General features: G+C 49.7%; 59 protein-coding genes, 1 tRNA gene and 1 pseudogene (2 of these 61 cut by a window edge). 41 read left to right on the forward strand and 20 right to left on the reverse strand.

The features are described from left to right. The 3 genes in view from QUE64_RS04210 to QUE64_RS04220 are tightly spaced (at most 58 nt apart) and all read right to left on the reverse strand, a layout consistent with a single transcriptional unit that may run on beyond the window. A protein-coding gene (locus tag QUE64_RS04210; protein ID WP_286224589.1) for a hypothetical protein crosses the window boundary here: on the reverse strand, positions 1-301 show its 5' portion. The gene continues 89 nt to the left of window position 1, outside the view; only the first 301 of its 390 coding nucleotides appear in the window; it begins with the start codon at positions 299-301; the stop codon falls past the left edge of the window. Positions 302-316: 15 nt separating this feature from the next. After that, a complete protein-coding gene (locus tag QUE64_RS04215; protein WP_286226042.1) occupies positions 317-700 on the reverse strand; it encodes a glycine zipper family protein in 384 nt (127 codons plus the stop codon). A gap of 58 nt (positions 701-758) precedes the next feature. Further along, entirely contained in the window at positions 759-1,172 is a 414-nt protein-coding gene (locus QUE64_RS04220) for a gamma-glutamylcyclotransferase family protein (RefSeq protein WP_353506775.1), read from the reverse strand. 80 nt (positions 1,173-1,252) lie between these two features. On the opposite strand from QUE64_RS04220, the gene QUE64_RS04225 reads away from it, so the two are divergent. Continuing rightward, positions 1,253-1,681, forward strand: a complete 429-nt coding sequence (locus QUE64_RS04225) for a CBS domain-containing protein (protein WP_286224592.1) — start codon at positions 1,253-1,255, stop codon at positions 1,679-1,681. On the opposite strand, the gene QUE64_RS04230 is transcribed toward QUE64_RS04225, so the two are convergent. Then, positions 1,678-2,055: a carboxymuconolactone decarboxylase family protein gene (locus QUE64_RS04230; protein WP_108508318.1), complete on the reverse strand. Its 378-nt coding sequence runs from the start codon at positions 2,053-2,055 to the stop codon at positions 1,678-1,680. The genes QUE64_RS04225 and QUE64_RS04230 overlap by 4 nt on opposite strands. A 45-nt stretch (positions 2,056-2,100) precedes the next feature. Between QUE64_RS04230 and QUE64_RS04235 the strand changes: the two genes are divergently transcribed. From QUE64_RS04235 to QUE64_RS04265, 7 genes are all read left to right on the forward strand, one after another. Further along, positions 2,101-2,367 (forward strand): hypothetical protein, encoded by a 267-nt coding sequence (locus tag QUE64_RS04235; protein ID WP_286226043.1) that lies wholly within the window; start codon positions 2,101-2,103, stop codon positions 2,365-2,367. Between the two features lie 22 nt (positions 2,368-2,389). Further along, positions 2,390-3,034, forward strand: coding sequence for an LON peptidase substrate-binding domain-containing protein (locus QUE64_RS04240; protein ID WP_286226044.1), 645 nt, complete (start codon positions 2,390-2,392; stop codon positions 3,032-3,034). A gap of 2 nt (positions 3,035-3,036) precedes the next feature. Beyond that, positions 3,037-3,489, forward strand: a complete 453-nt coding sequence (locus tag QUE64_RS04245) for a Smr/MutS family protein (RefSeq protein WP_286226045.1) — start codon at positions 3,037-3,039, stop codon at positions 3,487-3,489. Positions 3,490-3,494: 5 nt separating this feature from the next. After that, complete coding sequence (locus tag QUE64_RS04250; protein ID WP_286226046.1) at positions 3,495-4,511, forward strand: DUF6352 family protein; 1,017 nt, start codon at positions 3,495-3,497, stop codon at positions 4,509-4,511. 79 nt (positions 4,512-4,590) lie between these two features. Next, positions 4,591-4,767 (forward strand): hypothetical protein, encoded by a 177-nt coding sequence (locus QUE64_RS04255; RefSeq protein ID WP_286224598.1) that lies wholly within the window; start codon positions 4,591-4,593, stop codon positions 4,765-4,767. Continuing rightward, positions 4,768-5,424 (forward strand): DsbA family oxidoreductase, encoded by a 657-nt coding sequence (locus QUE64_RS04260; protein WP_286226047.1) that lies wholly within the window; start codon positions 4,768-4,770, stop codon positions 5,422-5,424. Between the two features lie 53 nt (positions 5,425-5,477). Continuing rightward, a complete protein-coding gene (locus QUE64_RS04265) occupies positions 5,478-6,146 on the forward strand; it encodes an RraA family protein (protein ID WP_286226048.1) in 669 nt (222 codons plus the stop codon). Here the strand turns inward: QUE64_RS04265 and QUE64_RS04270 are convergent, their stop codons facing one another. Next, on the reverse strand, positions 6,147-6,665 hold the full coding sequence (locus tag QUE64_RS04270; RefSeq protein WP_286226049.1) for an adenine phosphoribosyltransferase: 519 nt from the start codon (positions 6,663-6,665) through the stop codon (positions 6,147-6,149). A gap of 17 nt (positions 6,666-6,682) precedes the next feature. Between QUE64_RS04270 and QUE64_RS04275 the strand changes: the two genes are divergently transcribed. The 3 genes from QUE64_RS04275 to QUE64_RS04285 are packed head-to-tail and all read left to right on the forward strand — an operon-like array spanning position 6,683 to position 8,411. Beyond that, a complete protein-coding gene (locus QUE64_RS04275; protein WP_286226050.1) occupies positions 6,683-7,249 on the forward strand; it encodes a 5'-methylthioadenosine/S-adenosylhomocysteine nucleosidase family protein in 567 nt (188 codons plus the stop codon). An 8-nt stretch (positions 7,250-7,257) separates the two neighbouring features. Beyond that, complete coding sequence (locus QUE64_RS04280; protein ID WP_286224603.1) at positions 7,258-7,710, forward strand: cupin domain-containing protein; 453 nt, start codon at positions 7,258-7,260, stop codon at positions 7,708-7,710. A gap of 8 nt (positions 7,711-7,718) precedes the next feature. Continuing rightward, positions 7,719-8,411: a fumarylacetoacetate hydrolase family protein gene (locus tag QUE64_RS04285; protein WP_286226052.1), complete on the forward strand. Its 693-nt coding sequence runs from the start codon at positions 7,719-7,721 to the stop codon at positions 8,409-8,411. Between the two features lie 4 nt (positions 8,412-8,415). Here the strand turns inward: QUE64_RS04285 and QUE64_RS04290 are convergent, their stop codons facing one another. From QUE64_RS04290 to QUE64_RS04300, 3 genes are read right to left on the reverse strand one after another with little or no spacing between them, the layout of a single operon-like run. Further along, positions 8,416-8,799: a DUF2237 family protein gene (locus QUE64_RS04290; RefSeq protein WP_286224605.1), complete on the reverse strand. Its 384-nt coding sequence runs from the start codon at positions 8,797-8,799 to the stop codon at positions 8,416-8,418. Positions 8,800-8,808: 9 nt separating this feature from the next. Beyond that, positions 8,809-9,594: an enoyl-CoA hydratase/isomerase family protein gene (locus tag QUE64_RS04295; protein WP_286226055.1), complete on the reverse strand. Its 786-nt coding sequence runs from the start codon at positions 9,592-9,594 to the stop codon at positions 8,809-8,811. After that, entirely contained in the window at positions 9,591-10,817 is a 1,227-nt protein-coding gene (locus tag QUE64_RS04300; RefSeq protein ID WP_286226056.1) for a CaiB/BaiF CoA transferase family protein, read from the reverse strand. The genes QUE64_RS04295 and QUE64_RS04300 overlap by 4 nt, the downstream gene beginning before the upstream one ends. A gap of 66 nt (positions 10,818-10,883) precedes the next feature. On the opposite strand from QUE64_RS04300, the gene QUE64_RS04305 reads away from it, so the two are divergent. Genes QUE64_RS04305 through QUE64_RS04320 form a run of 4 tightly spaced genes read left to right on the forward strand, consistent with a single transcriptional unit; the run spans position 10,884 to position 13,092 of the window. Next, the gene (locus QUE64_RS04305) at positions 10,884-11,036 is read left to right on the forward strand and encodes a DUF5993 family protein (RefSeq protein ID WP_286226057.1); all 153 of its coding nucleotides are present in this window, start codon (positions 10,884-10,886) and stop codon (positions 11,034-11,036) included. Further along, positions 11,033-11,596 (forward strand): disulfide bond formation protein B, encoded by a 564-nt coding sequence (locus QUE64_RS04310; protein ID WP_286226058.1) that lies wholly within the window; start codon positions 11,033-11,035, stop codon positions 11,594-11,596. Before QUE64_RS04305 ends, QUE64_RS04310 begins: the two co-directional genes overlap by 4 nt. A gap of 6 nt (positions 11,597-11,602) precedes the next feature. After that, positions 11,603-12,568 carry a Bug family tripartite tricarboxylate transporter substrate binding protein gene (locus tag QUE64_RS04315; RefSeq protein ID WP_286226060.1) on the forward strand — a complete coding sequence of 322 codons (966 nt, stop codon included), beginning with the start codon at positions 11,603-11,605 and terminating at the stop codon, positions 12,566-12,568. Between the two features lie 59 nt (positions 12,569-12,627). Continuing rightward, positions 12,628-13,092 (forward strand): glycine zipper family protein, encoded by a 465-nt coding sequence (locus QUE64_RS04320; RefSeq protein ID WP_286226061.1) that lies wholly within the window; start codon positions 12,628-12,630, stop codon positions 13,090-13,092. A 12-nt stretch (positions 13,093-13,104) separates the two neighbouring features. On the opposite strand, the gene QUE64_RS04325 is transcribed toward QUE64_RS04320, so the two are convergent. Continuing rightward, the gene (locus QUE64_RS04325; protein ID WP_286226062.1) at positions 13,105-13,320 is read right to left on the reverse strand and encodes a hypothetical protein; all 216 of its coding nucleotides are present in this window, start codon (positions 13,318-13,320) and stop codon (positions 13,105-13,107) included. A gap of 191 nt (positions 13,321-13,511) precedes the next feature. On the opposite strand from QUE64_RS04325, the gene QUE64_RS04330 reads away from it, so the two are divergent. Further along, complete coding sequence (locus tag QUE64_RS04330; protein WP_286224613.1) at positions 13,512-13,841, forward strand: winged helix DNA-binding protein; 330 nt, start codon at positions 13,512-13,514, stop codon at positions 13,839-13,841. A gap of 2 nt (positions 13,842-13,843) precedes the next feature. On the opposite strand, the gene QUE64_RS04335 is transcribed toward QUE64_RS04330, so the two are convergent. The 5 genes from QUE64_RS04335 to trxA all read right to left on the reverse strand — a co-directional run bounded on the left by QUE64_RS04335 (position 13,844) and on the right by trxA (position 19,408). Next, entirely contained in the window at positions 13,844-15,235 is a 1,392-nt protein-coding gene (locus QUE64_RS04335; RefSeq protein WP_286226063.1) for an MATE family efflux transporter, read from the reverse strand. An 8-nt stretch (positions 15,236-15,243) separates the two neighbouring features. Next, positions 15,244-16,962: an ArnT family glycosyltransferase gene (locus QUE64_RS04340; RefSeq protein WP_286226064.1), complete on the reverse strand. Its 1,719-nt coding sequence runs from the start codon at positions 16,960-16,962 to the stop codon at positions 15,244-15,246. Between the two features lie 99 nt (positions 16,963-17,061). Continuing rightward, complete coding sequence (locus tag QUE64_RS04345; protein WP_286224616.1) at positions 17,062-17,424, reverse strand: type B 50S ribosomal protein L31; 363 nt, start codon at positions 17,422-17,424, stop codon at positions 17,062-17,064. A 120-nt stretch (positions 17,425-17,544) separates the two neighbouring features. After that, the gene (gene rho / locus QUE64_RS04350) at positions 17,545-18,807 is read right to left on the reverse strand and encodes a transcription termination factor Rho (protein ID WP_108508340.1); all 1,263 of its coding nucleotides are present in this window, start codon (positions 18,805-18,807) and stop codon (positions 17,545-17,547) included. Positions 18,808-19,081: 274 nt separating this feature from the next. Beyond that, on the reverse strand, positions 19,082-19,408 hold the full coding sequence (gene trxA / locus QUE64_RS04355) for a thioredoxin TrxA (RefSeq protein ID WP_286224617.1): 327 nt from the start codon (positions 19,406-19,408) through the stop codon (positions 19,082-19,084). Between the two features lie 122 nt (positions 19,409-19,530). On the opposite strand from trxA, the gene QUE64_RS04360 reads away from it, so the two are divergent. Together QUE64_RS04360 and QUE64_RS04365 are read left to right on the forward strand one after the other, a co-directional pair. Beyond that, positions 19,531-22,383, forward strand: coding sequence for a PD-(D/E)XK nuclease family protein (locus QUE64_RS04360; protein ID WP_286226066.1), 2,853 nt, complete (start codon positions 19,531-19,533; stop codon positions 22,381-22,383). A gap of 5 nt (positions 22,384-22,388) precedes the next feature. Continuing rightward, the gene (locus QUE64_RS04365) at positions 22,389-25,892 is read left to right on the forward strand and encodes a UvrD-helicase domain-containing protein (protein WP_286226162.1); all 3,504 of its coding nucleotides are present in this window, start codon (positions 22,389-22,391) and stop codon (positions 25,890-25,892) included. Here the strand turns inward: QUE64_RS04365 and QUE64_RS04370 are convergent. After that, positions 25,889-26,344: a RidA family protein gene (locus QUE64_RS04370; RefSeq protein WP_286224619.1), complete on the reverse strand. Its 456-nt coding sequence runs from the start codon at positions 26,342-26,344 to the stop codon at positions 25,889-25,891. The genes QUE64_RS04365 and QUE64_RS04370 overlap by 4 nt on opposite strands. A 145-nt stretch (positions 26,345-26,489) precedes the next feature. On the opposite strand from QUE64_RS04370, the gene QUE64_RS04375 reads away from it, so the two are divergent. Beyond that, positions 26,490-26,852, forward strand: coding sequence for a c-type cytochrome (locus tag QUE64_RS04375; RefSeq protein WP_286224620.1), 363 nt, complete (start codon positions 26,490-26,492; stop codon positions 26,850-26,852). Between the two features lie 17 nt (positions 26,853-26,869). Continuing rightward, positions 26,870-27,211, forward strand: coding sequence for a c-type cytochrome (locus QUE64_RS04380; protein ID WP_286224726.1), 342 nt, complete (start codon positions 26,870-26,872; stop codon positions 27,209-27,211). Between the two features lie 46 nt (positions 27,212-27,257). Here the strand turns inward: QUE64_RS04380 and QUE64_RS04385 are convergent, their stop codons facing one another. Beyond that, on the reverse strand, positions 27,258-27,896 hold the full coding sequence (locus tag QUE64_RS04385) for a GntR family transcriptional regulator (RefSeq protein WP_286226069.1): 639 nt from the start codon (positions 27,894-27,896) through the stop codon (positions 27,258-27,260). A 152-nt stretch (positions 27,897-28,048) separates the two neighbouring features. Here QUE64_RS04385 and scpA point away from each other — a divergent pair, with 152 nt between their 5' ends. The 9 genes and pseudogenes from scpA to QUE64_RS04430 all read left to right on the forward strand — a co-directional run bounded on the left by scpA (position 28,049) and on the right by QUE64_RS04430 (position 38,702). Beyond that, on the forward strand, positions 28,049-30,226 hold the full coding sequence (scpA, locus tag QUE64_RS04390) for a methylmalonyl-CoA mutase (RefSeq protein ID WP_286226071.1): 2,178 nt from the start codon (positions 28,049-28,051) through the stop codon (positions 30,224-30,226). Between the two features lie 9 nt (positions 30,227-30,235). Beyond that, a pseudogene (meaB, locus tag QUE64_RS04395) lies at positions 30,236-31,266 on the forward strand (methylmalonyl Co-A mutase-associated GTPase MeaB). An 8-nt stretch (positions 31,267-31,274) separates the two neighbouring features. Then, positions 31,275-32,807, forward strand: coding sequence for an acyl-CoA carboxylase subunit beta (locus QUE64_RS04400; protein WP_286226072.1), 1,533 nt, complete (start codon positions 31,275-31,277; stop codon positions 32,805-32,807). Between the two features lie 22 nt (positions 32,808-32,829). Beyond that, a complete protein-coding gene (accC, locus tag QUE64_RS04405) occupies positions 32,830-34,842 on the forward strand; it encodes an acetyl-CoA carboxylase biotin carboxylase subunit (protein ID WP_286226073.1) in 2,013 nt (670 codons plus the stop codon). A gap of 5 nt (positions 34,843-34,847) precedes the next feature. Beyond that, positions 34,848-35,309, forward strand: a complete 462-nt coding sequence (locus tag QUE64_RS04410; RefSeq protein ID WP_286226074.1) for a VOC family protein — start codon at positions 34,848-34,850, stop codon at positions 35,307-35,309. Positions 35,310-35,393: 84 nt separating this feature from the next. After that, complete coding sequence (gene aceB, locus QUE64_RS04415; protein ID WP_286226075.1) at positions 35,394-36,983, forward strand: malate synthase A; 1,590 nt, start codon at positions 35,394-35,396, stop codon at positions 36,981-36,983. Between the two features lie 16 nt (positions 36,984-36,999). Then, positions 37,000-37,725: a tRNA (adenosine(37)-N6)-threonylcarbamoyltransferase complex dimerization subunit type 1 TsaB gene (gene tsaB / locus QUE64_RS04420; protein WP_286226076.1), complete on the forward strand. Its 726-nt coding sequence runs from the start codon at positions 37,000-37,002 to the stop codon at positions 37,723-37,725. After that, the gene (rimI, locus tag QUE64_RS04425) at positions 37,685-38,212 is read left to right on the forward strand and encodes a ribosomal protein S18-alanine N-acetyltransferase (protein WP_286226077.1); all 528 of its coding nucleotides are present in this window, start codon (positions 37,685-37,687) and stop codon (positions 38,210-38,212) included. Before tsaB ends, rimI begins: the two co-directional genes overlap by 41 nt. Then, positions 38,202-38,702, forward strand: coding sequence for a DNA polymerase III subunit psi (locus QUE64_RS04430; protein WP_286226078.1), 501 nt, complete (start codon positions 38,202-38,204; stop codon positions 38,700-38,702). Before rimI ends, QUE64_RS04430 begins: the two co-directional genes overlap by 11 nt. Here QUE64_RS04430 and lplT read toward each other — a convergent pair whose 3' ends face one another. After that, positions 38,703-40,022, reverse strand: a complete 1,320-nt coding sequence (gene lplT / locus QUE64_RS04435) for a lysophospholipid transporter LplT (protein WP_286224630.1) — start codon at positions 40,020-40,022, stop codon at positions 38,703-38,705. A gap of 48 nt (positions 40,023-40,070) precedes the next feature. On the opposite strand from lplT, the gene alr reads away from it, so the two are divergent. Then, a complete protein-coding gene (gene alr, locus QUE64_RS04440; protein WP_286226163.1) occupies positions 40,071-41,156 on the forward strand; it encodes an alanine racemase in 1,086 nt (361 codons plus the stop codon). On the opposite strand, the gene QUE64_RS04445 is transcribed toward alr, so the two are convergent. Further along, positions 41,149-41,973 carry an outer membrane protein assembly factor BamD gene (locus QUE64_RS04445; protein WP_286226079.1) on the reverse strand — a complete coding sequence of 275 codons (825 nt, stop codon included), beginning with the start codon at positions 41,971-41,973 and terminating at the stop codon, positions 41,149-41,151. The genes alr and QUE64_RS04445 overlap by 8 nt on opposite strands. Before the next feature lie 35 nt (positions 41,974-42,008). Between QUE64_RS04445 and QUE64_RS04450 the strand changes: the two genes are divergently transcribed. The 7 genes from QUE64_RS04450 to QUE64_RS04480 all read left to right on the forward strand — a co-directional run bounded on the left by QUE64_RS04450 (position 42,009) and on the right by QUE64_RS04480 (position 49,609). After that, a complete protein-coding gene (locus QUE64_RS04450; protein WP_286226080.1) occupies positions 42,009-43,043 on the forward strand; it encodes an RluA family pseudouridine synthase in 1,035 nt (344 codons plus the stop codon). Next, the gene (pgeF, locus tag QUE64_RS04455; RefSeq protein ID WP_286226081.1) at positions 43,040-43,831 is read left to right on the forward strand and encodes a peptidoglycan editing factor PgeF; all 792 of its coding nucleotides are present in this window, start codon (positions 43,040-43,042) and stop codon (positions 43,829-43,831) included. The genes QUE64_RS04450 and pgeF overlap by 4 nt, the downstream gene beginning before the upstream one ends. A gap of 142 nt (positions 43,832-43,973) precedes the next feature. Then, positions 43,974-45,590 carry a class I poly(R)-hydroxyalkanoic acid synthase gene (gene phaC / locus QUE64_RS04460; protein WP_286226164.1) on the forward strand — a complete coding sequence of 539 codons (1,617 nt, stop codon included), beginning with the start codon at positions 43,974-43,976 and terminating at the stop codon, positions 45,588-45,590. Between the two features lie 29 nt (positions 45,591-45,619). Beyond that, on the forward strand, positions 45,620-46,360 hold the full coding sequence (locus QUE64_RS04465) for a 3-ketoacyl-ACP reductase (protein WP_286224633.1): 741 nt from the start codon (positions 45,620-45,622) through the stop codon (positions 46,358-46,360). 44 nt (positions 46,361-46,404) lie between these two features. Beyond that, a complete protein-coding gene (gene phaR, locus QUE64_RS04470; RefSeq protein WP_286226082.1) occupies positions 46,405-46,965 on the forward strand; it encodes a polyhydroxyalkanoate synthesis repressor PhaR in 561 nt (186 codons plus the stop codon). A 49-nt stretch (positions 46,966-47,014) separates the two neighbouring features. Beyond that, a complete protein-coding gene (gene rimO / locus QUE64_RS04475) occupies positions 47,015-48,373 on the forward strand; it encodes a 30S ribosomal protein S12 methylthiotransferase RimO (RefSeq protein ID WP_286226083.1) in 1,359 nt (452 codons plus the stop codon). Positions 48,374-48,424: 51 nt separating this feature from the next. After that, the gene (locus tag QUE64_RS04480; RefSeq protein ID WP_286226165.1) at positions 48,425-49,609 is read left to right on the forward strand and encodes an acetyl-CoA C-acyltransferase family protein; all 1,185 of its coding nucleotides are present in this window, start codon (positions 48,425-48,427) and stop codon (positions 49,607-49,609) included. A 3-nt stretch (positions 49,610-49,612) separates the two neighbouring features. On the opposite strand, the gene serB is transcribed toward QUE64_RS04480, so the two are convergent. Both serB and mfd read right to left on the reverse strand, forming a co-directional pair. Further along, complete coding sequence (serB, locus tag QUE64_RS04485) at positions 49,613-50,485, reverse strand: phosphoserine phosphatase SerB (protein WP_286226084.1); 873 nt, start codon at positions 50,483-50,485, stop codon at positions 49,613-49,615. 13 nt (positions 50,486-50,498) lie between these two features. After that, positions 50,499-54,113 (reverse strand): transcription-repair coupling factor, encoded by a 3,615-nt coding sequence (gene mfd, locus QUE64_RS04490; protein ID WP_286226085.1) that lies wholly within the window; start codon positions 54,111-54,113, stop codon positions 50,499-50,501. 46 nt (positions 54,114-54,159) lie between these two features. Between mfd and ispD the strand changes: the two genes are divergently transcribed. From ispD to tig, 4 genes are all read left to right on the forward strand, one after another. Next, a complete protein-coding gene (gene ispD / locus QUE64_RS04495; protein WP_286226086.1) occupies positions 54,160-54,915 on the forward strand; it encodes a 2-C-methyl-D-erythritol 4-phosphate cytidylyltransferase in 756 nt (251 codons plus the stop codon). A 9-nt stretch (positions 54,916-54,924) separates the two neighbouring features. After that, positions 54,925-55,419, forward strand: a complete 495-nt coding sequence (ispF, locus tag QUE64_RS04500) for a 2-C-methyl-D-erythritol 2,4-cyclodiphosphate synthase (RefSeq protein ID WP_286224640.1) — start codon at positions 54,925-54,927, stop codon at positions 55,417-55,419. Positions 55,420-55,472: 53 nt separating this feature from the next. Then, a tRNA-Leu gene (locus QUE64_RS04505) sits at positions 55,473-55,559 on the forward strand. A gap of 51 nt (positions 55,560-55,610) precedes the next feature. Next, positions 55,611-56,460: the 5' portion of a trigger factor gene (gene tig, locus QUE64_RS04510; RefSeq protein WP_286226087.1), read on the forward strand. The gene runs 482 nt beyond the window's last position; only the first 850 of its 1,332 coding nucleotides appear in the window; the start codon lies at positions 55,611-55,613; the stop codon falls past the right edge of the window.

Below are 56,460 nucleotides of genomic sequence, written 5' to 3' on the forward strand. Positions count from 1 at the left end.
CCCCTTTGCCGTCGCCAATATTGTTGACATTGGTAAAGAGTGCGGTCTTACTGTCAATCCGTTTTAAGCTTGCAATCGTGGTCGGTTCACCGATGCTAAATTTAGAGCCCGTCCAGCGGTCGGGTCGAATGAAGTCGCCCTTAACCAGTTTGCCGCGGTAGGTCTTCATATAAATACAATCTTTTTGATTGAGGATCAAATCGACTGGATCATCTTTACGGTCAAACCAGCTTGCTTGTAATAAGGAACTTGATAGAAGTAGCATCACGCACAATAAAGGGTTGATCAAGCGCTTCTTCATGATGCGAGAATTAGATCAATTGAGAACCTTATAGCCACGACCCACTAGGCATTTCTTGACGATGGCCTCTTGGGATTCATTTCCCTTATAAGCGCCACCCGCACCGCCGATCACCGCACCGGCTCCTGCAGCCTGAACAATCTCCGTGCGATTACCGCCGGTAACCAGTCCTAGCAAACCCCCCACGACAGCACCCGCGCCTGCACCCTTCGCAGCGGTACCACCCATACCACTTGCTTCCTTGGCATAGTTTTGACATTCGGCAAGATCTTTTTCATAGCGCGCTTCGTTGACACCTTTCATGTCCACTATTGGGCGCACATCAGCGCCAGCACAGGCAGCCACCACCACTGCTGTTAGGGGAATGAGATAGATCTTGCTTGCCTGATGAAGTTTCAAGTAATTCCCTCCTAAATCATTAAATCAAAGGTCATCGTGATCGTCAAGGATTGCGTGATCAAGCCCTAAACCGCCCATCTTTAATGCTTTCTAAGCCCCGTGGATCAAGTTGATAGAGATAAACCCAAGCGATTTGCCATTCCGATGTTCCAATGAGATGGATGGAGCGCAATACGCGTTGATATTCATGGGGGCTTGGATCGTCGGGCGAACATTCTTCATACCGATCAACCACATCCAGTAATTGCATGTCGTTTAGGCGCCAGAGCTCTCCATAAACCCAAGATTCTGCAAACTGGTTTGACTCGCTGGGTCGATCTGTTGCGCCGGGATACCAGGATATTCGATAGAGTAGACCAGGCATCTGCGCAGCACCTACGCAATGGGCCCCCGCATGAAATTGCATGGCGTTGGGATGAGTAAAGGTGCTCATCAAGGTTCCATAAACAAATAGAAGATCGGAGCGCATCATTATTTACATGGAAACCCTAATAGGAGGAAGTAAAAAGCCTATTCACAATCAATCTTAATCGATCAAAAAGGTGCATCAAGATGAAAACCGTTAGTCAGTTGCTCGCAGAGAAACATCACCGAATCGAAACTATTGCTCCCAATGTACATGTGTTTGATGCCCTAAAACTCATGCTCGAGAAAGACATTGGCTCGCTGTTGGTAATTGAGTTTGGTAACCTAGTCGGCATTTTCACTGAGCGTGATTACGCCCGTAAATTAGTTCTACAGGGCAAAAGCTCACAAAATACTTTAGTGCGAGATGTCATGAGTACCAAACTAATTACAGTAAAACCAGCAGATACCCTGGACTACTGTATGCAACTCGTGACAGAAAAGCGCATTCGCCATCTCCCAGTATTGGATGGCGGCCGCTTGATTGGCATGCTATCGATTGGGGATTTGCTCAAAGCTGCACTCGCAGAACAAGCTGCTACGATTGCGCAACTTGAGGCGTATATTAATTCTTAAAGCCCCATTTCTTTAAAGACGTCTTTGGCGGTACGAAAGCTATCAATGGCTGCCGGAACGCCGCAATAGATTGCCGATTGTAAAAAGATCTCTGCAATCTCATCTTTGGTCAAGCCATTATTGATTGCCCCCTTAACATGCAATTTGAGTTCATGGGGTCGATTGAGTGCGGTGAGCATCGCTAAATTAACAATGCTGCGGGTTTTGCGATCAAGGCCAGGCCGATTCCAAATTTCATTCCAGCAGTATTCAGTTACTAACTCTTGGAGCGGTAAGTTGAACGAATCGGCATTGCGAATCGCTTGATCCACGTACTCGGCACCGAGTACCTCACGACGGGTTTTTAATCCTTTTTCAAAAGCATCACGATTCATGACTGTCTCCTTAGTAATTTACTAAACAGCAGTATAGTAATAGGCATGAATACTCGTTTGATTCCCGGAATTCTGATCATGGCAGTAGGCCTATCAGCCTGCGGAACCCCAGAAAGTGGCTTTCGGGTGGTTCAACGTTCTGACGGCATGATTGGTGTGCAGGCTGTGAAGGGAGCCAAAGAGATCGAGGCGCAAGAGCTGGCGACTAAAGAGTGTAAAAAGAATGGAAAATCCGTCGCCCGCATTTCAGAGGCCCGCACCACTCACAATGACAAATTTCCAATGGTTTATATTTATCAATGTCTGCGCTAGTCATACCTAGCGACCTAATCTAATGTCGATTCACACTCATACCCAAACCATTCCACTATTTCCACTGGGAACCACCTTATTCCCTGATGGAGTGATGCTGCTCAAAATCTTTGAAGTGCGCTACCTCGATATGGTCAAACAGTGTGTGCGCGAGGGTTCTGGCTTTGGTGTGGTTACCCTAAACAGTGGGGACGAGGTGCGTATGCCAGGTCAAGAGGTTGGATTTAATTCAGTAGGAACCTTTGCCCGGATTAAAGAATTTGATCCGGTACAACCTAGTCTCTTCATGATTCAATGCCAAGGGGAGCAGCGCTTTCGTGTGAAAACCAGTGAAACCAAACGCAATGGCTTAATTGTTGCCGAGGTTGATTTCATCGAAGAGGATGCTTTTATGGAGGTCCCAGAGGATCTCAAAATTGCCTCTACCGTATTGGGTAAAGTAATTCAGTCCTTTAAAGAGCAGGGCGCAGCCCTTGGGAAGGAGCTGCCCTTTAGTAAACCATATCGCTTTAACGAATGCGGCTGGGTCGCCAATCGCTGGTGCGAGCTCTTGCAATTAAGTCCTGGCCAGAAGCAATTTTTCTTAGAACAAGAGAGTCCTCGTCTTCGGTTGGATCTGATTCATGAACTACTAGAAGAGATGGGCGTCTATAAAGCCGTTAAGTAAGCATGAGCTATTCCTACGAATGCTCGGTTTGTGGGAACGCCCGTCCCGTCACTGGCGAATGCCCATTTTGTAATACACCAATTGCACCGCTTGCACACTCCGATACTGACGTCATTAACCTTGAGCTGGATAGCCCTTCGAGCGATGAAGCCCTTGATCAACTAACGCATTACATTCGGGCTGCCAGTGAGGCTCACATTCGGGCTTTGGTTGTAATTCATGGTTATGGCTCGAGTGGGAAGGGTGGCAATATCCGCAAAAAGGTTCGTGAGGCTTTGGAACATAATTATTTTGCGGATCGTGTGAGCGAGTATTATCACGGTGAGGATCTTCGGCATCAATCGGACTTATATCGTGACGTAATTAAGCGCCGACCTGGTTTAAAGAAGCACTTCAAATTGTTTAAAGAGGGTAATGCTGGAATGACCTTATTAATGATGCACTCACAGCCCTAAGAGCAATGCCAAACTATTGGTCCACCAGCGGTTTTGATACATTGAAAGTGAATGCGGATCACCATCTGGTGGTGACCGATGACTTTCTGAGAACCTATCTTGCTCGCCCGGAGCTGAGTCTCATTCCACAGTCGTGCGCTCATGAACGAGCGGTCCATGAGCGTCTATTGAATTCACCACGCGAAGAAATTAGCCAAGCTGAGATCCAGCAAATCGCCGATCACGATGTGCAGGTTAACTATGAAATTTGGTTTCGCTACCGAGCTAAATTATTAGCCGCAAGCTCCCTTGAGCACTTTTACATGAGTCTGTTTCAGGGGAAGGGAGTCGATGTCCCACCTTTATTTGTGAGTCAGCTCACTCAAATTTTCCTTCGGCATATATTGGGTGAGAACCCAGACCCTTACGAACTAAGGATGGCAGAGTTCTTCTTTCGCACCCAAAAGGTCAGCATTCTGGAGGGTGGTGTTTTAATGGCAGCAGACCATGAAACGATTGAGCGAAATGCACAGGCTTCTGACTTTGGCAATATTGTTGATCTGTTGAAGAATCAATCACTGGCTGCTCGTACGATCGACTTGGATGTATTGCATCCCGATAATGCCAAGTCCTATTGGGGTCGCGATGAGTTTTATGATTTTGCAGTCCAGCTCAATTTCGATCAGCCTGCATTACCTGCCTTGGCGCGTCTTCTAGAAAAATGGATCAAGCATTTTTTAGGGATCGATACAGCGATTACCCCATTGAAGGAGATCGCCGACTCCAAATGGGTTTGGCATGTTGGCTTAGATGCTGCAGCGACTGAGATTCTGAATGGTTTGTACCAAGAGCAGAGTCTTGATGAAAGTGTTCTTAACCGCTTAATTTGCCTCTTTAAGCTCGAATTCAAGGACCTGAGCCCAGTGCTTAGCCAGGTTCGAGGCAAACCCGTGTATTTGGGTCTGGCAATGAACGATCAGTCTCAGATTAAGCTCAAGCCCCAGAACCTCTTATTTAATCTTCCCTTAAGCCCTGTTTCGTAAGCACTTTTTTCTATTCCGTCTGTTGCAGCGCAATAGAATTTAGGGTATACTATTAGGTATAAACCCTTAGGAGAAGAAAATGACTACAACGACTATCAAACCCACTTTGGCTGCCGGTTCAATTGGAGCTAGCGCCGGATCAAATTCTGGTATCTTGGCAACAATCCTTAAAACCTTGCGCATGCTTGGCAAGGCCTGGGAAGAGTCCAGAGTGGAATATAAAAAACGTGCCATCTTAGGTGGCGGTTGGGAATAATTGAAACCTGTCCGTATTGACTTTGTATCCGATATCGCCTGTCCTTGGTGTGCCGTTGGCTTAGCATCCCTAGAACAGGCGTTAAAAGAAGTCGGAAGTGAAGTCAGTACGGAAATTCAGTTTCAACCCTTTGAATTAAACCCTCATATGCCCCCAGGCGGGCAAGATGTCTTTGAGCATCTCACCGAGAAGTACGGCACGACCATTACTCAGGTCAAGGCCAATCAAGAGAAAATCTATCAGCGTGCTGCTGAACTAGGATTTCCATTTCATCCCGAAGGTCGCAAGCGGGTCTACAACACCTTCAATGCCCATCGTCTATTACATTGGGCCATGGTGGAATTTGATCTCGATGCCCAGCATCGTCTCAAAAAAGAGCTTCTCAAGAGTTACTTCACCTTAGCAGTTGATATGGATCAGCACGAACAGCTGCTAGAAGCAGTTGAGCGTGCTCAATTACCAGCCGGGCGCGCTCGAGAAGTTCTCGCCTCTGATGAGTTCGCAAAGGATGTGAAAGACCAAGAGCAAAAATACCATCAGCTTGGCGTGCACTCGGTACCCTCGATCATTCTGAACAATCAATTCATTATTCAGGGTGCACAATCCCCAGAGCTCTTTGCGGAAGCTCTGCGTGATTGCGCCAATGGCGTGATCTAAATCCCAGCACTTCTAATGAATACAATGACGGTATTCATTTTGGAGGGTAGCTCATGATTCACGGAATTCAAATCAACCCACGGCACGAACCTACCGAATTAGGCATTCATGCGCTGCGTGGTATGCCATCCACCGTGATAAGCGATATGTTGGGACGCACCCTGGTTGCCAAGGGTATTCTGCCGATTCATCGCGCGCCAATGTCGGTCTGCGGTAATGCCTTCACCATTAAAGTTCATACAGCAGATAACCTCATGGTTCACAAAGCATTACAAATGGTGCGCCCAGGGGATGTGATGGTGATTGATGCCGAGGGCGATACCGGTTGCGCGGTGATTGGTGAGATCTTGACGCGCGTTGCTAAAAGTCGCGGCGTCGTCGGTATCGTTGTCGATGGTGCAGTGCGCGATGTCGATGCGCTCGAGGAGTTAGCCTTCCCATGCTGGGCACGTGGTATTAGTTTGCGTGGCCCCTTAAAGGATGGACCAGGCGCAATTAATATACCCGTCTCCATCGGCGGGATGATTGTCAACCCTGGAGACATTATCTTGGGTGATCGCGACGGCGTGATTGCTGTTCCTCCAACTCTTGCTGCAGAAGCAGCCCGTCTTGGCCAAGAAAAGATCAAGCAAGAACAAGAGATTCTCAAAACAATCGAAGCCGGAACTTATGCGGCACCATGGGTTGATGAGCTACTCATCAAAAAAGGGGTGAAGCTTTAATTACAAAGCGATCACGCAGCGATTGGCAATCCCCGCTTGGCTTAAAACCTGAGAACCATTCAAACCAGCAATCTCAAGAACGCAAACCGCTGCAGCAACTTGCGCTCCGGTTTTCTGAACAAGACGCGCAGCTGCGGCGATAGTGCCGCCAGTCGCTAAAACGTCATCAACGATCAGCACCGAAGCCCCGGGCTGCAAAATATGTTTACTGATCTCAAGAGTATCTGATCCGTACTCTAAGCCATAGGATTCTTGATGGATATCGGGCGGTAATTTGTTGGGCTTGCGGACCATCACGAACCCTTTATGAAGATGAGTGGCAAGTGCCGAGGCAAAAATAAAGCCCCGGGACTCAATCCCCAAAATATAGTCAAAGGAGTACTCAGTGCTATGCTTACCTAGCGATTGAACGGTATAAGCAAAGGCATCTGCATTGGCGAGTAGGGGAGCAATGTCCCGAAATACGATCCCAGGCTTCGGAAAGTCCAAAATGCCGGGCAAGTAGTCTTCAAGCTTCATCCGTTTAGAATCCAATCATGACTATCGAACACCCCATCTTACTAGTAGTTGCTCTTAAGAATGAACTTGAGGCAATTACCATTCCAAAAAACATTGCAGTGGCATACACCGGAATCGGCAAAATCAATGCGGCTACGGTTACTCAAAGTGCGATTATTCATTATCAACCCAGATTGATCATTAACTTTGGAACTGCCGGAGGATTGAATCCCAAGCTCAGTGAGTTAGTAGCGATTGGACGTGTGATTCAGCGCGATATGAATGCGCAGCCCCTGGCACCTCGTGGCATCACCCCGTTTTGCACCAAACCCGCCGAATATCTATCTGAGTCGGGTAAATATACCTGTGGCACTGGAGATAGCTTCGTAACCAGCACGGACCCTTGGTTGATCGAGCAGAAGGTTGATGTGGTGGATATGGAGTTATTTGCGATTGCGGCAATCGCCCATCAGCACCAAATCCCTTGGCGCTCATATAAATTTATCAGTGATGCCGCCGATGATCAGGCAGGTGAGCAGTGGCACGAGAAAATAAACCATGGGGAAGAGCTATTCTTGGAAGAGCTCAAACAGTTACTATCTTGATCGGACCCATGCTCAATCGACCCATTCTCTTGCTAACTGCAGGACTATTTCTTCATGGAAATGGATGGGCAAACGAAGAAACCGCTAAGGTTTCCAAAACGATACGCGTCAAGCCAATTCCGATGGAAAGCGCAAAGACCATTATTGGTCAAGACTTTCGTTACCCCAGTGGAACGCCCCAGATTCAGGTCTTTGAGATTGAGATTCCTCCGGGTCAGCAAACCACATTGCATCGCCATGCCATACCACTCTTTGCCTATATCGCTAGCGGAGACCTAGAACTTGATTACGGCAGCAAGGGCAAAAAGATTATGCGATCTGGCACCTCGTTTGTGGAAGCCATCAACTGGTGCCACTTTGGTAAGCCCCTGGGTAATCAGTCCGTTAGAATCATTGCTGTTTATCTTGGACAAAAAAATCCAGACCTCGCGATTTCAGAAGACTGTACAAAACCCGATTAGGACGATTCATGAGCACATCATTTGTTATTCCAGCCCCAGTTACTCCATCTTTGCCCGTTGTGGGTGATAGCAAGCGCTTTCCCGTCAATCGCATCTACTGCGTTGGGCGCAATTACGCTGATCACGCCCGTGAGATGGGTCATGACCCCGACCGCGAGCCACCATTCTTTTTCATGAAGCCCGCGACCGCGGTTGTGACCGATGGTCATGACATGGCTTATCCGGCTTTATCCAAGGATGTTCACCACGAGTTAGAAATGGTTGTCGCTTTGGGTAAAGGTGGAGCGAACATTCCTGTAGACCAAGCCTTAGATCATGTGTGGGGCTATGGTTTGGGACTCGACATGACCCGTCGTGATTTGCAAGGCGAAGCCAAAAAAATGGGTCGTCCTTGGGATACTGGTAAAGCCTTTGATCAGTCCGCGCCATGCTCGGCCTTAGTACCTGTAAGTCAATGCGGACATTTATCCAAGGGTCGTATTTACCTGACGGTGAACGGTCAAGTGAAGCAAGACGGTGATCTTGCGATGATGATTTGGAATGTACCGGAGACGATTGCCTACTTGTCCACGCTCTTTACCCTAATGCCAGGCGATTTAATCTTCTCAGGAACCCCTGCAGGAGTTGCTGCGGTCAAACGCGGTGATGTATTGGAGGGCCATGTAGATGGCTTACCGACTCTCCAAACCAAAATTGTGTAAGGCTTTAGAGCTCAGACTGGTTCTCGAGCGCAAATAATTTGAGGGTATCAAAATCCACATGGTCAAGTGCATTGATGTGGGTACTCTCTAGTTTAAGGAGTGGTGCACAGCCATTCGCTAGAGCCTCTTGCCAGCGAGTAATGCACAAACACCATTGATCACCCGCTTTAAGCCCCGGAAAGTTCCACTCTGGTCTCGGGGTAATCAGATCATTGCCCCGCTGATGACTAAATTCCAGAAATTCATCGCTCATGATTGCGCATACCAAATGCAAGCCAACATCCTCGTCATTGGTCTTGCAGCAACCATCCCGAAAGAAGCCAGTGAGCGGATCAAACGAGCAGGGCACGAGTGGCTCACCAAAGACATTGCGCACAATCTCAGGCATTTGTTCTCCTTACTTCCCTTGCCAATTGGGAGGGCGACCACTTAAAAATGCCGTTACACCCTCTTTAAAGTCTGCGCTGCCGTACACCTCGGTAATTAAATCATCGCAATTCGGTAATGAATGTCCGATCACGCGCGCCATGATGAGTTTGGATGCCTTTTGAGTAATTGGTGCTAGAGCAGCTAATTGCTTTGCAAGATCCATACTCATCCGCTCAAGATCCTCTGATTCACCAGTTTGATAGACAAATCCCTGTGTCAAAAGCTCTTGCGCCGAGATTAACTCAGCAAGTAAAAGCATGCGTTTTGTGATAGCGACCCCAAGATGGGCCGTTAACCAGGCGATATTGCTCGGCGAGAGGGTATTGCCAAGTGTGCGTGCAATTGGTACTCCAAATTTTGCAGTTGGAGTCGCTATCCGAAAATCACACAAAGCCGCAATTGCTAAGCCACCGCCAACTGCGAGTCCATCAATAACTGCAATCGTTGGTATGGGTAGTTGTTGAAGAGGCCCCAAATAGTGATCAATCATGCGCTCATACTGAACCCCATCGGCACCACCTTGAAAGGATTGAAACTGGGCAATATCACTACCCGAGACAAAGGATTTACCACCAATCCCTCGCAAAATAGCGACTCGCACAGAAGGATTTTGTGCAAGCTCTAAACAAATCGTGCGCAATTGCTCATACATCGCCTGCGTCATCGCATTACGCGCTTGGGGATGATCAAAAAAGATATGTGCGATCGAGTCCTTAATCTCGCAATACACCCGAGCATTGATTGCATCACTCATGCAGCAAATGCACCCTGTGCGCGTAGTGATTCAATTTGATCCGAAGTAAATCCAGCCTGCTCTAAAACCTCTTGGGTATGCTCGCCCAATAGGGGAGGATGACGACGAATTTGCTGCGGGGTGCCTTGCATCTTGACCGCAAAGCCGATGTTCGGAACTTTGCCCTCCAGCGGATGATCAATCTCAATCTTCATTTGGCGATGCTTACCATGCTCGCTCTCAAAAGCCTGCGGATAATCTAAGATTGGCCCAGCCGGAATTCCCTCAGCTAACATCAGATCAATCCACTCACTTGCATCTTTATTAGCAAAGGATTTTTCAAGTTCAGTGATTAGTGCTTGGCGATGACCGAGTCGACCAGCAATCGTTTGGTAATCAGGGTTCTGTAACAGATCTGGTCGAGCCAAGATGTCACAGAGTTTTTGCCAAAGCTTGTTATTCGTGGCACCCATCACGAAGTAACCATCTTTTGCTTTCACAGCTTGATAAGGCGCGGTCATACGGTTGGCCGTACCCAGTGCAATAGGAGGTTGACCGGTGCCCCAGTACTCGGAGGTATCCCAAATCGAGAATGCCAGCGCTGAATCAAATAAGGAAGCGTCAATGTATTGACCCTGGCCCGTGTTCTTGGCGCCAATATACGCTGACAGAGCCGCATAGACCGCAAAGAGTGCGCAGCCAATATCAGCAACGGGAACACCGGCTTTGACGGGTTTGCCATCGCCATGGCCGGTCACACTCATTACTCCGGACATCGCTTGAGCCATTAAATCAAAACCAGGACGCTCTGCCCATGGACCACTTTGGCCAAAACCCGAGATGCTGACGTATACCAGTGCGGGATTGATGATGCGCATTGCCTCGTAACCAACACCCAGCCGTTTCATGACGCCCGGGCGATAGTTCTCCACCAAAATATCAGCGTCCTTGGCCAACTCAAACAAAATCTCTTTGCCAGCATCGGACTTCAGATTAATCGCAATGCTGCGTTTATTGCGATTCATGTTCAAAAAGCCCATGCTATCGGGGCCTTTCATCTTAAAACCCATGGCACCACGGGTTTGGTCACCTGAGCCTGGTGGCTCGACCTTGATGACATCGGCGCCCATATCGGCGAGCAACATACAGCAGTAGGGGCCCGCCATGACTTGACTCACATCAAGAACCTTAACACCGGCGAGGGGTAGAGGACGATTAGTTTGGGATGTAGAGGAATTCATCATGGCATTCTAAACACAAAACCATTTTTTGTTTGTGCACATCCGTCTATTAAAATAATGAGTATGTATATGTTTTTACCTTTTGTGATTGCATTACTAGCCGCCATCTTCATTTGGTTTGAGAAGCGCGTACTTGGATTGCTGTTTGCATTCGCTAGCGCTGTGATCACGGTCGCATGGTTCTTGCATCATGCCTCCGACAAACTCAATATTAGTCTATGAGTAAGCTAACCTTACCATCGCTTAGTGGCCTGGGGAACATTGTTCTCTTACTGGTCATTAATTTGGTGCTTACTCTGGCATTTTTGGATCAATTCATCAATCATGATTTGCCATGCCCACTATGCATTCTGCAGCGCATGGGCTTTATCTTAATTGGACTGATGTTCTTGCTCAATATCCGTTCAGGTGCGCAGCCTGCGCATTACGGATTTGCCATTCTGTTTGCGATCTTGGGGTTGTCAGTCTCCCTGCGCCAAATACTTCTGCATGTTGCCCCTGATGATCTGGGTTATGGCGACACCTTCTTTCGTCTGCATTTTTACACCTGGGCCTTTGTTGGATTTGTCTCCTTGATGATTAGTATTGCAATTCTGTTAATCATTCCGGATCGTGGCACCCGCAGCCGCCATTGGTTTGCGCAGTTTATCTGTTTGTGGTTCATCCTTTTGTTAGTGGGTAATGTAATCTCGACCTTATCCATTTGCGGTTTAGGTGCTTGCGCAGACAACCCATTGCACTATGACGGTATTACGCAGCTGCGCCAGTGGCTCACGAAGTAAGTTGCTTTGAAACGACTCTTTATCATCGGCGCACTTGTATTTGGGCTATGTTCTGCAGCGCAAGCGGAACGCATCTGGCCACGCGATACCATTCGTATCGTGGTGAGTTTTCCTCCAGGCGGTGCACCCGATACCTTGGCACGCGTTCTGGCAGAGGATTGGCAAAAAACCTTGAACGTAGCAATCGTTGTCGAAAACCGTCCTGGACACGGCGGTAATATTGGAGCCGATCAGGTAGCTAAGAGTGCGCCCGACGGCTATACCTTGCTGATTGGTACCGTAGGGATTCATGCGATTAATGGCGCCCTTTATGAAAAACTCTCTTACGATCCCGTTGCTGATTTCACCCCAATTAGTTTCTTGGCGAGCACCCCAAACGTACTAATTGTGAGTAAGCAACTTGGCGTGCAGTCACTCAAGGACCTAATTGCTCTAGCCAAAGCAAAACCGAATGAACTGACTTTTGGATCATCGGGAACGGGTACATCGATTCATATGTCAGGAGAGCTCTTTAAAGAAATGGCGGGCGTGCAGATTCGGCATATTCCGTATAAGGGTAGAGCGCAATCCTTGCCCGATCTGGTAAGCGGCCGCATTTCCATGCTCTTTGATAATTTAGCGTCTGCATTACCCCTAATTAAAGCCAATGAAGTGGTAGCGTTGGGAGTTACCACACTCAAGCGCTCTCCATCAGCCCCAGAGATCCCGACCCTCGCCGAGCAAGGACTCAAAGGGTTTGAAGCGATATCCTGGTTCTCTCTGATGGGCCCAGCCAAGTTGCCTCGCGATATTCAGATGCGGTTGAATCAATTGACCCAGCAAACCCTATCCAAGCCTGAGGTAAGAACCAGGCTGATGAGCGGTGGACTCGAGCCAAATCCAGCTAGCCCTGAGGATCTAGCCCGTTATATCCAACTGGAATCCAATAAATGGCGCAAAATTGTCCAGCAATCCGGAGCAAAGGCAGAATGATGTCTGCCAAACCCACTCCAGAAGCGTTAAATAGATAGAAAGATCAACCGGAGCACTCCATGCGACTTCAGGCCCTTAAAACAATTCTCATAAGTAGTATTAGTATCACCGTACTCACTGCCTGCGTATCCGCACCCACTGGCCCCACGATTACCATCATGCCGCGCGAAGGAAAATCCTTTGAAGAATTTAAAAGGGATGATGAGGAGTGCAGAGCCTTCGCATCTCAGTCCGTCAAGGAAGGCAATACCGCAGCCCTAAAGGAGGGGGCCATTAGTGCGGCCACAGGTGCCGCCATTGGTGCTGCAGCCGGAGCCCTGTATCAAGGCGGAAGCAGTACGAATGTTGGAACTGGTGCAGCCATTGGTATGGTTGGTGGCGCTGCAGTCGGGGCCATGGGCGCTGCCAGTAAAGAATCGCAGGCCCAAACGCAATACAACACCGCGTATCAACAGTGCATGTATACCAAGGGCAATCAAGTACCCGGTTTTAAACCAATTGGTGAGTTTAAAAAGATTCAGTAGTAAGAAGATTGCTCAACTAAGAATCTGGACAATGCGCTCGCTTCCATCTGTATAAAGAAAGCGCAGCTCATATTGACCCACTATCTCGGCACTCTTTAACTCCTTATTACCCCAACTCAACGAAAGCTCTAAGCCCAGTTCCTTATCTTCAACAATGGCCAATTTGCTTTGGTGATCGATCGCTTTAATCGAAAAGTGTTCGGAGCGAGGAAATAATTTATCAAGCATATAATTTTATAAACCTCATAAGTTTATAGAAAATATATACATATTGGTGAATACGGATTTTCACCTCTTGACAACTAATGTCATGGGGGGGGGGATTGAAAGCTTTTTAGTAATTCGCTCAAAAGCGGTTAAACTATTATGAGGAAATAAAAAAGTCTTCCATTACAACGACTACTTGTGGGGACAAGAATATGGACGTCTTAGCCAATTACTTTGAGTTCGCAAGTAGTCGGGACAAAATACATGCCAAGTACAAGGTCACTCACCGCGAGTGCATTATCTTGCGCATGATCACCAGCGCCTTTCATGAGGGGCATAAGCTCACTGTGTCGGATGTGATTCAAATGAAGTCGATTGCTTCACCAGCAACATCGCATGCCGCCCTCAAATCTCTAATTGAAAAGAAACTAATTGAGAACAAATCCTGCACCAAGGATGCTCGCGTGAAGAAATTAGTTCCAACTGAGAAAGCCATCAAGCTCTACAAAGAGCTAGGCATGCTACTGGTCAAAACAAAATAAGCTTAGACCGTCACCGGTGGGTTGGTCTTTTTGTAGTGTGCCGCAGTCTTTCTAAAAATCCATAAAAGTAGTGCGGCGGCAATGGCCAGGCTCACACTATTGGCAATCCAAAATCCATTGACCCCCTGCAAAATCTGGGGTGTATTGCCCAGCACATTGAAGCCCAATAGGTAGCCGCCTCCAAGGCCCACACACCACAGTGACCCTGCATAAACCAACATGGGCAAAAACGAGATGCGATACGCGCGCAAGATAAATGCCGCAACCACTTGTACCGAGTCAACCAATTGATAGAAGCAAATAAACAAGAAGAGCGGCGCAGCTAATAATTTGACATCCGGTGTTGGGTCATAGAGATCAAGTAACTGGAACCGAAACACCCATACAAATAGACCGATCACAATGCATAGGCTACTGGTGAAGATCACCGATGACCAACCAATCTCTTCGGCGCGTTGCTGACGACCTGCGCCAATGGACTGCGAGACCAGGGTCATGGTTGCAATTGACAGTGCTAGCGGCACCATATAAATGACCGTACCGAGATTAGCAACGATTTGATGACCTGCAAGCGTGGTGGTGCCAAAGCGCGCAATGAACAAGGACATAAAGGTAAACGAGGTCACCTCAATAAAGTAACTCAGACCAATTGGCGCACCTAAGCGTAAAAGCGTCCAGATCCGATGCCAATCGGGCCAACTAAATTGCGCAAAGAGGTGAAACGGCTTATAAAACCGACCCGAGAGCACAATAATGAGGGTCGCAAAAAACCACAGCCAGTTAATGATCACCGTAGCAACTGCGCAACCGGGGCCACCCATCGCAGCAACACCAAAGCCACCATAAATAAACAAGGCATTGAGCGGAAACTTGAGACCCAAGCCCACCAATTGCACAATCGTAATAATCCCTGGCCTAGAAACTGCATTATGAAAGGACATCAAAACCCGCATGCCCATGCTGGCTGGTAAACCAAGGGCCAAGATCTCTAGATAGAGACGTGCTTTACTCTCGAGATCCTGCTCAACCTGTGAGATCCCAAGTAAAAGATCGGCATTCAAAAGGATTAATGTGCCGACCACGGTTAAGCCTACAGCAAGCCAACCCGCTTGACGAACCTCTTCGCCAATCTCGCTATACCGTTTGGCACCAAATAATTGCCCCGCAATTGGGGTGAGAGCGGCAATCACCCCTGTGAGTCCAACATAAATACTGATGTAGATCGCTGAGGCCATGGCCAGAGCTGCAAGATCCTCAGAGGAGTAGCGCGCCGTCATGGCGGTGTCTAACACACCAAAGGCAATCACCGCTAACTGGCCCACCAATAGTGGACCGGCTAATTTCAGGAGTTCAGGAACATCGTCTCGTAAGCGCGAGACCCGAAAAAATGTCATGCGTGGTCTTACTCGGGGATTACTTCATATAAGCGCAAACGCTCATCGCGATCAGCAGCACGTCGGTCTTCCCAAAGCAGTTTGAGCTTCTTGTCATGCAGTGCGGAGAATGCCGTTGCCGTGCTGGCATTGTGGGTTAGTACATAAGGGCAGGCAGGATTGTCGGCCAAGGGTAAGCGAGTGAAGTAACTGAATGATGCTAATTGTGCCGCTCCTAAATTACTTGTATCGATACAAGTAGCATTGGCTGGCGCAGCCTGTACTAGCCGCTCAGCAACAAAACGATAGGTCTTGGCGTAGTTGATGGTGGGTAACCACAGAGTCATGAGCAGCACCCACATGAGTGTCGTACCAGATGCCGAGATAATCAAGCAGCGCCAAATCACTTTGGGAGCACGTGAGGTACGCCACTGCACCACCCACAGCCAAAGACCGGTAATGCCAAGTGCAATGAGGAGGGTGACCCAACTAAATTGAACCTCAAAACCGGGAATATAACGTGCCACATTATCAGCAGTGCTTGCCGGAAAGCCCGTGGTCTTAGCAAGCCAAATCAGCCAAATGGCGATTGCAATAATCGTAAAGCTCAGCATTGCAAACCAGTCAATAAAACTAATGACACTGCGTCGCAAAATGGGAAGGCTAAAGGCAGCCAAGATGGCCATTGGTGGAATGAGGATGATTAAATCATGCTCATTCGCTTCCACCCGAAATAGCACATAGATAAGTCCAGCGAGTAACAAACCTAAGGGAATGCATAAATGGGGCGCGCGCCACGCGCCAGCATCCTCATGTCGCACCCAGTGCACGAGGGCGACTAAGGCCAGCGGCCAGACCGGCCATGCGTATGCCCAAAAGTTGACTCCCATAAACTGTAAGGAGCTCCATGCAATGTAGCGATGCATGGGCGGTGTTTGCGCCCAGGCTTGGAGTGCCGCTTCTTGTACTGCTGGAGAAACGGCAAAGACTTGCCATAAGAGTGGCCAAATACCAATCCCCACAATCGCAATGACCAGCGAACTCAGTGTCCACCGAAATCGTAGTTTTACCTGACAGAAGAAAACAGCCAGTGCGGTTGCTATCGCAATCAATGTAGTTAAAGCCCAGTTACTAGAGAGACCCAAAATGACTAATCCGAGGCCAGTCCATGCGCCACCTTGCCAAGGTTTATCAAGGCCACGGATAGTGCCATACATCACAATTGATAAACCCATGAGTTGCGCCATCATCGGCGTGGTCTCGTGAGTTCGCTGGGCCAGGCCCACACATGCCAAGAAAATGAGGAGCGCCCCATCGGCTAAGGTCATCCCGTAGTCGCGGGTATTGGGTTGGCCACCCAGCGCAAAACTCATGGGTTGTACTTCTTTGCGACGCCCTAAGAGATAACACGCATACCAAATGGCAATTGCGGTCACGAAGAAGCACAGTGCTGAGTAAAGACGTGCCGCATTGCTATCACCAATCCATGAGCCAAACAAATCCATCAAGCTCGCACCCAGCCAGTAGGGTAGTGGTGCCCCCATCGATTGCTCACGTCCAGCGAGAGAGGGGATTAGCCAATCCTGCCAAGAGCTGGTATGCAGATGCCACATCACACCAAACCCAATCGAGTCTTCGTTTTTCCAGGGATCCCGACCAAAGAGGCCAGCTAAGCCGTAGACGATTGTGAGGGCAAAGATCACAATCCGAGGAATGGATGCTGTGGCAGCGGCAGTCAGTTTGACCATACTAGTTCATCGTATCCCTGAATACTATCTTGATCCACATTCCCAGAAATAACAAAGGCAGCGTCTGCTGCCTTCGGTAACACAAACCACCTAAGGTGATTACTTCGCTTTCTTGCTAGCCACTTTCTTTGCAGCAGGCTCTGCTTTCTTCGCCTCAGCGGCAGCAGCACGCTTCTCAGCGGTCTTGGCAGCGCCATCACCGGTTGCCTTGGCAGCCGCTTTGCCACCAAACTTCTGACGGAACTTCTCAACACGACCAGCAGTGTCAATAATCTTCTGGGTACCTGTAAAGAAAGGATGCGACTCCGAGGAGGTCTCAATCTTTGCTAATGGATACTCTTGACCGTCTTCCCACTTAATCGTCTCTTTGGTGATGATGGTGGAGCGGGTTTTGAAGCTGAAGTTGTTGGAAACATCTAAAAAAACAACTTCGCGGTAATCAGGGTGAATGCCTTGTTTCATAATCAATATCCTTGGAACGGGTAGCCGTTGTGCGTCACGCGTGATCCCACAATACTTGCCCAGGGTTTAATACAGCAAAAGCGAGATTATGCCACAAAATCAACGCTTAAGCTCCAATGGCTAGCCGCCTCGGCGCATCAACTCAAAGAACTCGGCATTATTCTTTGTGGACTTGAGCTTGTCGACAATGAAGTTCATAGCCTCAATCTCATCCATATCGGCCAGAAGCTTACGTAAGACCCAGATTTTCTGGAGGTTTTCGGGCTTGACGAGGAGTTCCTCGCGTCGAGTGCCTGACTTATTGAGGTTAATAGCGGGGTAGACACGGCGCTCGGCTAAGCGACGCTCTAAATGGACTTCCATATTGCCAGTGCCCTTGAACTCTTCGTAAATCAAATCGTCCATGCGGCTACCGGTTTCAATCAGCGCGGTTGCCAAAATGGTGAGCGAGCCACCTTCTTCGATATTACGAGCAGCACCAAAGAAACGCTTAGGACGTTGCAAGGCGTTCGCATCAACACCACCAGAGAGCACTTTGCCTGAGGAGGGTACTACGGTATTGTACGCACGCGCTAAACGTGTAATCGAGTCCAACAAAATAATCACATCCTTTTTCATTTCCACCAGACGCTTGGCTTTCTCGATCACCATTTCAGCAACCTGAACGTGACGAACGGCTGGCTCATCAAAGGTGGAAGCAACTACTTCGCCGCGGACGGAGCGCTGCATCTCAGTCACTTCCTCAGGACGCTCATCGACCAAGAGAACAATCAAGATCGCATCGGGATAATTTTGAGAGATCGCATGAGCCACATGCTGCATCATCACGGTCTTACCAGACTTGGGGGATGCCACGATCAGGCCACGCTGACCAAAACCAATCGGCGAGATCATATCGATAATGCGACCGGTGAGATTCTCTTCGGCCTTGATATCGCGCTCAAGAGCGATATTGCGATTGGGGTGAAGCGGCGTGAGGTTCTCAAACATGATGCGATTTTTGAGGTCCTCAGGCGCCATGCCATTAATCTTGTCGACCTTCACTAAAGCAAAGTAACGCTCACCCTCTTTGGGGGTGCGCACTTCACCCTCGATACTGTCACCCGTGTGTAAGTTAAAACGACGGATCTGTGCAGGGGAGATATAAATATCATCGGGAGACGCCATATAAGACGACTCGGGGGAGCGCAAGAATCCAAAGCCATCGGGTAATACCTCTAAGACGCCATCGCCAAAAACTTGTTCGCCGGCCTTAGCCCGCTTCTTCAGAATGGCAAACATCAGCTCTTGTTTGCGCATCCGTTGGGTATTTTCAATCTCGAGGCTTGCTGCCATTTCGAGGAGTTGAGAGACGTGGAGTACTTTGAGTTCAGTTAATTGCATGATGTGTGCTTAGGATGAAACTAGAAAAGAAAAAAATAAGATAAAAGTGGAGGGTGCCGATCAGGCGAGAAAAACGATCAACGGAAAGAAGCGTTACGGTGAATTAGTCGTTTGAAATGGGATTAAATTTGAGGATGGCCTTAAAGAGACCTTTATTGAAACTAGATACTACACTAAAAAATGGCAAAACACGTAATTTTTGCCACCCATCTCAGTGGGGCTGGGTCTAGCTCGAATTGTGAGCCTGACCCCAGCCATACTAAAACCACTTCAATTACAGATTGCTATCAATGAATGCCGTGAGTTGCGACTTGGCGAGAGCGCCCACTTTTTGAGCAGCGACCGTGCCATTTTTAAACAAAATGAGTGTCGGGATTCCCCGAATATTGAACTGGGCTGGAACGCCTTGGTTCTCGTCCACGTTCATCTTGGCAATTTGGATGCGATCACCGTACTCAGTCGAGAGCTCTTCCAAAATGGGCCCAATCATCTTGCAAGGACCGCACCACTCGGCCCAAAAGTCGAGGAGAACGGGTTTATCAGACTTGAGAACATCCTGTTCAAACGATGCATCACTTACTTGTTTAATGCCGGCACTCATGAAAATTCCTTATGGTTTAAATGGATGGAATAACTCAGCAAACGGTCATTCCAAACCCTATATTATCAATAAGCCACGATTCATGCCAAAACTTGCTCCTGCCCCTAAGTGAACCCGTTGTTATGCAAACGTATTCGATCACTCCGAACCAAGATGCGTTAGCGCAAATCGCGAAGCAAATCTGGGCAATTGCAGCGGCAAGCGATGCGCGCCCCCTGGTCATTTTGCCCACAGCTGGACCCAATCTCAGTTTGCGCTTGGCGTTGGAGAGCAGTCGTCCCTCAAACACCATGCTATTACCCGAGGTACATAGTTTGGCTGATTGGCTTGCGCTGACTCCAGATGGATTGCGCCTACCACAGCCACAGTCGAACACGGAACGAGTCTTGCAAACCTATGCCTCGATTGAGACCTATCCCAATCTGCGCGAGTGGTTTACTGCCGAAGGAGAGGGGGGCGCTTGGAGCTTGGCCAATGCCATTGTTAGTGCCTGTGATCTGCTATCGCAAAGCGTCGTTCCGCAATTGGCCTGGAGCATCGATCATTTGGAGCTCGAACACGGGATTGAGCAGGTACAAATCAAGCTAAGCCAAGCAATAGCAGACGCCTATCCACAACTAGCCCAAGAGCTTGTAAGCAAAGAGTCCGCAGTTCTTTTGGCATTCTGGCGTTATCTCAGCTCCGTGCGTGATCCCGTCATCACCCAGCATCTCGCACTGGTATCCCATCTGCAGCAATGGCAAATCAACCCAAAGACACGTCGACCCTTGATTTGGATTGAGACCATCGAAGAGAATGACGCGCAAGCCCGCGCGCATCAGGCGTTTCTTGATCATTGTGAAGCGTTCATCCCGGTGCACCGATTTGTGATCGATTGGACTGAGGTTGGCCTATGGCCTGAGACCATGGAGTTTGATGCATCGCTCGACGGGCAACTGCAAATCAATCGGTCAGCGCTCAATCAAAAACACATTACCTGCCAAAGCGCAAAACGCTTTGAGGACCTTGCGTGGGAGGCAACGCATTGCATTGAAGGGCATCTGCAGGCAGGACGTACTCAAATTGCTCTCGTGGCACAAGACCGACTATTGGCACGCCGCACCCGCGCTTTACTGGCACGTCTTGGTCCTGGTTTATCCATCGACGACGAAACAGGTTGGAAACTCTCGACCACGCGCGCAGCCGCAGCGCTTCATGCTTGGCTTGAGTTATTGCGTTGTCCACCTCAAGGGCCGAGCGCGATCACCTTACTGGAGTTCCTCAAAAACCCATTTCTCAATCTCAGCGGCTTACTGAACGCTACGCCAGAGGAAATCGGATTACTCATTAGTGAACTCGAGAGCATGTTGTTGCTCAAGCAGGCGAGAGCTTCGTGGGTTAGTTTCTATTTAGCAATCGAAGCGGGAGCAAGCTCCGAGTTTGACCCACGCTTACATCACCTATTACAGTCCATTCGAGAGCGGGTAAGTATTTGGCAGAACCCCAAGATGCAAAATCTGCCGTCTGCGAGAGCCCTTGCACAACTGCGAGATGATTTGTCCTACTTTGGAATGCGTCAGCAATTTGAGGAAGATGCTGCTGGCTTACAGTTACTTGCCATGCTCGACAAACTGGGCTTAGAGCAAGCTCAACTTCCAACGCTACGAATGCCCCTGGCCGAATGGATTATCTTTTTAAAGACCCGAATGGAAGAAGAGGTGTACCGCGAGCAGGGCAGTGATGCATCGGCACGCGTGACCATCTTGCCACTTAGTGCAACTCGATTGCGCCGCTTTGATGCCGTGGTGATGGTTGGTTGCGATGAACGCCAACTGCCAAGTTATGGCGAGACCCCACTATTTTTCACGGAGAGTCTAAGTCAGACTCTCGGTGGTACCGATATTGCTCGGCAATATCGTCAACAGGCGCGGGATCTCTCACAACTCTTTGCCTCATATTCCTATATTGATCTGTTATGGCTAAGCGAGGGTGCTAGTGGTGAGCCCTTGCGCGCATCCCCTTGGATCGTACGCTTACAAGAAGATCTTCCGCAACTTGCAACCCGTGAATCTAGTCGTTTTGCACGATCGGCTGTAGGAACACCGATGACCATGGCGCAGGCAAATCGACTCGATGGACTACCCATGCCAACGCGCATGAGCCCGAGTGCGTATCGGGCACTGCGGGCTTGCCCGTATCAGTACTATGTGCGCAGTCTCTTAGGTCTTCGTAAACGCAAGGATCTTGATGACGAGCTCGATGCATCGGTGATTGGTCAAACCTTGCATCAGATACTGCGCAATTTTTTCCAGGAACTCAAAAGTACCGAGGCTCGCGACGCCCAGATCAACGATGATTTGCAGTTCCGTAAAGATTGGATGATCACGCGCCTGATGCGCGCTTCTGAACAAGGTTTTAGTCGCTTACTGGAGGGTGATCAGCGGGTCTTAGGGCATTTGCGGGATTGGCAAAAACAAATTCCCAGTTTTGTGGAATGGCAACTGGAACGTGAGTCACAGGGTTGGCGTTTTCATGATGCCGAACGCAAACTTAGCTTTGAGTTCAATTTCTTGGACAAGCATGGGCAATTCCATCAAATTCAGATTGAGGGCTACGCTGACCGGATTGATGTGAAGCCTAATACCGCATCACTCGCGATCCTGGACTATAAGCATCAGAGCCGTGAGAAGGTGTTGGAGCGTGGTACGCAACTCATGGATGACCCCCAGTTACTGCTATATGCCAAAGCTTTATCACCACAGGGTCCGATTGAGCAATTGGATTGGGTTTCTTTGAGGATGAACCTCAAGAAAAAAGGTACAGACCAGCGCGCAGTTGGCATTACAGAGATCCCGCTCGCGATGCAACAGCTTGATGCGCAGTTGCAAAATGATTTAAGGAGCGTGTGGTCTGGAGACGCCATGCAGGCCTTTGCACCCGAGAGTACCTGTCGCTATTGCGATGCCCGCGGTATTTGCCGCAAAGGGATGTGGTGAATCGTATGCAAGCACTCAATATTTCGATTGTCTGTGACCCGCAGCGCTCGGTGGTAGTCTCCGCTTGCGCCGGTAGCGGGAAAACATGGTTACTCGTCGCACGTCTAGTCCGCATTTTGCTTACCGGTGAGTCACCCCGATCTATCTTGGCTCTGACCTTCACACGTAAGGCTGCGCAAGAAATGCGTGAACGCCTCTATCAACTCTTGCAATCCTGGACCACGATGAGTGATGCCGAGCTGATGCATGCCCTGGTAGAGCGAGGACTCGATCCCGAATCAGCACAAGTGCATCTTCAGTCCGCACGTACGCTCTATGATCGCCTGTTATCGAATCCGCATACCGTTTCGATTGACACCTTTCATGGCTGGTTCGGACGCTTACTCGCTGGGGCGCCGGTCTCAATGGGAGCTCAATCTGGATTTACCTTGCGCGAGGACGCCAAACGGCTGCAACAGGAGTGCTTAGAGGATTGGTGGGCATCGATGCCCCCCGATGTCCTGTCTGCCTATGAGTATTTGCTTGAGCAACTGGGTTCAGCACAAGCCCATCAGTTTTTATTGGGGGCCAATGGCCTAGTGCAGCAAAAGGGCGCCTGGGTATTTTTCAAGAAAGCCTGCGAGGCCCGTGGTGAACCCGTTACCGAGGCCTTACGTAGATGCTGTAATACGCTTTCTCAACCTAATCCCTTACTGATCAAACTAGAAGAGAGTACAGCGCCCCATGAACTCTCTATGTTGTATGAGGTGTTGTCTCATGGCGGCGTGCGTGATCAGCAGGGTCTCGCAGAATTAGGCGCAGCGCTTGAGGCATTACAAGAAAAACGATTTGATATCGCGATACGCTTATTGATCCCCGTGTTTATGACGCGTGATGAACTCCCAAGCTATCGCAAGGACAATGACAGTGCTTCGAAAGCGATTCAATCGTATTTAGAGGCGCAGAATCAAGATACCAATCGATTCATTGCGACTCGGCAAGCTTGGGCAATCGCATGTGAGCAATTTATTGAGTGGCAGGCTCAGCAGGAGGCGCTTGCACTCAATCAAGCCTGGTTTAGCATCGGTGCGGCCATGCTCGAACATATCGAGCGTAGTAAAGAACGCATGCGCGTGCGTGACTTTGATGATCTCGAGCTTGGTGTGGCGCAACTGATTTCGGATCCTCGTGTTGCGGCGTATTGGCAAGCACGTTTGGATGCACGTTATCGTCATATTTTGATTGACGAGTTTCAGGATACCAATCCCTTGCAGTGGCAAATTCTGCGTGCCTGGCTTGCAGCCTATGGTGACGACCAGGATAAGCCCAAGGTATTTATTGTGGGTGACCCCAAGCAATCTATTTATCGCTTTCGTCGTGCCGACCCCCGTCTATTTGGAGCAGCAACCCGCTTTTTGCAAGCGCACGATCAGGCTCATCTTGAACAACAAAACATCACAAGGCGCAATGCGCCAGAGATTGTGGCGGCGGTGAACCGCATCTTCACGACCAGCCGAGTCCCCAGTAACTATCCATTTCAGGTACAGGCAACTCTCTGGACCGCTCCCGATATACCCAGCCATTCAAATTTCGCCAAAGGCGAGGCTTATCGTCTGCCATTAATCCCGATCATTGATGAGCCACAGACCATTGCCCGCGAGAACGCCTTGGTCATCCCATTCACCGATACCCGCGATACTGGCGCCAAACAGCAACGGCTGTTGGAAGGACAGCGTCTAGCGCAATTAATCCACGAGGTACTACGAACTCGTTTGGTGCTCGATGAAATGATTGACCCAAGCAATCATCAGCAGCGTCATAAAGTGTGGCGACCAGCGCGCCTGGGTGATTTCTTAGTGCTCGTCAAGCGCCGTCAGTACTTGCCGGAGTATGAGGAGGCATTGCGGCATGCCAATTTGCTATTTGAGAGTCCGCGCTTAGGTGGCTTACTCGAAACACTGGAAGTTGATGACCTGATTGCTTTACTCACGATTCTGAGTAACCCCAATCATGATCTTGCTCTTGCGCAGGTCTTGCGCAGTCCTTTATATGGCCTCACTGAGGCGCAGATGCAAACGCTCTCAGAGTTGGTGCAAAGTAATCGTGGCTATCGCAATTGGTGGGAAGCACTAACGCATGCTGATGATCATCCCTATGCCGAGACCTTTTTGGGGATTGCTAAGCAACTCATGGAGTGGACGGAGTTAGCCAAACACTTGCCAGTGCATGATCTCCTTGATCACGTGTATTTCTCGGGTGATATTCGTTGCAAATATGCGAGCGTGTGCCAAGCACGCGACCGAGATCAGGTCTTGGCTAATTTGGATGCTTTTCTGGAGCTTGCCTTAAATTTAGATGGTGGCCGCTACCCCAGCTTGGGACGATTTATTTCACAACTCAAACAAATGCGGCGCGGCGATCAAGATGAGACACCGGATGAAGGTGAGATGCGCGGTGAGGTTCCCTTAGAGGATGAGAGCGATGATCAAGCGGATGGGGATTTTGATCTAAACACTCACTCACTTTCACACCGTCAACAACGCATTCGCTTAATGACCATTCATGGGGCGAAGGGACTTGAGGCTCCATTTGTCATCATTCTGGATTGCAACCATACAGCGATCACCAACCCAGGACGCGGCGTATTACTTGATTGGGATCCCGATCAGCAAGCACCAGATCATTTGTCGATGTTCACCAAGCTCAGCTTATCCAAAGCGCGTGAAGATTTACTTGCGCAAGAGAAAGGTATTGCCTTGCATGAGAACTGGAACCTTTTCTATGTGGCACTCACCCGTGCCAAGCAGGGACTTTGGTTAAGTGGGGTGGAAAGTACCCGCAATCGCCAGCAGGGTGGTTTGGTGCCCGACAGCTGGTATGAGCGCGCTTGCGAAGGTCAAGTCCCAGTATTCACTGATCTTGATGAGGCACATATCGACCATCGTCATACAAGTCAGCCCCAACCATCACAGAGCGATGAACGATTTGAATACCCTGATTTGGTCTTGACCTGGCAGGGTGAACCAAGCTTATCTCCCAGAACCAAGACGCACAGTATCGATGAGCAACGGCGCATGCAAGAGGGTGAGTGGTTTCATTGGTTGCTACAGCGAACCACACCCCAACAGTACCGAGCAGCCGAGACCATGCCGGAAGATAAATCCTTGGCTAGCCGACTCGGTATCGGTGTCGCAGATGCACAGCGCACCATTGAACGAGTGAGAACCGTTTTTAATAGTTCCGAGTTGCTCCCATTCTTTGACCCGGCGGTCTATCGCAATGCTTGGAATGAGCTTGATGTCGTAAGTGAGGAACGGTGCTTGCGGATTGACCGCTTAGTAGAGTTTGAAAACGAGCTTGTTGTCTTAGATTACAAACTCAGCATCCCTGAGAAAACCGATCCTCTTTATTCTCAATATCAACTGCAGCTTGAGGGCTATTGCCAAGCCGTGCAGCGACTATTTTCAGACAAAAGCGTGCGCAGTCTGCTGATTGATGGGCAGGGCCACAGCACCGATTTGCTAACTTAGATCTCAACGATCATTTCAATTTCGACACAAGCCCCCAAGGGGATTTGCGCAACCCCAAAGGCGCTGCGAGCATGCTTACCAATTTCACCAAATACCTCGACGAGGAGTTCAGAGCAGCCATTCATGACCAAATGTTGCTCGGTAAACTCGGGGGTGGAGTTCACGAGGCCCATGACTTTGACCACTCGACGTACGCGATCAAGTGAGCCGAGGTGGGCATTGAGGGTTGAGAGTAAATCAATCGCGATACTCCGAGCGGCTAACTGACCGGTAGCAGTATCCATGTCTAGCCCCAATTTACCAACCCATGGCTTGCCATCGCGTTTGGCAATATGACCTGATAAAAATACTTGATCACCGGTGGTCACTGCCATCACGTAGGCGGCCGCGGGTGCCCCAGGACTTACTAGGGTAATTCCTAGGTCATTCAGTTTTTGGGAAATTACGCTCATGAAACTCCTTCAAGCAACGGGGTTAAACACGAAATCACCGAACAAGCCCTTAGTATAGGTAGATGACAAAAATAACTGACAATATTCGCTGTCCGCTATACTTCAGCCTACAAAATATTAACCATTTTGCAACACGATCACGCATATGAACAAAGCCATCGTTACTTCGCTCGGCGCTGCAGTATTCGCCGGTCTGTTTTCAATCACTGCCCAAGCCCAAGACGTTAAAGGTTCTGCAAAAGCAGGAGAGGCCAAAGTCTGGCTTTGCGCAGGCTGTCATGCCATTAATGATTACCGGGCTGACTGGCCCCAGGTTTATCGCGTTCCCAAGATCGGTGGCCAGAATGCTGACTACATTATTGCCTCTCTCAAAGCGTATAAATCGGGTGAGCGCAAGCATCCAACCATGCGAGCGATTGCGGGAAGTCTGAACGATCAAGATATGGCTGACTTAGCTGCCTACTACTCGACTCAAACGCCAACCTCTCCCCGTAACCCCTTAAAGTAATTGGAATCGAGAACATGATGAAATCCGCTCTGATCCTCTCCTTGTTAAGTGCCTCCATTGGGTTTGCTCACGCTGGTAATGTTGCCAAGGGTAAAGAACTGGTTGAAAAGAACAATTGTGCTGCCTGCCATGGCGCTGGCCTCAAAGCCCCAGTGGCTCCCGCTTATCCGAAAATTGCGGGTCAATACCAAGACTATTTGTATTACGCACTGAAGTCCTACCAAGTAGATGGCAATTCTCTAGTGGGCCGCAATAATGCCATCATGCAATCGCAAGTGAAGCAATTTAGCGATAAAGATCTAAAAGATATGGCTGCCTATATTGCATCAATTCCTGGTGATCTGATCGTCAAAAAATAGATTGCCGCGCAATCCCAAAAGCCTCCCCTTAAAACTGGAGGCTTTTTTATTTGGCGGCCTCTAAGCCATGGGCCAGGTGAGTGCGCATCGCTTGTTCAGCAGCAACCGGATCGCGCTTAAGCAGGGCTTTTAGGATCTCGCGGTGTTCACTCAAAGATTGTTGCAAGCGCCCCGAGCGCGATAATGAGTCCTTGCGTTGCAGTTTTAGAACCTTACGAAGATCGTCAATCACGCTGCTCATCCAGGGGTTAGCGGCAATCGCGATGATTCGCTCATGAAAGCGAACATTGATTTCAAAGAATAAATCGAGGTTGCGATCAGCAGCTGCTTTCTCAAGACGCAAGTGCAAATCATCCAAGGCATTGAGATCACTTTCTTTTGCCCTCGTAGCAGCTTCTTTGGCAGCTTCACCTTCCAGCAAGGAGAGAACCGTAAAGATTTGCTCCAGATCACCACGATTGACTTCGGTGACATAAGCGCCGCGGCGTAGTTTCATGGTGATGAGGCCCTCAGCAGCCAACACCTTAATGGCCTCGCGCATGGGGGTGCGGCTAATCCCAAATTCCTTGGCAAGGCTTTGTTCATCGATCCAAGCACCGGGGGCTAGTTCATGCGCAAAAATACGGCTACGCAGTTGATCTGCAACCTCTTCATAGAGCGGGCGAGTTGAAAGTAATTTACTCATTATTTCTGTAAGTCATTGTTTATTAATGATTTTAATTAATTAAAATATATTTATGAATTCATAATTATGTATCCAATTCTATGGACAAAACTATAAAAGTCAAGCAAAATGATGAAAATATCAATGCACATTCATGCACACATGGGGCGCTTATGACCAAGAACGCATCACAACCCAGCGGGCAGTGGCCAGCTGCAGCCGATCAATCCCTTGAGCAATGGCAAAAAGCAGCCAGTAAATCGGCGCCCAATGGCAACCCGGATGCTTTAGGGTGGGATACCCCCGACGGCATCCATCTAAAAGCGCTCTACACTCAAAATGATCTTCAGGGATTGCCTTATGTGAACTCACTCCCTGGGTTTGAGCCCTATCTGCGGGGACCGCAAGCGACGATGTATGCGGTGCGCCCTTGGACCATTCGTCAATACGCTGGATTCTCAACGGCCGAAGAGTCCAATCGTTTCTACCGCAAAGCCCTCGAAGGGGGTGGTCAAGGGGTTTCAGTGGCCTTTGATCTAGCCACGCATCGGGGCTATGACTCGGATCACCCACGGGTGGTCGGTGATGTGGGCAAAGCAGGGGTCGCGATTGATTCGGTGGAGGATATGAAGATCCTCTTTGATGGCATCCCCTTGGACAAAATCTCAGTCTCGATGACCATGAATGGTGCCGTACTACCAGTCTTGGCAGGTTATATCGTGGCCGGTGAAGAGCAGGGCGTGAAGCAAGAGCAACTGAGTGGCACGATTCAGAACGACATTCTGAAAGAGTTCATGGTGCGCAACACCTATATCTACCCACCCGGACCCTCGATGCGCATTGTCGGTGACATCATTGAGTACACCGCAAAGAATATGCCCAAGTTCAACTCGATCTCGATCTCGGGCTATCACATGCAAGAGGCTGGAGCAAATCAAGCCCTAGAGCTCGCATTCACACTGGCCGATGGCAAGGAGTACGTCAAAACTGCCTTGGCCAAAGGTCTTGATGTAGATGAGTTTGCCGGCCGTCTTTCATTCTTCTTTGCAATTGGTATGAACTTCTATCTGGAAGTTGCCAAACTGCGCGCTGCTCGCATCTTGTGGTGGCGCATTATGAAAGAGTTCAATCCCAAGAATCCCAAGTCATCGATGTTGCGTACCCATTGCCAAACCTCAGGCTGGTCGCTCACCGAGCAAGATCCCTATAACAATGTGGTGCGCACCACGATTGAGGCTATGGCTGCGGTCTTTGGCGGAACGCAATCACTGCACACCAACTCATTTGATGAAGCAATTGCCTTGCCTTCGGAGATGTCCTCCCGAATTGCCCGCAACACCCAATTAATTTTGCAAGAAGAGACCCATATCACGAGCGTTGTTGATCCTTGGGCGGGATCGTTCATGATGGAGAAATTAACTCAAGAGATGGCCGATGCTGCCTGGGAAATTATTCTGGAAGTGGATCAGATGGGTGGCATGACCAAGGCTGTTGAGAGTGGTTGGGCCAAGTTAAAAATTGAGGCGGCCGCTGCACAAAAGCAAGCCAAGATTGACTCCGGGTCAGATGTGATCGTAGGGGTTAATAAATACAAACTGGAAGAAGAGAGTTTGGTGGATGTCTTGGTCATCGATAACGATATGGTTCGTAATAATCAAATCGCTCGCTTAAAGGACATCAAGGCTAAACGCAATCAAGCGCAGGTGAATCAAGCCTTGGCGGATCTGACAACAGCAGCCGAGAACAATACAGGCAATTTATTAGATTTAGCGGTCAAAGCAATTCGTTTACGCGCAACGGTGGGCGAGGTGACGGATGCTTTGGAGAAAGTTTATGGGCGCCACCGTGCCGATACACAAAAGGTGACCGGAGTGTACGCAGCTGCATATGATTCAGCCGAAGGTTGGGAAAAACTTAAAGTCGAGATCGCTGAGTTTGCCAAAGAGTACGGACGTCGTCCGCGCGTCATGATCGCAAAACTTGGTCAGGATGGACACGATCGCGGCGCCAAAGTGGTTGCTACCGCCTATGCTGATCTGGGCTTTGATGTGGATATGGGACCTTTATTCCAGACACCGGAGGAGTGTGCGCGCCAAGCCATTGAAAACGATGTGCATGCTTTGGGGATCTCTACCTTAGCCGCTGGGCACAAAACTTTGGTTCCTGCGATTGTGGCGGAACTCAAAAAACAAGGCGCCGACGACATTATTGTATTTGTGGGTGGCGTCATTCCGCGACAGGATTACGAGTTTTTGTATGAGGCAGGCGTGAAGGGCATCTACGGACCTGGTACGCCGATCCCCGCCTCTGCAAAAGACGTGCTCGAGCAAATTCGGAACAACCTGCGCTAAGCCCTCACAATGTCGAAAGCTCCAAGCGATGAGCAGTTAGTGGCAGCCTTGCTCGGCAAGCCCTGTGCGGAGCAACGTCGGGCATTAGCCAAAGCCATTACTTTATTAGAGTCAACGCGCCTTGATCATCGCGCGCGCGCCGATCAATTACTCAACACCATCTTGCCGCACACGGGGCGATCCTTTCGTCTCGGAATCTCAGGAGTGCCCGGGGTTGGTAAATCCACTTTAATTGAGAACTTAGGTCTTTATTTAATTTCCAAAGGCCATCGGGTTGCTGTCCTGGCAATTGATCCATCCTCAAGCTTATCTGGTGGATCGATCTTGGGTGATAAGACCCGCATGGAACTGCTGTCAGTCAATGAGAATGCCTTCATTCGCCCAAGTCCATCCTCTGGAACCTTGGGTGGTGTTGCCGAGCGCACCCGAGAGGTGATGCTCTTAGCCGAAGCCGCGGGACATGATGTCGTGATCGTGGAGACCGTTGGGGTAGGGCAAAGCGAGATTGCGGTGGCTGGGATGACCGATCTCTTTATGTTGTTGCAACTCCCCAATGCCGGTGATGATCTGCAAGCCATTAAAAAGGGTGTGATGGAGATCGCGGATCTCATCGTGATTAATAAAGCGGATCTAGATCCGGATGCAGCCACCCGAGCCCAAGCATTTATTACCAGTTCCTTGCGCTTAATGGGATTTCAGGGAACCCAGACCACGCCGCTCATGATGCTGAGCAATGGCATCCCGTGGTGATGCAAATGAGCGCACTTTTCAATCAAGGTGTAGCGCAATTGTGGGATGAGATCACTCGCTTTCAATCCCTCGAATCGAAGAATGGCCATCTACAGAAACGCCGTCGTCAGCAAGCCACTGCTTGGATGTGGGAACGCATTGATAGCGCTCTCAAAAGTAATTTTAAGAACCATCCTGGAGTACAGCAGTTACTACCCGAACTCAGTGCCGCCGTGAATGAGGGCACGATCGCACCCTCTGTGGCAGCGCGTCGTTTATTAGACGCGATGCAAACACCCGATATTCAATAGGAGTTTTTATGCAAGACATTATTTCTCAATTGGAATCCAAGCGCGAGTTAGCACGTCTTGGTGGCGGTCAAAAGCGCATTGCTGCTCAGCACGCCAAGGGCAAACTCACTGCACGCGAGCGGATCGAGTTACTGCTCGACGAAGACTCCTTTGAAGAGTGGGATATGTTTGTGGAGCATCGCTGCACGGATTTTGGGATGGCGGATCAAACGGTGCCCAGCGATGGTGTCGTCACCGGTTATGGAATGATTAATGGGCGCTTGGTGTTTGTGTTCTCGCAAGATTTCACAGTTCTGGGCGGATCTTTATCGGAAGCCCATGCTGAGAAAATCTGCAAGATCATGGATCAGGCCATGAAAGTGGGGGCACCCGTAATTGGACTCAATGACTCTGGTGGTGCACGCATTCAGGAAGGGGTCGCCTCGCTTGGTGGTTATGCAGAGATCTTCCAACGGAACGTATCCGCTTCCGGTGTGATCCCGCAGATCTCCTTGATTATGGGTCCCTGTGCCGGTGGGGCAGTGTACTCACCTGCTTTAACGGATTTCATCTTCATGGTGAAAGACACCTCTTACATGTTCGTCACTGGACCCGAGGTAGTGAAAACCGTGACCCACGAAGATGTCACCGCAGAAGATTTGGGTGGTGCGAACACGCATTCCACTGTATCAGGAGTTTGTGACCTGGCATTTAATAACGATGTTGAGGCGATCATGATGCTACGCCGTTTCTACAGTTATCTACCGCTCTCAAATAAAGAAAAAGCCCCTTTTCTGGGCGGTCTTGTCTGGTCGGATGAGCCTGATTACTCGCTCTATACATTGGTGCCGCTCAACCCCAATCAGCCGTATGACATGAAAGAGCTGATTCATAAGATTGTGGATGATGAAGACTTCTTTGAGTTGCAGCCCGACTATGCCAAGAATATCATTATTGGCTTTGCACGCATTGGCGGCCAGACTGCCGGTATCGTTGCTAATCAACCTTTGGTGCTTGCAGGGTGTCTCGATATCAAATCATCGATTAAAGCCGCTCGGTTTGTGCGCTTTTGTGATGCTTTTAATATCCCGGTCGTGACCTTGGTCGACGTGCCAGGTTTTATGCCAGGTACCGCTCAAGAGTACGGTGGCATCATTAAACACGGCGCTAAATTGCTCTATGCCTATGCCGATTGCACTGTTCCCAAAGTCACTTTGATTACACGCAAAGCCTACGGCGGCGCCTACGATGTGATGGCATCAAAACATTTGCGAGGCGATGTGAACTTTGCTTGGCCCTCGGCAGAGATTGCGGTGATGGGGCCCAAGGGCGCTGTTGAAATTATCTTCCGCGAAGAGAAAAATGATTCGCAAAAGATTGCTGAGCGTGAAGCAGAGTACAAAGCGAAGTTTGCAAACCCCTTTGTCGCAGGACGGCGTGGCTACATTGATGATGTCATCATGCCTCATGAATCACGCAAGCGGATTGCACGATCACTCGCGATGTTGCAAGACAAAGATTTGCAAAATCCTCCCCGTAAACACGGCAACATCCCTCTTTAATTTAACCGACTAACGAATCACTATGTTTAAGAAAATCTTAATTGCGAACCGCGGTGAAATTGCTTGCCGAGTGATGCTAACTGCGAAGCGCTTGGGAATCCAAACGGTTGCGGTCTACTCCGAAGCGGATGCCGAGGCGCGTCATGTACGGATTGCCGATGAGGCCGTTTGTATTGGACCGCCACCATCGCGCGAGTCCTACTTGCAAATGGATCGCATTATTGCGGCGTGTAAAGAAACGGGTGCGCAAGCGGTTCATCCGGGTTATGGCTTCTTGTCCGAGAACGAAGAGTTTGCTAAGCGCGTTGAGGAAGAGGGCATTATCTTCATTGGCCCCAAATATCAATCGATTGCTGCAATGGGCGACAAGATTGCGTCTAAGAAACTTGCCCTAGAAGCAAAAGTCAACACCATCCCCGGCCATAACGCCGCTATTGATGATCCTCAGGCTGCGGTAAAAATTGCGCAGGGAATTGGCTACCCAGTGATGATCAAGGCCTCTGCTGGTGGTGGGGGTAAGGGATTGCGTGTTGCGTATAACGACCAAGAAACGGCCGAAGGCTTTGTGGCTTGTAAGAATGAAGCACTTAATAGTTTTGGTGACGACCGCGTCTTCATTGAGAAGTTTGTAGAAGAACCGCGGCATATTGAGATCCAGGTATTAGGCGATGCGCACGGCAACGTGGTGTATTTGTGGGAGCGTGAGTGCTCGATCCAGCGGCGTCATCAAAAAGTGATTGAAGAGGCGCCATCGCCATTCTTGGATGATGCCACCCGTAAAGCCATGGGCGAACAAGCGGTAGCGCTCGCCAAGGCCGTTCACTACCAATCGGCAGGTACTGTGGAGTTTGTGGTTGGTAAAGACAAGTCGTTTTACTTCTTAGAGATGAACACACGCTTGCAGGTTGAGCATCCAGTCACCGAATGCATTACTGGGCTTGATCTTGTCGAGCAAATGATCCGGGTGGCCGCTGGTGAGAAGTTGGCATTTACCCAAAACCAAATTCCACGCAATGGCTGGGCGATGGAGTGCCGCATTAATGCCGAAGATCCTCTACGAAACTTCTTGCCATCGACCGGACGCTTGGTGAAGTATCAGCCCCCGGCATCCAAAGATGGTGTACGAGTTGATACGGGTGTATATGAGGGTGGCGAGATCCCGATGTATTACGACTCAATGATTGCAAAACTCATTACGCATGGTGCCAACCGCGAGGAGGCAATGAGCAAAATGCGCGGGGCGCTCAACGAGTTTGTAATTCGGGGGATTCATTCGAACATTCAGTTCCAATCTGCTTTACTACAACACCCACGATTTCTCTCGGGCCAGTTCAATACTGGATTTATTGCTGAGGAGTTCCCCAAGGGATTTTTAAAAGGATCGGTTGAGCCCAGTGACCTGAATCGCTTACCAGCTTTAGCAAGCTTTGTGCACCGTCGTTATTTGGAGCGTGCCAAATTACTTGAAGGGCAGCTCTTAGGCCACGAAATGAAGATTACCCAAGAGTTTGTGGTGATGCATGGTGAGACATCCTACGACACCAAGATTGAGCAACGTGATCACGGTTACCAAATATCCGTCAAAGCCAATCAAGGCAAGAACATGATGACGGATTATTTCTTGGAGAGTAATTGGCAACCCGGTTCGATTCGTTTGATCTATCGTTTAAATGATGGACCGACGGCATGTGCGCAAGTGGAGCGCCCAGGCTTGGGTTATGTATTCATGCAAGACGGCGTGCATTTTGACTGCGTGGTCTTAAGTCCATTCGGGGCAGAGTTGCAACGCCGTATGCCATATAAGGCGCCTCCTGACACATCCAAGTTACTACTGTCGCCGATGCCCGGACTATTAACCAAATTGCATGTAGTCAAGGGCGATAAGGTTACTGCCGGTCAGAAATTGGTTGTGATTGAGGCCATGAAAATGGAGAACACTTTATTCGCTGCACAAGATGGGGTGGTGGACGATATATGTGCCACTGAGGGATCGAGTCTCGCAGTCGATCAAATCATTATTCAGTTTGCGAAGTGATCACTATGAGTCGACCATTCAATATTCTGGGAGTTCAACAAATTGCCATTGGTGGCACCGATAAGCAAAAGCTTAAAGCGCTGTGGGTTGATCTTCTTGGGCTGCAATACAAAGATACCTTCGTATCCGAGCGCGAGAACGTCGATGAAGATATTTGCACCATCGGTCGCGGCCCGCACGAGGTTGAAATTGATTTGATGCAACCATTCGATATCGATAAAAAGCCAGCTGTGCATCAAACCCCACTCAATCACATTGGTCTGTGGGTTGATGATTTGCCCAAGGCGGTGGAGTGGTTGACGCAACAGGGTCTGCGATTTGCCCCCGGCGGGATTCGGAAGGGGGCAGCAGGTCACGACATCATTTTTGTTCATCCCAAAGCGAACGAGGAGTTCATGTTCTCGGGCGAAGGGGTTTTAATTGAACTTGTTCAGGCGCCACCCGATGTAATTGCCGCATTGGCATAAACCCCAATTTGTGTGCAGTGCAACAATTCAGGCATAATAGTCATCAATTTGTCATTTAATCCTTAAAACCGATTAGGAGTATTCATGTCTGGCGCCCCAACCATCGAATCCAGTGGCATTGAGCTCAAAGCCAAACTCAATCCGGATTTTGCAAGCGTTGTTTCCCCTGAGGCTCTCGAGTTCGTTGCTAAATTGCATCGCGCCTTCGAGCCACGCCGTCAGGAACTCCTCAAAAAACGGGTTGAACTAGCCAAAAAATTGGACGCCGGTCAAACGCTTGATTTCTTACCAGAAACGAAATCCATTCGTGAGGGTGATTGGAAAATTGCTCCAGTACCCAAAGCACTGGAAACTCGCCGCGTGGAGCTTACTGGTCCAGTCGATGCCAAGATGGTGATTAATGCGCTGAACTCTGGTGCAGATTCGTACATGGCGGACTTTGAGGATTCCAATAGCCCCTATTGGGAAAACATTGTGCAAGGGCATGTCAATTTAAAGAAAGCCGTACGCCGTGATATTGAGCTCAATCTCTTTGGTAAGGAATACAAGCTCAATGAAAAAACCGCGACCTTAATTGTTCGTCCTCGCGGTTGGCATCTCGATGAGAAACATGTCTTGGTTGATGGTCAGCGTGTCTCAGGCGGTATTTTTGACTTCGCCATCTTCACCTTTAATAGTGGTAAGTATCTCGAAGCGAGAGGCTTAGGCCCATTTTTCTATTTGCCAAAGATTGAGAGCCATCTAGAGGCTCGCTTATGGAATGACATCTTTACTATGGCTGAGAAAGAGCTGGGCATGAAGCACGGCAGCATTAAAGCAACGGTGTTGGTTGAAACCATCAATGCCACCTTTGAGATGGATGAGATCCTCTATGAGTTGCGTGACCATAGTTCGGGATTAAATGCTGGTCGTTGGGATTACATCTTTTCCGCGATTAAGAAATTTAAGCTCGATAAAAACTTCTGTTTGGCCGATCGTGTGAAGGTGACCATGACCTCACCCTTTATGCGCGCCTATGCACTCTTTCTTTTAAAGACCTGCCATAAGCGCGGCGCCCCAGCAATGGGTGGAATGAGCGCTTTCATTCCCATTAAGAATGATCCTGAGAAGAATGCGATTGCGCTCGCAGCTGTATCAACGGATAAGCGTCGTGAAGCCACCGATGGCTACGATGGTAGTTGGGTTGCCCATCCAGGTTTGGTTGAGTTGTGCATGAATGAGTTCAAAGCCGTATTGGGTGACAAACCCAATCAATTTGATCGTCAACGCGAGGACGTTCAGGTCACCGCTGCGGATTTACTCAACTTTGCTCCAGAGGGACCAATCACCGAAGCGGGGCTGCGTTACAACATTAACGTCGGTATCCATTACATGGGTGCTTGGCTTGCTGGTAACGGTTGTGTGCCCATCCATAACCTGATGGAAGATGCCGCTACTGCTGAGATCAGCCGCTCACAAGTATGGCAATGGATTCGGTCGCCCAAAGGAGTTCTCGACGACGGTCGTAAAGTCACCATTGAGCTAGTGCGTCAACTGATTGGTGAAGAGCTCACGAAGGTCAAAGACTCCGGTGCTGTTGGACAGTTTGATCGTGCCGCTAAGATCTTTGAGGACTTGGTTGCCAATGATGATTTTGTGGAGTTCTTAACCTTGCCGCTGTACGAAGAGTTTTAAACTCAGGACATCTAGCATGCGCATCTTGGCCATCGACACTTCGACCTCGTGGTGTTCGGTGGCCTTATGTTTTGATGACAAACCGATTCTGTATCGGCATGAGCTACTTGGATCAAAAGCGAGTCAGCATCTCTTGCCATGGTGCAGCGAGCTACTACAGCAGTGTGGCGCACGTTTCTCCGATCTGGATGCCCTGGCGGTAGGTGTGGGCCCTGGAGCATTTACTGGAGTACGTCTCTCGGTTGCAGTTGCCCAGGGATTATCGGTTGGCTCGCAATTGCCAGTAATTCCGGTGGCCAGTCTTGATGCGATGGCATCGCAGTTTGCGCAACACCATCAAATGCCTCAAAACACGACATTCACCATTGCTCTGGATGCCCGTATGGGTGAAGTGTATTGGGCTCGCTATCAAATAGAAGCCTCACAGCCTAAACCGATTCATCCAATACAACTAACTGCCCCAGAGTATATTGAGGATAACCATCAAGATTTAATTGCCGGTAATGCCCTTGCTGAGTATGCCGATGATTTCAAGGATCATTTTGTAGGTCGACAGATTGATTCGCAGCTAGTGCCCAATGCACTTAGCATCTTGGATCTCGCGCAAGTGCGTTATCAAGCGGACCAAACGATTTCGGTTGAGCAGCTTGAGCCCCTCTATATTCGTAATAAAGTGGCTCTCACTACCCAAGAACGTCACGATGCAGCAAGCCGCACCCCAACCGGTCATTTGCTTGGCTGAGCTGGTTCTGGAGCTGATGACCGAATCCGATCTGGATGCGGTCATGGCAATTGAAGCAATTTCGCATCAGCACCCATGGTCGCGCAAAAACTTTAGCGATTCGATCGAAGCGGGCCATTGGGCATATTGCCTGCGCGAGGTAGACGATCCTGACAAGCGCATTTGGGCCTATTGCATCTTGCTACCCGCAGTCGATGATCTCCATCTTCTTAATATTACGGTGGATACGGATCTGCGCAAACAGGGTGTGGGTCTGCGCCTCATGAGTGCTATCCAAATGATTGCATCTAATTTATCAATCCCGCGGATTTTGCTTGAGGTTCGTCCCAGTAATTGTGCTGCAATCGCACTGTATGAGAAGGCAGGGTATGAAGAGTTAGCGCGGCGCAAAGCCTATTACCCAGTAGAATCTTCTTCTAGTACGCGTGAAGACGCGATTGTGATGACCAAAGCCATCGATTGCCCTGCAAAACCCTATGAACATTGACGATCGCTCACGTTACTTAAAAGAAATGGGCATTACCGAGTGGTCTTTGCGTTCTGCTGCGGAAGTCTCTCCACCCAGCATGTCTCCGAATGCTGAGCCTCATCAGGCCATCTCCAATTTGGAGCCTAAGGTGTATTGGCTGTTTTATGGTCAAGCGCCCGGTGGTGATCAAGAACGCTTATTCCAGAACATCATTTTGGCCCTCGGGCTCTTACCCAAAGAATGGGAATGGCGTTCACCGACCGATACGCAAGCACCGAATACGCATTTGCCATGTGTGGCATTTGCCTTCGGTGAGCAAGCAGCACAGACCTTAAGTGGAGAGCAAGAGCCACTCGCGCACTTGCGGGATGTGGTCCTAGAGATTGCTGGTCAAGACATTCCTTTGATCGCCAGCGTTGATCTGGCGCACTGCCTCAACCGACCGAAGGACAAAGCGCTCTTGTGGCAAGATCTATTGCTAGCCCGCTCTGTATTGCAATCGCTCTAATTAGTGTTTAGCTTCACCAATCAGATGCAGCGAGTCATACTCGGCTTGGTTGGCTTGATGCTTCTTAATCACAAGCCACATGGTGAGGGCAACGCCTAAACCAAAGCCGGTAATCACGATGGGTACTGGAACGTCTAACCAAATCAGCAGGGCATAGAGCATGAGCATCATTAGAACCGAGAGGTTCTCATTGAAGTTCTGAACAGCAATAGAGTGACCTGCAGAAAGTAGGACGTGACCACGGTGTTGTAAGAGGGCATTCATTGGAACAACGAAGTAACCTGCTAACCAGCCTACGGTGATCAGAAGGATATAAGCAGGTAGAAGATTAAAGTTGACTTCCAAGGCGCCAATCTTAAAGAGCACGATTGATGGGATGTATTCAATATGGTAGATGGCCATGATGCATACCAGCAGGCCCATTACGACGCCATATGGCAAGACATTTAAAGCGGACTTTAATGGAATACGTGAGGCTGCCCAAACCGCACCCCCGGCGACACCAATGGCAGAAACTGCTTGCAAAATAGCCCCTTGCGAGAGGTTCATATTCAGCGCGGTCTCAGCCCACTTCAGCACGATGAACTGTAAGGTTGCACCCGCACCCCAGAAAAGAGTGGTAACTGCCAGAGAGATTTGGCCCAAGCGATCGCGCCACAAAATATGAAAACCGACAAAAAAATCTTTGGTCAATTGAATAGGGTCTAAGCGCTGCTCTGGGTAGCGTGCTCCCGTATCCGGAATCTTTAAGTTAAAGAGGGCAGCGATCAGGTAAATAAACATAATGATCGAGATCGCGGATTCAGCAGGGCTATCAACACCCGTGTTAAACAAAGGCAAATCAAAACTCATGAGGGAAGCTGAAACTTTGGTGCTAATCAACACACCACCCAAGACGGTACCCGCAATAATCGAGCCCACGGTCAAACCCTCGATCCAGCCATTGGCGGCCACGAGTTTTTCAGGGGGGAGCAGCTCGGTCAAAATGCCATATTTTGCTGGTGAATACGCAGCTGCTCCAAGACCCACAATCGCATATGAAGCTAACGGGTGAGCGCCAAAAAGCATCGCGGCACAACCAATAATTTTGATCGTATTGGTAATGAACATCACCTGACCTTTGGGCCTGGAATCAGCAAAGGCAGCAACAAAGGCAGCCAATAATACATAGGAGAGCACAAAGAACAGTTTGAGAAGCGGGGTCATCCACGCCGGGGCAGCGAGTTGGGCTAAGAGGGCAATGGCCGCAATTAGCAGGGCGTTATCGGCGAGCGACGAAAAAAATTGCGCCGCCATAATGGTGTAAAAACCTGGTTTCATTCGTACAATTGCTTCATTTACTAGATTAGAGCATGAAAGGGGAGATTTCTGGAACGCCCGATTCTGGCAACGATTGACACTGCTGCATTAGGCCACAATTTAAGGCGGGTCAGAGAACTCGCGGGTAATTCTCGCATATGGTCTGTGGTTAAAGCCCGCGCCTATGGCCATAGCCTAAGGGCGGCGGTGGCAGGACTTTCGCAGACCGATGGATTTGCGGTCTTAGATCTCGATGATGCCCGCTGGTTGCGGTCGCAGGGCTGGACCAAGCGCATTTTGCTGTTAGAGGGTCTTTTCCAAGAGGGTGATATTCCTTCGGTGATTGAGCTGGACTGCGATGTGGTGGTCCACAACCCCAATCAAGTGACTTGGCTTGAAAAGCAAGCCCATCCCGTCACCATCTTTCTCAAACTCAACTCTGGGATGAATCGTCTTGGATTTCGACCAGAGGCGTATCGATTAGCCTACCATCGGCTTCATGCCGCCGGGCACCGCATGAACCATATGACTCACTTTGCAAACGCCGACTACGTTGATCGCGAGCCCTCAGTCGGCGCCCAAATGGAGTGCTTTATCAAGACAATTGATGGATTAGCGGGTGAGACCTCGCTGGCTAACTCGGCAGCGGTCTTATGGCATCGCAACGCTTTAGGTGATTGGGTCCGTCCCGGAATTATGTTGCATGGGATTTCTCCATCGGGTCAGTTTGCGGATATTGCCCATGCCAATTTGCAAGCGGTGATGACCCTGTCAAGCTCCATCATTGCGATTCAAGATCTAGAGCCGGGCGACGCAGTGGGTTATGGATCACGATTCCGAGCAACTGGGCGGATGCGAATTGGTGTTATTGCTTGTGGCTATGCGGATGGCTATCCTCGTCATGCAAAAGACGGCACCCCAGTCTGGGTTTATGCGGATGATCCAAGCCAATCACGGCTTTGCCCGATTGCGGGCCAGGTCTCGATGGATATGCTAACCATTGATCTCACCCATGCGCCCTGGGCAACCGTCGGCACCAAAGTAGAGTTGTGGGGTAAAAACTTGCCTGTCGATGATGTGGCAACACATGCCCAAACGATTGGCTACGAACTGGTATGCGCGATTGCGCCTCGGGTACCGCTCGAAATTATTTAGTGATCCAGAACTGCCACCACTTGCGCTCTTTCTGAACGCGCTTGCCCGTTTTAAAGATCTGACTATCAGGGAAATTGAGCTTAAAGACCCGCATGGCATCAGAGCTTAAGTCATACATCCCCAAGGCTTGATAGGACTGAACCAAAATGAAGAGTGCTTCCTCAACCGCTGGCGCACGATCGTAATCCCGAATCACGAGTTGAGCACGGTTGGCAGCAGCTAAGTATGCGCCTCGATCGTAATAGTAGCGCGCCACAATCACATCAGCCTCTGCTAAAGAGTTGACGATGTAGCGCATGCGATCAAGTGAGTCGGGGGCGTATTTACTGTTGGGGAAGCGTTCCACCACGACCTTGAAGGATTCAAAGGCCTCTTTGGCTGCTTTGGGATCACGTTCACTCAGATCTTGTCCCGTGAACTTTCCTAAAAATCCTAAATCGTCATTGAAGGTGATCAGGCCCTTGAGGTAATACGCGTAATCTAAATTGGGGCTACCTTGGTGCAACTTAATGAAGCGATCGATTTGGACCATTGCTTGGGCAGGCTCCTGGGCTTTCCAAAAGCAATACGCGGAATTAATCTGAGCTTGCTGGGAGTAGGGACCAAAGGGGAAGCGCGCCTCCAGTTTCTCAAAGTACTGACCGCACTTATCAAAATCATTCTCATTCATCTTGTCGCGCGCTTCGGTATATAGCCTAGCTTCGGACCAGCCCAAGGTTTCATCGGTACTGGTATTGGCGCATGAGGTGAGAAGCATTGCGGAAGAAACTAGTGACGCAAGAGCAACAAGCCTTAAACTAGCACGATGGTGCCCCATAGGGGGAATTGATAACACAATAAGGTCCTTCCAGCGTGGCATTGCCGCAAACTCCTGATCCGAATCCCTCTGATTATATCGATGATGAGGATTTCATTGCGCTTGAGATCCCGGATGCATGGGCGGGAGAGCGTTTAGATAAAGTCTTAGCCCATTTTTTAACCGACTACTCCCGCAATCGGATACAGGCATGGGCCAATCAAGGAGCGGTTCTAGTTGACGGCAAGGTCGTTAAATCTCGCCAGATTTTGCGAGGCGGTGAGGCGATTCGGGTCTTTCCACAAGAGATGCCGGAGCAACATGCATTTGAGCCAGAAGATATTCCACTCAATTGCATCTATGAAGATGATCACCTCTTGGTCTTTAATAAAGCGGCTGGGATAGTAATGCATCCCGCGGCTGGCAATTGGACTGGAACGGTACTCAATGGTCTTCTGTTTCATTACCCCGAGCTTGCCCAGTTGCCTCGTGCTGGGATTGTGCATCGACTCGATAAGGACACCTCAGGACTCTTTGTGGTGGCTCGTACGGCATTGGCCCAAACTGCCTTAGTACGACTATTGCAAGATCATTTGGTGGAGCGGCGCTATCTAGCCTGGGTGTGGGGCGATACTCCATTACATGGCACGATTAACGCTGCCTTGGCACGCGACCCGCGCGATCGACTGAAGATTGCCGTGGTGCCTGCCGATTCTAGAGTAGCCAATGCCAAAGCCGCACGCACCCATTACAAACGCTTAGCGCTGGGCGCCTACCAACAGAGTAAGGTCTCATTGTTGGAGTGTCGCTTGGAGACCGGTCGAACCCATCAAATTCGCGTTCATCTTGAGTCTTTGTCTTATCCATTATTAGGCGACCCGGTGTATCGCAAACGAATCCCAGCGGCTGCGAGTCAATTGTTCTTAAAGCGCCAAGCCCTCCATGCGTTTGCGTTGGAGTTTGTGCATCCAAGCACACACGAACCGATGCGATGGTTTGCTCCCATTCCAAATGATCTCTTAGAACTGCATGCGCAAGTGCATATGGATGCCGCAGATCTTCCCAAACCATTTGATGACTCTTCCTCATGAGCCCGCTTCGTATTCTGAGACCCGATTGGCCAGCACCTACTAATGTGCATGCCTTTACAACCACCCGGCAAGGTGGCTTTAGTCAAGCACCATATGATCAATTCAATCTAGGCGCATTTGCTGGCGAGGATCTAAAAATTGTGCAACAAAATCGGGCCTTGCTCAACGCCTTATTACCGCAAGCACCATTTTGGATTAAGCAAGTGCATGGTACCGATGTGGTCTTAGCAAAAGGTGTGCACGAGGGTATCGGCGATTGCATCATTGAGGCGGATGCGAGTGTGACGACGACTCCGCAAACCGTGTTGAGCATCTTGGCGGCTGATTGCATGCCAGTGCTCTTCACGAATCGATCAGGAACAGCAGTTGCTGCTGCACATGCGGGTTGGCGTGGGTTATGTGCCGGTATTCTGGAAAATACGGTAGCCAAACTTCTCAAAGAGTCCTCAAGCACCGCATCCGATGTGCTCGCATGGATTGGTCCGAGCATCTCGGTGGCACATTACGAAGTGGGTGGTGAAGTGCGTGCTGCGTTTATGGAGTCAGCAGTGCAATTTGATTATCTACTCGACGATGCATGTTTTATTCCTAATCAGACCTCAAGCCATGAGAAGTATTGGGCCGATCTGCCACGAATTGCCAAATCCCGCCTGCAAGCCTTGGGTATTGGTGCGGTCTATGGCGGCGATTTATGTACCTTCAGTGATCCTGAACGTTTTTACTCCTATCGCCGTGAAACCCCCACGGGACGCTTTGCTAGCTTGATTTGGTTCAATCCGAAGCCCTAGCAATCAAGGTAATTGCCGCATCTCAGCCCAGCGATCCTGATAAATGCTAGGGTTAGTGCTTATAACCCTTGCGTCATAATCACCTGAGAATAGAGACGTACTGTTTAGTTTGATTGACACTTTTAAGAAGATCACCATCATCATGAATTTGGGTAATTCACCAAGCTTGGCCCCGCAATACATGGCCATGATTCCCCCAGACAAGCTCTCCGAAATTCAAACCAAATATCTCGAAGACCTTGGTAAATTGGGTAAAGATCCCAGCGCATTGGAATTCAAAGACCGACGCTTTATGGGCGAGGCTTGGCAAAACCCTTGGAGCAAAGCACTAGTCTCCACCTATTTATTGAATGCACGTTATCTCAATGAGCTCGTGCAAGCCGTGCAGACCGATACCAAAACTCGACAGCGCATTGAGTTTGCGACCAATCAAATGATTGATGCCTTATCGCCCTCAAACTTCTTGGCCACCAACCCAGAGGCATTGGAGACTATCCTCAAGACCCAAGGTCAATCGATTCAAAAGGGGATCTTGAACTTATTGGGTGATCTTGGCAAAGGAAAGGTGAGCCAAACCGATGAGAGTGGCTTTGAGGTGGGTAAAAATTTGGCACAGACCGAAGGTGCGGTGGTATTTCGGAACTCGCTCTTTGAATTGATTCAGTACAAGCCTCTCACTGATCAGGTTTATGAGCGACCATTCTTAATGGTTCCCCCGTGCATTAACAAGTACTACATTCTAGATTTGCAACCTGATAACTCTGTAGTGCGTTATATGGTGAGCCAAGGGCACACCGTATTTTTGGTCTCCTGGAAAAATCCAGACGCCAGCATGAATCGCATTACCTGGGAGGACTATGTGGGTACTGGCGTGCTCGAAGCAATTCGGGTTACGCAGGAAATCAGTCAACAAGACAAGATCAATATCTTGGGCTTCTGTGTGGGCGGTACCTTAGTGAGCACCGCACTCGCAGTGCTGGCTGTACGTAAACAGGATCCTATTGAAAGCCTGACGCTTTTGACCACCTTATTGGATTTCACGGACACAGGCATCCTCGATGTCTTTATTGATGAGTCCTTGGTCAATCTGCGTGAGAAATCCATCGGTGGTGCTGAAGGGCGTTATGGCCTCTTATCTGGTTTGGAGTTAGCCAATACCTTCTCCTTCTTGCGACCCAACGAGTTGGTGTGGAACTATGTGGTGGATAACTACCTCAAAGGTAACTCGCCACCGCCATTTGATTTGCTCTACTGGAATGGGGACTCCACCAATTTGCCTGGCCCGATGTATTGCTGGTATCTGCGCCATACTTACTTGCAAAATGATCTAGCCAAACCGGGCAAGCTCAAGGTCTGTGGGGAGAAGATTGATCTAAGTAAGATCAAGGTCCCTGCTTACATCTACGCATCACGTGATGATCACATCGTGCCATGGCACTCGGGTTATCAGAGTACTCAAATTTTGAAGGGGCCGATTCGGTTTGTGATGGGGGCCTCGGGTCATATTGCGGGTGTAATTAATCCTCCGCATAAGAAGAAACGCAATTATTGGACTAATTCTGATTTACCAAAAACCGCGGATGCATGGCTCAAAGGTGCCAAAGAAGTGCCCGGTAGTTGGTGGCCCGACTTTACCGAGTGGCTCGCTCAATATGGTGGTAAACAGATTCCTGCACCGAAAAATTATGGGCATGGCAAGTACAAAAAATTAGTTGCAGCACCTGGCACCTACGTCAAAGAAAAGGCGCAAAAGGTTTAATCGATTGATCTGAATACAAGGAGAAGATGATGGCACAACGGATTGCATACGTAACAGGTGGGATGGGCGGAATCGGCACGGCGATCTGTCAGCGTTTATCCAAAGGCGGCTTTAAGGTGATTGCTGGTTGCGGCCCAAACTCGCCCCGCAAGGATCGTTGGATTGGTGAGCAAAAAGCCTTGGGTTATGAGTTCATTGCGTCTGAGGGTAATGTATCCGATTGGGAGAGCACCAAAGCAGCCTTTGAGAAGGTCAAAGCCGAGGTAGGTCGGGTTGATGTCTTGGTGAACAATGCCGGCATCACTCGGGATAGCGTGTTTCGGAAGATGACCCCTGAGGATTGGAAGGCGGTGATTGATACCAATCTGAACTCGCTCTTTAATGTAACCAAGCAAGTAATTGATGGCATGATCGATAACGGTTGGGGCCGGATCATTAATATCTCCTCGGTCAACGGTCAGAAGGGTCAGTTTGGTCAAACCAACTATTCCACTGCCAAGGCAGGCTTGCATGGCTTCACCATGGCGCTAGCCCAAGAGGTTGCTAGCAAAGGGGTGACCGTGAATACCGTTTCACCAGGCTATATTGCGACGGATATGGTTAAGGCAATTCGGGAGGATGTGCTTGAGAAGATTGTCGGCACAATCCCAGTGAAGCGCCTGGGAACCCCCGACGAGATTGCCTCAATCTGCGCTTGGATTGCCTCAGACGACGGCGCCTTCTCAACCGGCGCCGACTTCTCGGTCAATGGGGGGATCCATACAGGCTAAACTAAGGTAAATTCTGCATTGCAACAGCGAGCAAGGGAATCACCATGGCTACACGAACAAAACGGGCTGGCGATGAGCGCCTAATCAAAAAGTACCCCAATCGGCGTCTCTACGATACCCAGACGAGTACCTATGTAACTCTTGCTGACATTAAGCAGTTGGTCATGGCGTCCGAGAGCTTTAAGGTTCTCGATGCTAAAACCGATGAGGATCTGACCCGCAGCATACTCTTGCAGATCATTCTTGAAGAAGAGGCCTGCGGGGTGCCGCTCTTCACGACCCAGATGCTGCAGCAAATGATCCGTTTTTATGGTCACTCGATGCAAGGGTTGATGGGGAGCCATTTGGAGCGCACCATGCAATCCTTTATGGATATGCAGCAAAAGTTAGCGGAGCAATCCAAGTCGATGACCGGTGGTGGTACTGAAGCCTGGACCCAAATGATGAACTTGCAAAATCCTTTTATGCAAAATTTGATGACCAACTATATGGATCAGAGCAAGGACTTATTCCTAAAAATGCAGGAACAAATGCAAGGCTCGAACCAACTCTTTACTGGCTTCCCATTCAAAGGCAAATCTGACGCATCGAATTCCAACTCCTAAGCACAGGGCTTAGAGACTTTCATTACATCATTAAGATTGGGCATTATTCGTGGTTGCAAAAGTAGGATTTGTTTCATTGGGGTGTCCCAAAGCATTGGTGGATTCTGAGCTCATCTTGACGCAGTTAAGTGCCGAAGGTTATGAGACCGCAAAAGACTATGCTGGGGCCGATCTGGTGATCGTCAACACCTGCGGCTTTATTGACTCTGCAGTGGAGGAAAGTCTGTCTGCGATTGGAGAAGCCCTCACCGAGAACGGCAAGGTGATCGTGACCGGTTGCCTAGGTGCCAAGAAAAATGCCGATGGTAGCGATCTAATTACTAGCATCCATCCCAAAGTATTAGCGGTAACTGGACCACATGCAACCGCTGAAGTCTTGCAAGCCGTACATACCCATTTACCCAAACCGCATGACCCATTTTTGGATCTTGTGCCTCCGGCAGGGATCAAACTAACACCAAAGCATTACGCTTATCTAAAAATTTCAGAGGGTTGTAATCATCGTTGCAGCTTTTGCATCATTCCAAGCATGCGAGGCGATTTGGTATCGCGTCCCATCGGCGATGTGTTGCAAGAAGCACAAAAACTTTTTGAGTCGGGAGTTAAAGAGCTCTTGGTGGTTTCGCAAGACACGAGTGCCTATGGTGTGGATATTCAGTACCGCACCGGTTTTTGGGATGGCAAACCCATTAAGACCCGTCTTTACGATTTAGCACTTGCACTTCATGAGCTCGCCATATCGCATCAAGCCTGGGTGCGGATGCATTACGTGTACCCCTATCCGCATGTTGATCAGATTTTGCCGATCATGGCTCAATTCAAGGACACGGGATTTGGACTCTTACCGTATCTTGATATTCCATTTCAGCATGCACACCCAGATGTCCTCAAACGCATGAAGCGACCCGCCAGTGGTGAAAAAAATCTGGACCGAATCCAGTCATGGCGTGCGATTTGTCCTGACCTGGTGATCCGCAGTACCTTTATTGCTGGATTTCCCGGGGAGACCGAAGAGGAGTTTTCAGCCTTATTGCAATTTATGGAAGAGGCGCAAATCGATCGAGCCGGATGTTTTGCGTATTCACCGGTGGAGGGTGCTACTGCGAATGCGCTCGACAACCCCGTCCCAGAGCCCATTCGCGAGGAGCGGCGCTCTCGCTTTATGGCGCTTGCTGAGGAGCAATCGAGCCGGCGCTTACGGCGATTAGTAGACCAACGCATTCGGGTATTGGTTGATCATGTGACCCCAGAGGGGGGGATTGGTCGGAGTGCGGCCGATGCCCCAGAAATTGATGGGATTGTCAAAATTTTGCCACCTAGCAAGCCCTCCAAGCGCTATCGGGTTGGGGAGTTTGTAAAGGCAACCGTCCTTGATACGCAAGGGCATGATCTGATTGTGCAAGTGTAGATAATGAGCTAAAACTAGCTATTGGGCTAATCTGTAAAGAAGGGAACAATGATGAGTCGTGAAGTCGTGGTCTTAAGTGCAGCGCGTTCTGCAATCGGTAGTTATGGCGGCAGTCTCAGTGGCATGGAGCCATCAGAGTTGGCTGGTGTGGTGATGAAAGAAGCCGTTGCCCGTTCTGGCGCCGATCCTGCCAAGATTAATTATGTGACGGTCGGTAATACTATGCCAACTGACTCACGCTACGCTTATGTATCACGTGTAGCGGCAATCCAAGCGGGACTACCGATGGATTCAGTCGCGATGGCAGTGAATCGTTTGTGCAGTTCTGGATTGCAAGCGATTGTGACCACTGCGCAAGGCATCATGCTCAATGATTATGACTATGGTGTGGGCGGTGGCGTTGAAGTGATGTCGCGTGCCATGTATGGAGCCACTGCAATGCGCAATGGTGCACGCATGGGCGATACCAAAATGATTGACCTGATGGTCGCCGTTCTCACAGATCCTTTTGGTGTGGGTCATATGGGCATCACTGCCGAGAACTTGGCTGAGAAATGGAAGATTACACGCGATGATCAAGATGCCTTTGCTGTTGAATCCCATCGCCGTGCAGCAGTAGCAATTAAAGAAGGACGCTTTAAATCCCAAATCGTACCGATTACATTAAAGACCCGAAAGGGTGATGTGGTGTTTGATACCGATGAGCATTGCAAACCGGATACCACCATGGAGACCTTAGCGAAGATGAAGCCTGCCTTCAAAAAAGAAGGTGGTACAGTCACCGCAGGAAATGCATCGGGTGTTAACGATGGTGCTGCCTTCATGGTCTTGGCCGCGGCTGATGTGGCTGCCAAAGCCGGACAAAAGCCAATCGCACGTTTGGTCTCTTATGCAGTCGCTGGTGTACCCAATCACATCATGGGTGAGGGCCCCATTCCCGCAACCAAGATTGCTTTGCAACGCGCTGGATTGACTTTAGACAAGATGGATGTGATTGAGTCCAATGAAGCCTTTGCTGCGCAGGCAATTGCTGTCACCAAGGGATTAGGTTTGGACCCAGCAAAGACCAATGTGAACGGTGGTGCAGTTGCCCTTGGTCATCCGGTAGGTTGCACCGGTGCTGCGATCGCCACTAAAGCCATTTATGAATTGCATCGCACCAACGGTAAATATTGCTTAGTCACCATGTGTATTGGTGGCGGTCAAGGCATTGCCGCGGTATTTGAGCGACTCTAAGCCTTAGAGCAGTTCGAGGACTGCATCCAAGCCGACGTTGTCTAAAGCGACGTCGGCTTTTTCTTTAACAATCGCCTTGGCGCGATAGGCGACGCTCAAACCGCAGTCGGCCATCATCAATAGATCATTGGCGCCATCACCAATCACAATTGCAGCGCGCTTATCAAGATCATAGCGGGCACACGCCGCTTCCACAAACCGATTCTTGGCCGCTCCATCCACAATCTCACCTAAGACCTTACCAGTGAGCCGATCATTCACAATCTCTAGTTGATTGGAGTGCGTCTCGCACAAGGCAAGGCGTTCTTGCATGCGATCGGTAAAGAATGTAAAGCCACCAGAAACCAGTAGGGTGTGCATATCACGTTCATGCGCACCGCTGATCAAGAGCTCGGCTCCGGGATTGAGTTGTAAGCGTTCCTCATAGACCGAATGCAAAGCCGAGATGGACGCACCCTCTAATAGGGCAACACGGCGACGCAAGCTCTCGGCAAAGTTTGGGATCTCGCCACGCATCGTGGCCGCAGTAATTTCTGCGACCGCTGCTTTCTTGCCAGTAAAGTCAGCAATTTCATCAATGCACTCAATATTGATTAAGGTCGAGTCCATATCCATGGCCAAGACCTTCAGTGTGCTTGGATTAAAGCCAGTAGGTAGAATGGCCAAATCACAACCACGCTCTGCACAATACTGGCGCAGACCATTGCGTTCGAATGCTTCAATCTCGCGCATTAATAAAAATCTCCCCGCAGTATGCTGAAAATCAATCCCCAGGGTTTGCATAGCGCGTTCTAAGCCTGAAACGAGTTGGGGATCAGTCGCCTTTGATCCTAAGATTTGCAAACTGGGGAAGGGGTGAGATGATGAAGACACCATAAATCAATTATGCCTAAGCGATCGATGAGAGCGCAGGAGTTGGTAGAGGATGTGCCGAGGCCACCAGAGCCGTGCTTAAGAGTTTCATGAGCTGTCGGATCGCTTCGATGCGCTGCTCAAGCTGATCAAACGAGGACCCCTTAGTAGGCAAGTATTTAATGCGATCTTGGCCATTGAGTTGCACATGAGGGTTGGATTGCACCAAACGAATCAATTTCACGGGATCCAATGGGGGGTGTGCAATAAAACTTACCTGAATGCCATTTGGACTCGCATCCATTTTCTGAATGCCGTAGAGAACCATTTCAAGGCGTAGCCGATGGGTCTCGTAAAAGGCCTTGGCAGGATCAGGTAAGTTACCAAAGCGATCGACGAGTTCTTCACGCAACTGGCTCAACTCATCAAAGGCTTCACAGCTGGCAAAGCGTTTGTAGAGCGATAGGCGTTCATGCACATCGGGACAATAATCCGCAGGCAGGAGAGCGGGTGCCCCTAAATTAACATCGGTCACCGCTTGCATGGGTGAGAGTAGGTCGGGCTCCTTACCACTGCGTAAGGACTTGACTGCGCGATTGAGCATCTCGGTATACAGCTGAAAGCCAATTTCATGAATCTCACCCGATTGCTTATCACCCAACACCTCACCAGCCCCACGGATCTCTAAATCGTGCATAGCAAGATAAAAACCAGAACCGAGTTCTTCCATCGCCACGATCGCGTCTAGGCGTAAACGCGCTTGCTTCGTTAGGGCATCTGGGTCAGGCACTAAAAGATAGGCATAGGCTTGGTGATGCGAGCGACCTACGCGACCGCGCAATTGGTGGAGCTGCGCCAAACCAAACTTATCAGCGCGATGCATGATGATGGTATTGGCGGTTGGTACGTCAATCCCGGTTTCAATGATGGTGGTACACAGCAAGACATTACTGCGCTGCGTGACAAAATCTCGCATCACGGCTTCAAGCTCGCGTTCGTGCATTTGGCCATGCGCCACGGTAATTCGGGCTTCGGGTAAGAGCATCTGTAAGGCTTGCTTGCGATTCTGGATGGTCTCCACCTCGTTGTGTAAGAAGTACACCTGACCACCACGTTTGATCTCGCGTAAGACCGCTTCCCGAATCACACCATCACTCTCACGTCGCACAAAGGTCTTAATGGCTAGACGTTTCTGAGGAGCAGTGGCAATCACCGAGAACTCTCGCAAGCCCTCGAGCGCCATACCTAAAGTGCGCGGTATTGGAGTGGCAGTGAGTGTGAGGATATCCACCTCTGCACGCAATGCCTTCAAGGCATCTTTCTGACGCACACCAAAGCGATGTTCTTCATCAACAATTACCAAACCAAGGCGCGCAAATTGCGTCTCTTTGGAGAGCAGCTTATGGGTACCAATCACAATATCAGCCTCACCGGCAGCAATCGCAGCTAATGCCGCACTGATCTCTTTAGCAGTCTTAAAACGTGAGAGCTCCACAATCCGAACTGGCCAGGCGGCAAAACGATCTTTCCAGGTGGCAGCGTGTTGCTCAGCCAGTAGGGTAGTGGGTGCCAGAATCGCCACTTGTTTACCACCCATCACCGCCACAAAGCTAGCGCGAAGTGCCACCTCGGTTTTACCAAAACCCACATCGCCACAAACCAAGCGATCCATCGGCTTGCCGCTAGTCATATCGCCAATCACTGCAGCAATCGCATTCGCTTGGTCCGGCGTTTCTTCAAAGCCAAAGCTCTCTGCAAACGCGGCATAGTCATGTGCCGAGAACTCGAAGGCATGACCTTTGCGGATTGCTCGTGCGGCATAGAGATTGAGAAGCTCTGCTGCCGTATCTCGTATTTGCTGAGCAGCCTTGCGCTTGGCTTTATCCCACTGACCAGAGCCCAATTGATGTAAGGGCGCTGAATCCGGATCGGCCCCCGCATAGCGCGTGACCTGATGAAGTTGTTGGACTGGCACATACAAGGTTGCATCGTGCGCGTAAATGAGGTGCAAAAATTCCTCGAAGGCGGGTGCTTCTTTAGGACCCGCCATATTGAGTAATACCAAGCCCTGGTAACGACCAATGCCATGTTCAACATGAACCACAGGGTCGCCGACCTTGAGCTCGGATAAATCCCTAAAGAGGGTATCGGGATCGCTATTGCTGGTTTCCTTACCCCGACGCTGACGCGCCGTTTGCGTGAAGAGCTCAGCCTCCGTAATGATGAGTAATTGCTGGGATTGCCAAACAAAGCCATTAAAGAGGGGAGATACGCAACACCCAAAGCGCTCATCACCTTTTACAAAATCAGCGATGGTGTTTACACCCTGTGGGTGTAAAGCAAACGCTGCATCTTTAGAAGACCCTAAATTACTCTCTTCAATGAGTTGCCGAATTGACTCGAGTCGTCCTGCACTCTCTGCACAAATTAGGATGCGCCATTCATTTTGAGAAACTAATTGCCGCAAGCGCTTGAGGGGATCGGCATCGCGTCGATGAATGGCGACATCTGGTAATTGGGTAAAGACAGGTTCCGTCGCTGAATCCAATGCGGCTTGCGTTTGGAGCACAAAGCGCGGATAGGACTTCGCAATCGTATAAAACTGCTCTAAGCTCAAGAACAAATCCTGAGGCTTTAGCACAGGACGCTCGAGATCGTGCTTTAGAAAAGCATAGCGTTGCTCGGTATCTTTCCAGAACTGCGTGATACTGGTTTCAATATCACCCACATAGCCAAGACAAATATCGCTGCGACTATCCTCTTGATCGCTGCGCACAAAGTAATCAAAGACGGTGGCGGTCTCATCAAAAAACAGCGGCAGGTAAGACTCAATCCCCGCCGTCGGAATTCCAGTACTTACATCCTTGTAGATTGAGCAGCGAGTTGGGTCTCCCTCAAAATACTCGCGCCAGCGCCCTCGAAAGGCAGTGCGTGAGGCCTCATCAAACGGAAACTCATGACCGGGCAGTAAGCGGATTTCTTTCACCGGATACAAGCTGCGTTGCGTATCTGGATCGAAAGCACGGATATGTTCAATCTCATCGCCAAAGAGATCGAGGCGATAGGGGAGGGATGACCCCATTGGGAACAGATCAATTAAGCCACCCCGAATGCTGTACTCGCCAGGGCGCATCACTGCACTAACGGGATCGTAACCCGCCTGTTGCAATTGCAAACGTAGAGCCTCTTCATTTAAGCGCTCGCCTTGGCAAAAGAAAAAAGTATGAGCGGATAAAAATGCGGGTGGGGCAAGCCGCTGCAATGCGGTGGTCACTGGCATTAGGATCAGATCGCAGGTGCCGTTTTGCATTTCATAGAGAGTGGCCAAGCGCTCCGAGATTAAATCTTGATGCGGTGAGAAATGATCGTAGGGCAGGATCTCCCAATCTGGCAGTAAGCGAATGCGCAATTGCGGAGCAAAGCTCGGAATCTCCTCCAGTAAGCGCTGGGCATCGGTCGCATTGGCGCAGAGCACCACAAACTGGCTGTAATTGCTGCGATAGGCGCCTGCCATTTGTGCGAGAAGCGCGGCATCGGCTGAGCCAACAATGGAATCGAAGGTAAAGCGCTGCCCCGCCCGTAGCACGGGAATAGGGGGTGTAAGTAAAGCAGCAGGCCTTGGCGCTGCCGCTGGATTGACAGCATCCGACATCTAGAAGCATTATAGAATCAGGTATGTATCCCATTCTGAACCTGCCATGGCAAGACTAACTAAACCTTGCCATGCCGTATTGCCCTCTGCGGGCATGGGCGTACGCTTGGGTGGCGATCAGCCTAAACAGTTTCGGCATTTGGCAGGTAAGCCCATGTTGCTTTATGCCTTGGATGCTTTCTTTGCCTGCCCTAAGGTGAACTCGGTCTGGATCGGCATGAGTCCTGGCTCAAACTCTTTGATTCATGACCTTAAATCACGTTACCCTCATCCGGTTAAACGCTTTGAATTCCTGGAAACAGGTGGCCCCACTCGGCAGCAAACGGTCTTAAATACACTTGCGGCAATGCTTGATCTAGGAGTTGATCCGCAGGATTGGGTATTAGTGCACGATGCAGCCCGCCCAGGAATCACCCCTGAATTGATTGCCAGGCTCATCACTTTAGTCAAAGCTCAAGAGCAAACTGAGAGTCACCATCAGACATTGCAATCCGGTGGTCTCTTAGCAATGCCGGTTGCCGATACGATGAAAGAGACCACGCACGATGCGATGCGTGCCAAGACGACGATTGATCGCTCGCATCTGTGGCAAGCACAAACCCCACAGATGTTTCCTCTCAAAGTGCTCCATGATGCATTAAGTCAGGCCATTGAAGCGGGGGCCAATATTACCGATGAAGCGAGCGCGATTGAGCGCTTAGGTGGGCAACCTCTTTTGGTCGAGGGTGCTACCCGGAACTTCAAGGTAACCCATCCTGCAGATTGGGAGTTGATGGAGCTAGTTCTCAGTGAGCGTCGGTAAAATAGTGCCATGACAAGCAGCATTCCATTTCGGATCGGGCAGGGGTATGACATTCATGCTCTGGTACCCGATCGCAAATTGATTCTGGGGGGAGTAACCATTCCCTATGAAAAGGGTCTGCTTGGTCACTCGGATGCTGACGCACTCCTGCACGCCATTACCGATGCACTCTTGGGTGCCGCTGGTCTGCATGACATTGGGCAAATGTTCCCCGATGACGATGCGCGCTTCAAAGACATGGATAGCCGAGTGCTACTGCGAGCAGCCTTACAAAAGGTCCAAGCTGTGGGGTATCAGGTTGGCAATGTCGATGCTACTGTCATCTGTCAAAAGCCAAAATTAGCCCCGTATATTCCGGAGATGGTGCGCCACATTGCGAGCGACCTGAAGGTGACCGATAGCCACATTAATTTGAAAGCCAAAACCAATGAATCCCTAGGCCATCTGGGTCGGGGTGAGGGAATCGCAGTCCACGCCGTGGCTCTCCTCTATAAGGCATTGTAGAATCTACCTTTTACGTGAATTCTGAGCCGGTTCGTGTCTGCATCGCTGAAATAGCGAGGATGGCGAAATTGGTAGACGCACCAGGTTTAGGTCCTGACGCCAGAAATGGTGTGGGGGTTCGAGTCCCCCTCCTCGCACCACACGGCTGCTTGGCTTAGTCTTCACATCTAACCTTCATTAAAGAGGCTGCAGTGCAAATCGAAAACTTAGGTAGCTTAGATCGCAAAATTACTCTCCAATTTAATCGTGCTGATGTGAATCAAGCACGCGAAGCACGTTTGAATAAGATTGGTAAATCCATGAAGATGCCTGGCTTTCGTCCAGGTAAGGTGCCCAAGAAAATGGTGGAGCAGCAGTATGGCCTGCAAGTAGATTTTGAGGTTCAGTACGACAAAGCCTCGCAACTCTTTTATGAGGTCAGCAAAAAAGAAGGAATCAAATTAGCTAGCCAGCCCCGCTTAGAACCCAAAAGTGAGATTGGTGCCGACGAAGTGGTCTTCGACGCTTTCTTTGAGGTCTTGCCCGAAGTGAAGATTGGGGACTTCAGTGGCTCCGAATTAACCTGCTACACCACCGATGTGAACGATCCAGAAATCGATCGCGCATTGGATGTGTTGCGTAAACAGCGCGTGCATTACCACTCGCGTGGTGAGGCAGGCGAGCATGGTGACGGCGGTGCTGACACGAGTGCTCAAACAGATGATCAAGTCACCCTTGATTTTGTGGGCACGATTGATGGTGTGGAGTTTGCAGGCGGTAAAGCTGACGACTTCAAATTCGTAATCGGTGCCGGTCAGATGTTGCCCGAGTTTGAGGCCGCAGCCTTAGGTCTTAAAAAGGGCGAGAGCAAAACCTTCCCTTTAAGCTTCCCAGCGGAATACCATGGTAAAGAAGTGGCAGGTAAAACCGCTCAGTTCACAATCACCATCAAGGATGTCGCCTGGCCTCATTTACCTCCTGTTGACGATGAGTTTGCCAAATCCCTTGGGATTACCGAAGGTGGCGTCGAGAAGATGCGCAGTGAGATTAAGGCCAATATGG

It is taken from the genome of Polynucleobacter sp. HIN7, assembly GCF_030297595.1.
Lineage (GTDB): Bacteria > Pseudomonadota > Gammaproteobacteria > Burkholderiales > Burkholderiaceae > Polynucleobacter.

What these genes read in the sequence shown, in the direction of transcription:
- QUE64_RS04410 (WP_286226074.1), top strand. Translation starts at nt 34,848, where the DNA reads ATGAGTCGACCATTCAATATTCTGGGAGTTCAACAAATTGCCATTGGT.
- phaR (WP_286226082.1), top strand. Translation starts at nt 46,405, where the DNA reads ATGGCTACACGAACAAAACGGGCTGGCGATGAGCGCCTAATCAAAAAG.
- QUE64_RS04335 (WP_286226063.1), bottom strand. Translation starts at nt 15,235, where the DNA reads ATGACATTTTTTCGGGTCTCGCGCTTACGAGACGATGTTCCTGAACTC.
- QUE64_RS04310 (WP_286226058.1), top strand. Translation starts at nt 11,033, where the DNA reads ATGAGTAAGCTAACCTTACCATCGCTTAGTGGCCTGGGGAACATTGTT.
- QUE64_RS04230 (WP_108508318.1), bottom strand. Translation starts at nt 2,055, where the DNA reads ATGAATCGTGATGCTTTTGAAAAAGGATTAAAAACCCGTCGTGAGGTA.
- trxA (WP_286224617.1), bottom strand. Translation starts at nt 19,408, where the DNA reads ATGAGTGCCGGCATTAAACAAGTAAGTGATGCATCGTTTGAACAGGAT.
- QUE64_RS04365 (WP_286226162.1), top strand. Translation starts at nt 22,389, where the DNA reads ATGCAAGCACTCAATATTTCGATTGTCTGTGACCCGCAGCGCTCGGTG.
- QUE64_RS04235 (WP_286226043.1), top strand. Translation starts at nt 2,101, where the DNA reads ATGAATACTCGTTTGATTCCCGGAATTCTGATCATGGCAGTAGGCCTA.
- phaC (WP_286226164.1), top strand. Translation starts at nt 43,974, where the DNA reads ATGAATTTGGGTAATTCACCAAGCTTGGCCCCGCAATACATGGCCATG.
- QUE64_RS04290 (WP_286224605.1), bottom strand. Translation starts at nt 8,799, where the DNA reads ATGCCTGAGATTGTGCGCAATGTCTTTGGTGAGCCACTCGTGCCCTGC.
- QUE64_RS04270 (WP_286226049.1), bottom strand. Translation starts at nt 6,665, where the DNA reads ATGAAGCTTGAAGACTACTTGCCCGGCATTTTGGACTTTCCGAAGCCT.
- rimI (WP_286226077.1), top strand. Translation starts at nt 37,685, where the DNA reads ATGCAGCAAGCCGCACCCCAACCGGTCATTTGCTTGGCTGAGCTGGTT.
- QUE64_RS04320 (WP_286226061.1), top strand. Translation starts at nt 12,628, where the DNA reads ATGCGACTTCAGGCCCTTAAAACAATTCTCATAAGTAGTATTAGTATC.
- QUE64_RS04240 (WP_286226044.1), top strand. Translation starts at nt 2,390, where the DNA reads ATGTCGATTCACACTCATACCCAAACCATTCCACTATTTCCACTGGGA.
- QUE64_RS04220 (WP_353506775.1), bottom strand. Translation starts at nt 1,172, where the DNA reads ATGATGCGCTCCGATCTTCTATTTGTTTATGGAACCTTGATGAGCACC.
- QUE64_RS04225 (WP_286224592.1), top strand. Translation starts at nt 1,253, where the DNA reads ATGAAAACCGTTAGTCAGTTGCTCGCAGAGAAACATCACCGAATCGAA.
- QUE64_RS04430 (WP_286226078.1), top strand. Translation starts at nt 38,202, where the DNA reads ATGAACATTGACGATCGCTCACGTTACTTAAAAGAAATGGGCATTACC.
- QUE64_RS04325 (WP_286226062.1), bottom strand. Translation starts at nt 13,320, where the DNA reads ATGCTTGATAAATTATTTCCTCGCTCCGAACACTTTTCGATTAAAGCG.
- QUE64_RS04275 (WP_286226050.1), top strand. Translation starts at nt 6,683, where the DNA reads ATGACTATCGAACACCCCATCTTACTAGTAGTTGCTCTTAAGAATGAA.
- QUE64_RS04255 (WP_286224598.1), top strand. Translation starts at nt 4,591, where the DNA reads ATGACTACAACGACTATCAAACCCACTTTGGCTGCCGGTTCAATTGGA.
- QUE64_RS04445 (WP_286226079.1), bottom strand. Translation starts at nt 41,973, where the DNA reads ATGGGGCACCATCGTGCTAGTTTAAGGCTTGTTGCTCTTGCGTCACTA.
- QUE64_RS04400 (WP_286226072.1), top strand. Translation starts at nt 31,275, where the DNA reads ATGCAAGACATTATTTCTCAATTGGAATCCAAGCGCGAGTTAGCACGT.
- pgeF (WP_286226081.1), top strand. Translation starts at nt 43,040, where the DNA reads ATGAGCCCGCTTCGTATTCTGAGACCCGATTGGCCAGCACCTACTAAT.
- QUE64_RS04480 (WP_286226165.1), top strand. Translation starts at nt 48,425, where the DNA reads ATGAGTCGTGAAGTCGTGGTCTTAAGTGCAGCGCGTTCTGCAATCGGT.
- QUE64_RS04370 (WP_286224619.1), bottom strand. Translation starts at nt 26,344, where the DNA reads ATGAGCGTAATTTCCCAAAAACTGAATGACCTAGGAATTACCCTAGTA.
- ispF (WP_286224640.1), top strand. Translation starts at nt 54,925, where the DNA reads ATGACAAGCAGCATTCCATTTCGGATCGGGCAGGGGTATGACATTCAT.
- aceB (WP_286226075.1), top strand. Translation starts at nt 35,394, where the DNA reads ATGTCTGGCGCCCCAACCATCGAATCCAGTGGCATTGAGCTCAAAGCC.
- QUE64_RS04265 (WP_286226048.1), top strand. Translation starts at nt 5,478, where the DNA reads ATGATTCACGGAATTCAAATCAACCCACGGCACGAACCTACCGAATTA.
- QUE64_RS04305 (WP_286226057.1), top strand. Translation starts at nt 10,884, where the DNA reads ATGTTTTTACCTTTTGTGATTGCATTACTAGCCGCCATCTTCATTTGG.
- tsaB (WP_286226076.1), top strand. Translation starts at nt 37,000, where the DNA reads ATGCGCATCTTGGCCATCGACACTTCGACCTCGTGGTGTTCGGTGGCC.
- QUE64_RS04385 (WP_286226069.1), bottom strand. Translation starts at nt 27,896, where the DNA reads ATGAGTAAATTACTTTCAACTCGCCCGCTCTATGAAGAGGTTGCAGAT.
- QUE64_RS04375 (WP_286224620.1), top strand. Translation starts at nt 26,490, where the DNA reads ATGAACAAAGCCATCGTTACTTCGCTCGGCGCTGCAGTATTCGCCGGT.
- QUE64_RS04245 (WP_286226045.1), top strand. Translation starts at nt 3,037, where the DNA reads ATGAGCTATTCCTACGAATGCTCGGTTTGTGGGAACGCCCGTCCCGTC.
- QUE64_RS04300 (WP_286226056.1), bottom strand. Translation starts at nt 10,817, where the DNA reads ATGATGAATTCCTCTACATCCCAAACTAATCGTCCTCTACCCCTCGCC.
- QUE64_RS04280 (WP_286224603.1), top strand. Translation starts at nt 7,258, where the DNA reads ATGCTCAATCGACCCATTCTCTTGCTAACTGCAGGACTATTTCTTCAT.
- QUE64_RS04285 (WP_286226052.1), top strand. Translation starts at nt 7,719, where the DNA reads ATGAGCACATCATTTGTTATTCCAGCCCCAGTTACTCCATCTTTGCCC.
- QUE64_RS04295 (WP_286226055.1), bottom strand. Translation starts at nt 9,594, where the DNA reads ATGAGTGATGCAATCAATGCTCGGGTGTATTGCGAGATTAAGGACTCG.
- rho (WP_108508340.1), bottom strand. Translation starts at nt 18,807, where the DNA reads ATGCAATTAACTGAACTCAAAGTACTCCACGTCTCTCAACTCCTCGAA.
- mfd (WP_286226085.1), bottom strand. Translation starts at nt 54,113, where the DNA reads ATGTCGGATGCTGTCAATCCAGCGGCAGCGCCAAGGCCTGCTGCTTTA.
- QUE64_RS04250 (WP_286226046.1), top strand. Translation starts at nt 3,495, where the DNA reads ATGCCAAACTATTGGTCCACCAGCGGTTTTGATACATTGAAAGTGAAT.
- QUE64_RS04360 (WP_286226066.1), top strand. Translation starts at nt 19,531, where the DNA reads ATGCAAACGTATTCGATCACTCCGAACCAAGATGCGTTAGCGCAAATC.
- QUE64_RS04380 (WP_286224726.1), top strand. Translation starts at nt 26,870, where the DNA reads ATGAAATCCGCTCTGATCCTCTCCTTGTTAAGTGCCTCCATTGGGTTT.
- QUE64_RS04345 (WP_286224616.1), bottom strand. Translation starts at nt 17,424, where the DNA reads ATGAAACAAGGCATTCACCCTGATTACCGCGAAGTTGTTTTTTTAGAT.
- QUE64_RS04340 (WP_286226064.1), bottom strand. Translation starts at nt 16,962, where the DNA reads ATGGTCAAACTGACTGCCGCTGCCACAGCATCCATTCCTCGGATTGTG.
- scpA (WP_286226071.1), top strand. Translation starts at nt 28,049, where the DNA reads ATGACCAAGAACGCATCACAACCCAGCGGGCAGTGGCCAGCTGCAGCC.
- QUE64_RS04465 (WP_286224633.1), top strand. Translation starts at nt 45,620, where the DNA reads ATGGCACAACGGATTGCATACGTAACAGGTGGGATGGGCGGAATCGGC.
- lplT (WP_286224630.1), bottom strand. Translation starts at nt 40,022, where the DNA reads ATGAAACCAGGTTTTTACACCATTATGGCGGCGCAATTTTTTTCGTCG.
- serB (WP_286226084.1), bottom strand. Translation starts at nt 50,485, where the DNA reads ATGGTGTCTTCATCATCTCACCCCTTCCCCAGTTTGCAAATCTTAGGA.
- ispD (WP_286226086.1), top strand. Translation starts at nt 54,160, where the DNA reads ATGGCAAGACTAACTAAACCTTGCCATGCCGTATTGCCCTCTGCGGGC.
- accC (WP_286226073.1), top strand. Translation starts at nt 32,830, where the DNA reads ATGTTTAAGAAAATCTTAATTGCGAACCGCGGTGAAATTGCTTGCCGA.
- QUE64_RS04330 (WP_286224613.1), top strand. Translation starts at nt 13,512, where the DNA reads ATGGACGTCTTAGCCAATTACTTTGAGTTCGCAAGTAGTCGGGACAAA.